This is a genomic window from Paenibacillus sp. FSL R5-0701 (genome assembly GCF_037973995.1).
Lineage (GTDB): Bacteria > Bacillota > Bacilli > Paenibacillales > Paenibacillaceae > Paenibacillus.
Map to the genome: position 1 here is coordinate 1,843,264 of NZ_CP150230.1, position 57,671 is coordinate 1,900,934.

Annotated in this window: 58 protein-coding genes (2 of these 58 only partly in view); 44 read left to right on the top strand and 14 right to left on the bottom strand. The window is 46.9% G+C overall.

Annotated features, from left to right (window positions below):
- The 9 genes from MKZ13_RS08685 to MKZ13_RS08725 form a co-directional block, all read left to right on the top strand.
- Positions 1-885 carry the 3' end of an extracellular solute-binding protein gene (locus tag MKZ13_RS08685; protein ID WP_339183368.1) on the top strand. 2,043 nt of this gene lie to the left of the window's left edge, so 885 of the gene's 2,928 nt are visible here — the last part of the coding sequence; its start codon lies beyond the left edge, outside the window; it ends in the stop codon at positions 883-885.
- Between the two features lie 75 nt (positions 886-960).
- Positions 961-1,872, top strand: a complete 912-nt coding sequence (locus tag MKZ13_RS08690) for a sugar ABC transporter permease (RefSeq protein WP_047842211.1) — start codon at positions 961-963, stop codon at positions 1,870-1,872.
- 2 nt (positions 1,873-1,874) lie between these two features.
- Complete coding sequence (locus MKZ13_RS08695; RefSeq protein ID WP_339183371.1) at positions 1,875-2,738, top strand: carbohydrate ABC transporter permease; 864 nt, start codon at positions 1,875-1,877, stop codon at positions 2,736-2,738.
- Positions 2,739-2,749: 11 nt separating this feature from the next.
- Positions 2,750-4,216, top strand: a complete 1,467-nt coding sequence (locus MKZ13_RS08700; protein WP_339183373.1) for an NHL repeat-containing protein — start codon at positions 2,750-2,752, stop codon at positions 4,214-4,216.
- On the top strand, positions 4,197-4,817 hold the full coding sequence (locus MKZ13_RS08705) for a YIP1 family protein (protein ID WP_339183375.1): 621 nt from the start codon (positions 4,197-4,199) through the stop codon (positions 4,815-4,817). The genes MKZ13_RS08700 and MKZ13_RS08705 overlap by 20 nt, the downstream gene beginning before the upstream one ends.
- Positions 4,818-4,831: 14 nt before the next feature.
- Positions 4,832-7,417, top strand: coding sequence for a DUF5696 domain-containing protein (locus MKZ13_RS08710; RefSeq protein ID WP_339183377.1), 2,586 nt, complete (start codon positions 4,832-4,834; stop codon positions 7,415-7,417).
- A complete protein-coding gene (locus tag MKZ13_RS08715; protein WP_076209260.1) occupies positions 7,414-8,313 on the top strand; it encodes a sugar ABC transporter permease in 900 nt (299 codons plus the stop codon). Before MKZ13_RS08710 ends, MKZ13_RS08715 begins: the two co-directional genes overlap by 4 nt.
- Before the next feature lie 28 nt (positions 8,314-8,341).
- A complete protein-coding gene (locus tag MKZ13_RS08720) occupies positions 8,342-9,352 on the top strand; it encodes a carbohydrate ABC transporter permease (protein ID WP_221822787.1) in 1,011 nt (336 codons plus the stop codon).
- 1 nt (position 9,353) lies between these two features.
- Complete coding sequence (locus MKZ13_RS08725; RefSeq protein WP_221822789.1) at positions 9,354-10,343, top strand: glycosyl hydrolase; 990 nt, start codon at positions 9,354-9,356, stop codon at positions 10,341-10,343.
- A gap of 148 nt (positions 10,344-10,491) precedes the next feature.
- Here MKZ13_RS08725 and MKZ13_RS08730 read toward each other — a convergent pair whose 3' ends face one another.
- Entirely contained in the window at positions 10,492-10,758 is a 267-nt protein-coding gene (locus tag MKZ13_RS08730) for a hypothetical protein (protein WP_339183382.1), read from the bottom strand.
- Between the two features lie 216 nt (positions 10,759-10,974).
- On the opposite strand from MKZ13_RS08730, the gene MKZ13_RS08735 reads away from it, so the two are divergent.
- Positions 10,975-11,583 (top strand): DUF1349 domain-containing protein, encoded by a 609-nt coding sequence (locus tag MKZ13_RS08735; RefSeq protein ID WP_339183384.1) that lies wholly within the window; start codon positions 10,975-10,977, stop codon positions 11,581-11,583.
- Positions 11,584-11,608: 25 nt separating this feature from the next.
- Here MKZ13_RS08735 and MKZ13_RS08740 read toward each other — a convergent pair whose 3' ends face one another.
- Both MKZ13_RS08740 and MKZ13_RS08745 read right to left on the bottom strand, forming a co-directional pair.
- Positions 11,609-12,715, bottom strand: coding sequence for an MFS transporter (locus tag MKZ13_RS08740; protein WP_221822795.1), 1,107 nt, complete (start codon positions 12,713-12,715; stop codon positions 11,609-11,611).
- A gap of 88 nt (positions 12,716-12,803) precedes the next feature.
- Positions 12,804-13,334: a TetR/AcrR family transcriptional regulator gene (locus MKZ13_RS08745; protein WP_339183387.1), complete on the bottom strand. Its 531-nt coding sequence runs from the start codon at positions 13,332-13,334 to the stop codon at positions 12,804-12,806.
- A gap of 202 nt (positions 13,335-13,536) precedes the next feature.
- On the opposite strand from MKZ13_RS08745, the gene MKZ13_RS08750 reads away from it, so the two are divergent.
- The 3 genes from MKZ13_RS08750 (at position 13,537) to MKZ13_RS08760 (ending at position 15,933) form a co-directional block, all read left to right on the top strand.
- A complete protein-coding gene (locus MKZ13_RS08750) occupies positions 13,537-14,382 on the top strand; it encodes an AraC family transcriptional regulator (RefSeq protein ID WP_339183389.1) in 846 nt (281 codons plus the stop codon).
- A 214-nt stretch (positions 14,383-14,596) separates the two neighbouring features.
- Entirely contained in the window at positions 14,597-15,148 is a 552-nt protein-coding gene (locus tag MKZ13_RS08755) for a nucleotidyltransferase family protein (protein WP_339183392.1), read from the top strand.
- Positions 15,149-15,198: 50 nt separating this feature from the next.
- Positions 15,199-15,933: a YdcF family protein gene (locus tag MKZ13_RS08760; RefSeq protein WP_339183394.1), complete on the top strand. Its 735-nt coding sequence runs from the start codon at positions 15,199-15,201 to the stop codon at positions 15,931-15,933.
- A 93-nt stretch (positions 15,934-16,026) separates the two neighbouring features.
- Here the strand turns inward: MKZ13_RS08760 and MKZ13_RS08765 are convergent, their stop codons facing one another.
- Both MKZ13_RS08765 and MKZ13_RS08770 read right to left on the bottom strand, forming a co-directional pair.
- Positions 16,027-17,379 (bottom strand): M56 family metallopeptidase, encoded by a 1,353-nt coding sequence (locus tag MKZ13_RS08765; RefSeq protein WP_339183396.1) that lies wholly within the window; start codon positions 17,377-17,379, stop codon positions 16,027-16,029.
- 6 nt (positions 17,380-17,385) lie between these two features.
- Complete coding sequence (locus MKZ13_RS08770; protein ID WP_221822817.1) at positions 17,386-17,760, bottom strand: BlaI/MecI/CopY family transcriptional regulator; 375 nt, start codon at positions 17,758-17,760, stop codon at positions 17,386-17,388.
- 167 nt (positions 17,761-17,927) lie between these two features.
- Here MKZ13_RS08770 and MKZ13_RS08775 point away from each other — a divergent pair, with 167 nt between their 5' ends.
- The 17 genes from MKZ13_RS08775 to MKZ13_RS08855 all read left to right on the top strand — a co-directional run bounded on the left by MKZ13_RS08775 (position 17,928) and on the right by MKZ13_RS08855 (position 31,936).
- Entirely contained in the window at positions 17,928-18,449 is a 522-nt protein-coding gene (locus tag MKZ13_RS08775) for a hypothetical protein (protein ID WP_339183398.1), read from the top strand.
- 116 nt (positions 18,450-18,565) lie between these two features.
- Positions 18,566-19,456 carry a TIGR01777 family oxidoreductase gene (locus MKZ13_RS08780; protein ID WP_339183400.1) on the top strand — a complete coding sequence of 297 codons (891 nt, stop codon included), beginning with the start codon at positions 18,566-18,568 and terminating at the stop codon, positions 19,454-19,456.
- A gap of 316 nt (positions 19,457-19,772) precedes the next feature.
- Complete coding sequence (locus MKZ13_RS08785) at positions 19,773-20,774, top strand: beta-ketoacyl-ACP synthase III (protein WP_339183403.1); 1,002 nt, start codon at positions 19,773-19,775, stop codon at positions 20,772-20,774.
- A complete protein-coding gene (locus MKZ13_RS08790) occupies positions 20,764-22,056 on the top strand; it encodes an ATP-grasp domain-containing protein (RefSeq protein ID WP_339183405.1) in 1,293 nt (430 codons plus the stop codon). Before MKZ13_RS08785 ends, MKZ13_RS08790 begins: the two co-directional genes overlap by 11 nt.
- Positions 22,053-23,048 (top strand): NAD(P)-dependent oxidoreductase, encoded by a 996-nt coding sequence (locus MKZ13_RS08795; protein WP_339183408.1) that lies wholly within the window; start codon positions 22,053-22,055, stop codon positions 23,046-23,048. The genes MKZ13_RS08790 and MKZ13_RS08795 overlap by 4 nt, the downstream gene beginning before the upstream one ends.
- Positions 23,042-23,902: an MBL fold metallo-hydrolase gene (locus MKZ13_RS08800; RefSeq protein ID WP_339183410.1), complete on the top strand. Its 861-nt coding sequence runs from the start codon at positions 23,042-23,044 to the stop codon at positions 23,900-23,902. The genes MKZ13_RS08795 and MKZ13_RS08800 overlap by 7 nt, the downstream gene beginning before the upstream one ends.
- Positions 23,899-25,227: a F390 synthetase-related protein gene (locus MKZ13_RS08805; RefSeq protein ID WP_339183412.1), complete on the top strand. Its 1,329-nt coding sequence runs from the start codon at positions 23,899-23,901 to the stop codon at positions 25,225-25,227. The genes MKZ13_RS08800 and MKZ13_RS08805 overlap by 4 nt, the downstream gene beginning before the upstream one ends.
- Before the next feature lie 69 nt (positions 25,228-25,296).
- Positions 25,297-26,217 carry an SDR family oxidoreductase gene (locus tag MKZ13_RS08810; RefSeq protein WP_339183414.1) on the top strand — a complete coding sequence of 307 codons (921 nt, stop codon included), beginning with the start codon at positions 25,297-25,299 and terminating at the stop codon, positions 26,215-26,217.
- Positions 26,218-26,431: 214 nt separating this feature from the next.
- Positions 26,432-27,013, top strand: coding sequence for a DJ-1/PfpI family protein (locus MKZ13_RS08815; RefSeq protein ID WP_237176254.1), 582 nt, complete (start codon positions 26,432-26,434; stop codon positions 27,011-27,013).
- Positions 27,010-27,588 carry a GNAT family N-acetyltransferase gene (locus tag MKZ13_RS08820; protein ID WP_339183417.1) on the top strand — a complete coding sequence of 193 codons (579 nt, stop codon included), beginning with the start codon at positions 27,010-27,012 and terminating at the stop codon, positions 27,586-27,588. The genes MKZ13_RS08815 and MKZ13_RS08820 overlap by 4 nt, the downstream gene beginning before the upstream one ends.
- Positions 27,585-28,460, top strand: a complete 876-nt coding sequence (locus MKZ13_RS08825) for a serine/threonine-protein kinase (protein WP_339183419.1) — start codon at positions 27,585-27,587, stop codon at positions 28,458-28,460. Before MKZ13_RS08820 ends, MKZ13_RS08825 begins: the two co-directional genes overlap by 4 nt.
- 256 nt (positions 28,461-28,716) lie before the next feature.
- The gene (locus MKZ13_RS08830) at positions 28,717-28,929 is read left to right on the top strand and encodes a hypothetical protein (RefSeq protein ID WP_339183421.1); all 213 of its coding nucleotides are present in this window, start codon (positions 28,717-28,719) and stop codon (positions 28,927-28,929) included.
- 29 nt (positions 28,930-28,958) lie between these two features.
- Entirely contained in the window at positions 28,959-29,648 is a 690-nt protein-coding gene (locus MKZ13_RS08835) for a GNAT family N-acetyltransferase (RefSeq protein ID WP_339183423.1), read from the top strand.
- Between the two features lie 78 nt (positions 29,649-29,726).
- A complete protein-coding gene (locus tag MKZ13_RS08840; protein WP_339183426.1) occupies positions 29,727-29,867 on the top strand; it encodes a hypothetical protein in 141 nt (46 codons plus the stop codon).
- A 28-nt stretch (positions 29,868-29,895) separates the two neighbouring features.
- Positions 29,896-30,282: a hypothetical protein gene (locus MKZ13_RS08845; protein WP_339183428.1), complete on the top strand. Its 387-nt coding sequence runs from the start codon at positions 29,896-29,898 to the stop codon at positions 30,280-30,282.
- Positions 30,283-30,577: 295 nt separating this feature from the next.
- Complete coding sequence (murI, locus tag MKZ13_RS08850) at positions 30,578-31,360, top strand: glutamate racemase (protein WP_339183430.1); 783 nt, start codon at positions 30,578-30,580, stop codon at positions 31,358-31,360.
- Between the two features lie 24 nt (positions 31,361-31,384).
- Positions 31,385-31,936 carry a histidine phosphatase family protein gene (locus MKZ13_RS08855; protein WP_339183432.1) on the top strand — a complete coding sequence of 184 codons (552 nt, stop codon included), beginning with the start codon at positions 31,385-31,387 and terminating at the stop codon, positions 31,934-31,936.
- Positions 31,937-32,005: 69 nt separating this feature from the next.
- Here MKZ13_RS08855 and MKZ13_RS08860 read toward each other — a convergent pair whose 3' ends face one another.
- Both MKZ13_RS08860 and coaA read right to left on the bottom strand, forming a co-directional pair.
- Positions 32,006-32,368 (bottom strand): DUF423 domain-containing protein, encoded by a 363-nt coding sequence (locus MKZ13_RS08860; protein WP_076252477.1) that lies wholly within the window; start codon positions 32,366-32,368, stop codon positions 32,006-32,008.
- Between the two features lie 64 nt (positions 32,369-32,432).
- Positions 32,433-33,362: a type I pantothenate kinase gene (gene coaA, locus MKZ13_RS08865; RefSeq protein WP_036610217.1), complete on the bottom strand. Its 930-nt coding sequence runs from the start codon at positions 33,360-33,362 to the stop codon at positions 32,433-32,435.
- A 192-nt stretch (positions 33,363-33,554) separates the two neighbouring features.
- On the opposite strand from coaA, the gene MKZ13_RS08870 reads away from it, so the two are divergent.
- From MKZ13_RS08870 to odhB, 6 genes are all read left to right on the top strand, one after another.
- Entirely contained in the window at positions 33,555-34,343 is a 789-nt protein-coding gene (locus tag MKZ13_RS08870) for a DUF3891 family protein (protein WP_339183435.1), read from the top strand.
- 238 nt (positions 34,344-34,581) lie between these two features.
- Entirely contained in the window at positions 34,582-35,064 is a 483-nt protein-coding gene (locus MKZ13_RS08875) for an 8-oxo-dGTP diphosphatase (RefSeq protein ID WP_339183437.1), read from the top strand.
- A gap of 386 nt (positions 35,065-35,450) precedes the next feature.
- Positions 35,451-35,936 carry a GNAT family N-acetyltransferase gene (locus tag MKZ13_RS08880; protein WP_339183439.1) on the top strand — a complete coding sequence of 162 codons (486 nt, stop codon included), beginning with the start codon at positions 35,451-35,453 and terminating at the stop codon, positions 35,934-35,936.
- A 52-nt stretch (positions 35,937-35,988) separates the two neighbouring features.
- Positions 35,989-36,423, top strand: coding sequence for an NUDIX domain-containing protein (locus MKZ13_RS08885; protein ID WP_339183441.1), 435 nt, complete (start codon positions 35,989-35,991; stop codon positions 36,421-36,423).
- A 634-nt stretch (positions 36,424-37,057) separates the two neighbouring features.
- Positions 37,058-39,931: a 2-oxoglutarate dehydrogenase E1 component gene (locus MKZ13_RS08890; protein WP_339183443.1), complete on the top strand. Its 2,874-nt coding sequence runs from the start codon at positions 37,058-37,060 to the stop codon at positions 39,929-39,931.
- A gap of 5 nt (positions 39,932-39,936) precedes the next feature.
- Positions 39,937-41,208, top strand: coding sequence for a 2-oxoglutarate dehydrogenase complex dihydrolipoyllysine-residue succinyltransferase (gene odhB, locus MKZ13_RS08895; protein WP_339183445.1), 1,272 nt, complete (start codon positions 39,937-39,939; stop codon positions 41,206-41,208).
- Positions 41,209-41,338: 130 nt separating this feature from the next.
- Here the strand turns inward: odhB and MKZ13_RS08900 are convergent, their stop codons facing one another.
- The 4 genes from MKZ13_RS08900 to MKZ13_RS08915 all read right to left on the bottom strand — a co-directional run bounded on the left by MKZ13_RS08900 (position 41,339) and on the right by MKZ13_RS08915 (position 45,066).
- Positions 41,339-42,319 carry an alpha/beta hydrolase gene (locus MKZ13_RS08900; protein WP_339183447.1) on the bottom strand — a complete coding sequence of 327 codons (981 nt, stop codon included), beginning with the start codon at positions 42,317-42,319 and terminating at the stop codon, positions 41,339-41,341.
- A gap of 41 nt (positions 42,320-42,360) precedes the next feature.
- The gene (locus tag MKZ13_RS08905) at positions 42,361-43,338 is read right to left on the bottom strand and encodes a type I phosphomannose isomerase catalytic subunit (RefSeq protein ID WP_339183449.1); all 978 of its coding nucleotides are present in this window, start codon (positions 43,336-43,338) and stop codon (positions 42,361-42,363) included.
- Between the two features lie 189 nt (positions 43,339-43,527).
- Positions 43,528-44,112 (bottom strand): class I SAM-dependent methyltransferase, encoded by a 585-nt coding sequence (locus MKZ13_RS08910; RefSeq protein WP_339183451.1) that lies wholly within the window; start codon positions 44,110-44,112, stop codon positions 43,528-43,530.
- Complete coding sequence (locus MKZ13_RS08915; protein ID WP_339183453.1) at positions 44,113-45,066, bottom strand: TIGR01212 family radical SAM protein; 954 nt, start codon at positions 45,064-45,066, stop codon at positions 44,113-44,115.
- A 318-nt stretch (positions 45,067-45,384) separates the two neighbouring features.
- Here MKZ13_RS08915 and MKZ13_RS08920 point away from each other — a divergent pair, with 318 nt between their 5' ends.
- Positions 45,385-45,585, top strand: coding sequence for a hypothetical protein (locus MKZ13_RS08920; RefSeq protein ID WP_017689675.1), 201 nt, complete (start codon positions 45,385-45,387; stop codon positions 45,583-45,585).
- Positions 45,586-45,737: 152 nt separating this feature from the next.
- Positions 45,738-46,493 (top strand): tRNA (guanosine(46)-N7)-methyltransferase TrmB, encoded by a 756-nt coding sequence (gene trmB, locus MKZ13_RS08925; protein WP_076252463.1) that lies wholly within the window; start codon positions 45,738-45,740, stop codon positions 46,491-46,493.
- 132 nt (positions 46,494-46,625) lie between these two features.
- On the opposite strand, the gene MKZ13_RS08930 is transcribed toward trmB, so the two are convergent.
- Complete coding sequence (locus tag MKZ13_RS08930) at positions 46,626-48,878, bottom strand: helix-turn-helix domain-containing protein (protein ID WP_339183456.1); 2,253 nt, start codon at positions 48,876-48,878, stop codon at positions 46,626-46,628.
- Between the two features lie 408 nt (positions 48,879-49,286).
- Between MKZ13_RS08930 and MKZ13_RS08935 the strand changes: the two genes are divergently transcribed.
- From MKZ13_RS08935 to MKZ13_RS08945, 3 genes are all read left to right on the top strand, one after another.
- Positions 49,287-50,192, top strand: a complete 906-nt coding sequence (locus MKZ13_RS08935; protein ID WP_237176236.1) for an ABC transporter permease subunit — start codon at positions 49,287-49,289, stop codon at positions 50,190-50,192.
- Positions 50,193-50,222: 30 nt separating this feature from the next.
- Positions 50,223-51,152, top strand: a complete 930-nt coding sequence (locus tag MKZ13_RS08940; RefSeq protein WP_237176235.1) for a carbohydrate ABC transporter permease — start codon at positions 50,223-50,225, stop codon at positions 51,150-51,152.
- A 106-nt stretch (positions 51,153-51,258) separates the two neighbouring features.
- Positions 51,259-52,806: an extracellular solute-binding protein gene (locus MKZ13_RS08945; RefSeq protein WP_339183459.1), complete on the top strand. Its 1,548-nt coding sequence runs from the start codon at positions 51,259-51,261 to the stop codon at positions 52,804-52,806.
- Positions 52,807-52,946: 140 nt separating this feature from the next.
- Here MKZ13_RS08945 and MKZ13_RS08950 read toward each other — a convergent pair whose 3' ends face one another.
- Together MKZ13_RS08950 and MKZ13_RS08955 are read right to left on the bottom strand one after the other, a co-directional pair.
- Positions 52,947-54,098 (bottom strand): glycosyltransferase, encoded by a 1,152-nt coding sequence (locus MKZ13_RS08950; protein WP_221822887.1) that lies wholly within the window; start codon positions 54,096-54,098, stop codon positions 52,947-52,949.
- 51 nt (positions 54,099-54,149) lie between these two features.
- A complete protein-coding gene (locus tag MKZ13_RS08955) occupies positions 54,150-54,677 on the bottom strand; it encodes a phosphatase PAP2 family protein (protein WP_017689668.1) in 528 nt (175 codons plus the stop codon).
- A 710-nt stretch (positions 54,678-55,387) separates the two neighbouring features.
- Between MKZ13_RS08955 and MKZ13_RS08960 the strand changes: the two genes are divergently transcribed.
- The 3 genes from MKZ13_RS08960 to rpmI all read left to right on the top strand — a co-directional run.
- On the top strand, positions 55,388-56,626 hold the full coding sequence (locus tag MKZ13_RS08960; protein WP_036610177.1) for a glycosyltransferase family 2 protein: 1,239 nt from the start codon (positions 55,388-55,390) through the stop codon (positions 56,624-56,626).
- 335 nt (positions 56,627-56,961) lie between these two features.
- Positions 56,962-57,456 carry a translation initiation factor IF-3 gene (infC, locus tag MKZ13_RS08965; RefSeq protein ID WP_017689666.1) on the top strand — a complete coding sequence of 165 codons (495 nt, stop codon included), beginning with the start codon at positions 56,962-56,964 and terminating at the stop codon, positions 57,454-57,456.
- 24 nt (positions 57,457-57,480) lie between these two features.
- Positions 57,481-57,671, top strand: the 5' portion of a protein-coding gene (gene rpmI, locus MKZ13_RS08970) for a 50S ribosomal protein L35 (protein WP_017689665.1). The gene runs 13 nt beyond the window's last position; 191 of the gene's 204 nt are visible here — the first part of the coding sequence; its start codon is at positions 57,481-57,483; the stop codon falls past the right edge of the window.

The following is a 57,671-nucleotide window of genomic DNA, read 5'->3' on the forward strand; positions in this document are numbered from 1 at the left end:
CAAACCTTTAACATGCTGTTTTATCGTAAAGACGTGCTCGAAGAACTCGGACTTGAAGTGCCTCAGAACTGGGAGGATGTCGAGGCTCTACTCGCGATTCTGAGCAAAAATCACATGGAATTCGGCATGCCGGTTGTGACCCAGGCGAATATGCAGGGTGTCAATATTCCGCCGAACTCGCAGTATGCAACGATGCTGCTCCAGAACGGCGGCGCATTCTATCGTAACGATGACAAGGAATCGGATCTGGATTCAAGGATCGGAATTGAGACGTTCAAGCAGTGGACGGAGTTCTATACCGATTACAAGCTGGAGCGGGAATATGATTTTGCCAACCGTTTCCGGACAGGACAGATGCCTATTGGACTAACGGATTACACGATGTACAACCAGTTGTCTGTATTTGCACCGGAGATTCGCGGACTATGGGGATTCGTTCCAGTGCCGGGAACCGTTCAGGCAGATGGTACCTTGAATCGGGACGTACCGGGTGGAGGTAGCGCGGTCATGATGCTGGAGGGTGCCAAGGATCAGGATGCGGCGTGGGAGTTCATGAAGTGGTGGACCAGTACACCGATTCAGGCGGAATTCGGACGGGAGATGGAAGGACTGATGGGTGCGGCTGCCCGTTATCCAACGGCCAACATCAAGGCACTGGATTCCCTGCCTTGGCCTGCGGAGGATTATGCGAATCTCAAAGCCCAATTCGAAACGGTGAAGGGTATTCCCGAAGTACCTGGTGGTTATTTTACAGGCCGCCATCTGTTCAATGCATTTTACAAAACCGTTGTTGGCCAAGTGGAAGCCAGGGAATCCATCATGGATTATACCCAATATATTCAGGACGAGATTCGCGTCAAGCGTACTGAATTTGGTCTTCCGTAAGCAGAGGGAGGGTTAATCGTGCCACAAATATCACTCCGAGACGGACAAAACAGTCCTCCTGAGAAAGCGTCAAGGATGGGCATGAAATCGTGGTGGAGCTGGAAGCTCCAGGAAATGAAGGCCAGCAAACATTCCTATGTTCTGCTTGCACCTTATATGCTCCTGTTCCTCATGTTTACCGTGATTCCGGTTGTCATCTCGATCATACTCAGCTTCACCTACTTTAACATGCTGGAATTTCCACGTTTTATTGGCTGGCAGAACTATACCCGCCTGTTTCTGGAGGATGATGTATTCCTGATTGCGATCAAGAATACGCTGCTGTTTGCCATCATTACCGGGCCGATCAGTTATATTGCCTGTTTTGTCTTCGCGTGGATCATTAATGAGTTAACTCCGAAATGGAGAGCGTTCATGACGCTGATCTTCTACGCGCCCTCCATTTCAGGCAATGTGTATTTTATCTGGCTGATGATTTTCTCGGGAGATCGTTATGGTATTGCTAATGGGCTGTTGATCAAATGGGGTTTTCTGCTGGAGCCGATCCAATGGCTGAAGACAGAAGCTTATATTATGCCCATCCTCATTCTCGTGCAGCTGTGGCTGAGTCTGGGAACCGGATTTCTGGCGTTTATCGCCGGTTTGCAGACTGTAGACCGGACGTTATATGAAGCAGGAGCGGTAGATGGGATCAAAAATCGCTGGCAGGAACTATGGTACATTACCCTGCCTTCGATGCGTCCACAGTTGATGTTCGGCGCAGTCATTCAGCTGACAACCTCGTTTGCCGTGGCCGATGTGTCGATCGCGCTGGCCGGGTTCCCAAGCGTGAACTATGCAGCAGAGACTGTGGTGACCCATTTGATCGACTTTGGCACAACACGATTTGAGATGGGCTACGCATCGGCGATTGCCACCGTGCTGTTCATGATTATGGTGGGCACCAACTTGCTGGTACAGAAACTGCTTCGAAGGGTGGGAGAATAGCTATGGCTGCAATTGCGACAGGCAAAAAGCGGGTGAATCGCTCGCTATCGGGAAGCCTCTCCCTGTTTGCCCTTCTGCTCGTATTCGGTGCTTTCATGGTACTGCCGTTGATCTATGCGATCAACAATGCATTCAAACCTTTGGATGAAATCTTCACCTTTCCACCAACTTTGTTTGTCAGAAATCCCACGTTCAGCAACTTTACGGATCTGCTGAATCTGCTGAGTGACTCGTGGGTGCCGTTCTCACGTTATATATTCAACACGGTATTTATTACAGGTATCGGAATTGTAGGCCATGTGCTGCTAGCTTCCGCAGCGGCCTACCCGCTTGCCAAACACAAGTTTCCAGGCAAAGTATTCATGTTCCAGGTGGTCGTACTCTCACTGATGTTCACACCAGCGGTGACAGCCATTCCGAACTATATGATCATGTCATGGCTCGGATGGATCGATACCTACTGGGCCGTCATTATTCCGGCATTTGCCTATTCACTCGGGTTGTATCTGATGAAACAGTTCATGGAGCAGATCCCGGATGCGCTGCTGGAAGCAGCCAAGATTGATGGTGCCAGTGAATACCGGATCTTCTGGTCCATTGTGATGCCCAATGTGAAGCCAGCCTGGCTTACATTGATCATTCTGCTGTTCCAGATGTTGTGGGGCAGTGATGGGAATGGATACATCTACAGTGAGCAGCTCAAGACCCTGCATTATGCAGCGGGTCAGATTATTCAGGGCGGCATATCCCGGGCAGGAGCGGGTGCTGCGGTAGCACTGATTTTGATGAGTGTGCCGATCACGCTATTTATTTTCTCTCAGAGCCGAATCATTGAGACGATGGCGAGCTCGGGCATGAAGGATTAAGGGGGAACGATATGGCACGCACAGTGAAAAGATGGCTTGTTCTCCTGGCGGCAGTATCTCTGCTGCTGGTGAATGCCGTGCCTGCGGCGGCCTCCCCGGCGCCGTATGAGAGTTACAATTACAACTATTGGAAAGAGGCTGTTCCCTCACCGGATGCCTATCTGCCCGAGCGTACCCTATCAGGTCGTGACCTTGGCATTAGTGAGTTCAAAGACCCCGGTGATGTGAACGTTTCTCCCTCCGGGTTGATCTATATTTTGGATAGCGGCAACAGCCGAATTATCGTATTGGACACCAGTTTTAAGCTGCTGCGCGTCATCGATGGATTCATGATGGATGGTAGCAAGGAGACCTTCAACCTTCCGGGCGGATTGTTTGTGGATGAAGAAGAACACATCTATGTTGCCGATACGGGCAACAGTCGTGTGGTTGTCCTGGATGGAGAAGGAGCGCTGATTCATACGATCACGAAGCCAGAATCGGATATCCTGTCGACCCAATTCCAGTTCCAGCCCTTGAAGTTGACGGTTGACCATGTGGGCCGGGTGTACGTTGTGGCACAGGGGGTCTACGAGGGGATTATGCAGTTTGACGAGAGCGGAAAATTTATCGGATACGTCGGTACGAACAAAGTGGAGCGGGACTACGGCGAATATATCTGGCGCATGTTATCGACCAAAGCCCAGCGCGCACAGATGGTCCTGTTTGTCCCAACGGAGTTCTCCAATGCGGATATCGACCACAAAGGATTTGTGTATGCGACGAATATTGATCCTGGCTCGAATGAACCGATCAAACGTCTCAACCCGTCTGGCGAAGATGTACTGAAGCGGTTTGGTTATGTTGACGTCAAAGGCGATATCCGGTTTCGCAACAATCCCGGTCCATCCAAACTGATTGATGTGAAAGTGCTGGGTAACGGCATGTACAGTGTACTTGATGCGACACAGAACCGGGTGTTCACGTACGACGATGAAGGTCATCTGCTCTACATATACGGTGGCAAAGGAAATCAGGTGGGCACGCTCAAAACGCCTGTTGCTATTGAACAATCCGGTGAGCGCCACTTGGTTCTGGATCGGGGCAAGAACAATCTTGTCGTCTATGAGCCAACCCGTTTTGGTTCCCGTGTGAACGAAGCGGTGGCACTCCACTATCGCGGAGAGGACACGGAGGCCGTGAATATTTGGCAAGAAGTGCTGAAGCTGAATGCCAACTATGACATCGCCTATATTGGTATTGGCAAGTCCTTATTAATGGAGAAGAAAAACGAGGAAGCGCTGGGTTACTTCGAACTTGGGATGGATCGCAAGAGTTATTCTGTCGCGTTCAAGAGACACCGGCGGGAGATGATGAAGGAACATTTTGGTACATTCCTGACCGCTGCGATCGCGCTGATTGTCATTCTGATCCTGACCCGGGTGGCGGTTAAATGGAGACGGAGGAGGCAGGTTGATCGTGAAGCAGGATTTCATTAAGTTTCCGCTGCATCTCATTTTTCACCCCATTGATGCATTCTGGGACCTCAAGTCAGAAAACCGGGGACGGCTGTTTGTTGCTTTTGCAGCATTGGCGCTTACCATTGTCATGATGATTTTGCAAAAGCAGTACGCAGGATTTCTCGTCAATTACATCGATCCTCGTACGATTAACAGCATCATCGAGATTGCCACGGTTGCAGTGCCATTCTTTCTATGGTGCACAGCCAATTGGGCTGTAACGACCTTGATGGAAGGGGAAGGGAAATTCAGAGAAATCGTTCTGGCGACAGGATACTCGCTCATTCCGGTTATTCTGATCTATGCCCCGATGATCGTGATCAGCCGCTTCATGGTGCAGGAGGAGACTGCTTTTTATTATCTTTTTAATAGCATCGCGTTCTTCTGGTTTGTGTTGCTTTTGTTCATTGGCATGATGACGGTTCATCAGTACACCGTGATTAAAACAATCATTACGATGGTGCTAACGCTCATTGTGATGGGCATTATCGTATTCCTTGGTGCCCTCGTCTTCAGCATGCTCCAACAGTTGTACGAATTCGGTTATAACATCTACCGTGAGTTGATTTTCCGGACCTAAAGGAGGCGGCATCCGTGAACAAAAGGCAACGACTATATACGGTGCTGGCTGGTGGTGCAGCTGTAATCATGATTGCAGCGGGGCTGCTGTATATAAACAACAGGGGGGTTCCAGCCGTGGAAGCTGCGGCTTATCTGGATACAACAACCCAAGCCATGCCCGTCACGGAGGAACCGTTGCAATTCCTTGACGACTCTTCGCAGGGGGTGCCTGGTATGCAACTGGTCGCCGAAGATCAGGGATTGGCCCTGTACTACAACGAGGAGACAACAGAAATTGCAGTACGTGACGGAAAAAGTGGAGAGATCTGGTATAGCAACCCGAAAGAACGGGATGGGGATAGTCTCGCTTCCGCATATGAAAAAGAAGTGCTGTCCTCCCAGCTGAACGTGTCTTTCCGGGATGCGATGGGAACACTGGAGAACTTCCCGAATTTCAGTTCCAGCATCAGCAACAAGCAATTCACTGTGGGGCAGATCGATCAGGGGATTCGGGTGAACTATACGCTTGGTGATACGTCGCTTGGCATTGACGCACTGCCGAAGTTGATTAGCAAGCAGCGCCTGGAGGAGAAAGTGCTTTCCAAACTGGACGCTACTGTCGCAAGATACACATCTGCCCGTTATTATCCAACCAAGAACAATCCGGATATTCTGGAGCGGCTGGATGGACAGATCTCGAAGCAACTTGTGCTGAACAAGATGTTGGCAGCCTTTGAGACGGCGGGTTACACGGCGGACGATCTGGCTTTTGACAATCAGGAGAATGGTGTCGAAGGCGGAGGTGTATCGGATAAACCCAGCTTCGTGATTCCTGTGGAATACCGACTGGAGCAGGGAGCACTTGTTGTGACCGTGCCTCTGAGCCAGATAGAGGAAAGTGGGCAATACCGCATTCGGAATATTGATTTGCTCGCTTATTTTGGTGCTGCGGATACGAAGGGTAAGGGCTACATGCTCGTACCTGACGGTTCAGGCAGTCTGATCCACCTGAACAACGGGAAAACCCAGGAAGAACAGTATGTACAGCGCGTATACGGCGCAGACCCCAATGATAATTCGCTCAGTCGTCCTCAGGTTAGTGAATCCGCGTATATGCCTGTGTTTGGTCTGAAGAACGGGGAGAATGCCTGGTTTGCAGTCATTGAAAAAGGGGATGGCATTGCCAGTATCTCCGCAGATATTGGAGGCAGACAGAATAGCTACAACCATGTACACGCGACCTTCTCCCTGCGGGGTGAGGATGAATTGGAGATGTACACCTCGCAGAAAATGCAGGAGATTCAGCTACTTAGCGATGAGCCTTTCCGTGGAGATATTCAGGTCCGTTATCATTTCCTTCATGGAGAAGATGCCAGTTACTCGGGTATGGCCCGTCTGTATCAGCAGCAGTTGATCGAGCAGGATGTATTGAAGCCGCTCACAGAACAGACGGAGTTGCCGTTCTATGTGGATGTGCTTGGTGCAGTGGACAAAAAGGCTTCGTTTCTGAGTGTACCCTATCGGACCACTTTAGCCATGACCACGTACGAACAGGCTACAGAAATGGCAGCAAAGTTACAGCAGGATGGTGTGAACCGCGTACAAATGCGGTATCAGGGATGGTTTGGAGGTGGCATCAGTCATCATACGCCAACCCAGGTGAAGTTGGACAGTGAAGTGGGCAGTCGTTCCGAATTGCAGGCGTTGTCCACCAAGCTGGAGCAGTCGGGTGGATCTCTGTTCCCGGATGTGGCTTTCCAGCACATTTATCACGATGATATGCGCTTTGCTCCTTCCTCGGATGCAGCGCGTTTTGTCACAAAGGAGACAGCAGAACTGTATCCGTACAATCCTGCACTTAATCGCATGGATCAGAGTAGGGACAGCTATTATTTGCTCTCAGCGGCCAAGCTGCCTTATGTAGTGAGTGAGTTTGCTGACAAATTCAATCAACTGGACCTTGGCGGATTATCCCTTCGTGATCTCGGGCAAGTCCTGACTTCAGATTATCGGGATAGTCGGGTGATTCATCGGGAGACGGCGAAGAACATTGTGAAGGAGCAACTTGGCAAGTTGGCACAGTCCTATCCGAACCTGATGGTATCCGCAGCAAATAGCTACGCTTGGGGAAGTGCACAACATGTTGTGAATGTACCCGAAGGGTCGAGTCGGTTCAATATTACCGATGAAGAAGTTCCTTTTTATGCGATGGTCATTCATGGGTACATGAACTACGCAGCATCTCCGATGAACACGTCGGGGGATCAGGATCTCCGCAAACAGTTACTGCGCAGTCTGGAACTTGGGGCAGCTCCGTATTTTCAATGGACCTATGAACCATCATCCAAGCTGAAGCTGACGAATTATGATTCGGCATACGCAACCGAGTATGGCTATTGGGTGGATGATGCTGTTGCTTTGTATAAGCAGGCTAATGAAGTGCTGGGAGAACTGGAGAATGAGCAGATCCTGAAGCATGAACGCATTCAGGATGGCGTGGTCCGGATCACCTATACTGGGGGTACATCCATCCTTGTGAATTACAATGCGGATGCAGTAACCGTGGATGGGACAACGGTTGGCGGGACGGACTATGTGGTGGAAGGAGTGAACCGATGAGAACTATTCGATTATCGCTGAAGTCACGGAGAGCGCTGCTTGGACTTGCATTTATATCGCCGTGGCTGATCGGTTTCATCTTCCTCTTTGCAACGCCACTCCTGCAATCCATCAGGTTCAGCCTGAGTAACCTGTCTGTTGCTCCGGGCGGATACGTCCTGGAATACGTCGGATTTAAAAATTTCAAGGATGCGCTTCTGGTTGACGCGACGTTCAACCGGATTCTGGTTGATTCGGTTGGAGCAATGCTGCTGAATGTGCCGATGATACTGTTTTTCAGTTTGTTCACGGCGACACTGCTTAACCAGAAGTTCAGAGGCAGAACGATGGCGCGTGCAATCTTCTTTTTGCCGGTTATTCTGGCTTCCAGTGCAGTTGCAGCAGCTGAGTCTGCGGGATTAATCAATCTGATGGGAGATGCAAGTGCGGTCGATGCATCTGCTGATGGCGGGGCTTCGTTCAATGTGGTATCCATTGTGCGTATGCTGGCGGATGTGGGATTGCCGATGGCCTATGTGGATTACATTGTAGAAGCCATCATGCGGATCTATGAGATTATTAGCAGCTCTGGTGTCCAGATTCTGATCTTCCTCGCCGCGCTGCAATCGGTACCGGGATCGATGTATGAGGTTGCAAAGATCGAAGGGGCGACAGCCTATGAATCATTCTGGAAGATTACATTTCCCATGGTCAGTCCGTTGATTCTGACAAATGTCATCTATACCATTATTGATTCCTTTGCCGGAAGTCCGGTCACACAAGCTATCTATCAGACCGCATTCAAAACCCAGAACTTTGGCTTAAGCTCGGCGATGTCCTGGTTATATACCTTGGTGATTGGCCTTGTACTGATCGTAGTGGGCTGGGTGTTGTCACGGCGGGTTCATTACAACTGACGGTTAACGTTGAGGGAGGCTTCAGATTATGGCTGCGTCAGGAACAGATCGCATGGTGGTGGTTCCCAAACAGAATTACCACATGCAGCGGGTGCGAAACAAGACATCGGACCTTCTCTATTCCATATTCAGATATGCACTGGTCATCGGCATTTCATTTATTATTTTATATCCGTTATTTCTCAAAGTGTCAGTTGCGTTCAAGGATAAGCAGGATATCTACAATCCGACGATCTATATGATTCCTCAGCATTTTACGCTGGATAATATCCGGCTAGCGGCGCAAGTGATGGATTATCTGCCTTTGCTGGCGAACACGTTATTGTTCGTTACCATCACAACGCTTCTGACAGCCATATCCTGTGCACTTGCCGGATACGGCTTCGCCCGGTTTTCGTTTCCGGGTAGTAATGTGCTCTTTGTGCTGGTGATTTTGACGATTCTGGTGCCGACAAGTACGCTTATGGTACCGATGTATCTGCATTTCCGTAGCTTTGACTTTATGGGCATTATCCAGTTGTTCACGGGGAAGAACGGCATTAACCTGCTCAATACGTACTGGCCTTCAATGATTACGGCTGCTACGGCGGGAGGGCTGAAGGCGGGGCTGTTCATCTATATTTTCCGTCAGTTCTTCAAGGGCATGCCGAAGGAGATCGAGGAGGCTGCACTGATTGACGGCGCAGGTGGATTCAAAACGTTTGCCCGTATCATGCTGCCCAATGCAATCTCGCCGCTGATTACGGTCATTTTGTTCTCGTTTGTCTGGCAGTACAATGACACGTTTTATTCGGCGTTATTCATGAGTGAAAGTCCACTGATCTCCCTGAAGGTGGCTTCCTTGCCTGCACAGGCGAACCAGTTGATTCCGCAACTGATGGGCTTTGGTTCTAACTCGGGCATCAAGGCTGATCCGAACTATGTGGCGATGATCGTGGATACAGGCATTTTGCTGGCTATTGCACCGCTGATTATTCTGTATCTGTTTGTTCAGCGCTATTTCGTTGAGAGCATTGAACGTTCTGGTGTAGTGGGTTAACATGGTAAATCCAATTGGAGGTGTAGAGATGACAGTGCGTGAGATCAGCAGAGTTCCGGTGAATAAAGCAGCGTCAGCTGAAGCAAAAGAGCTGATGGCGTTCCTGGTCGAGCGTTATCGAAAAGGAATGTTATCAGGCCAGCAGGATTACAGCAATCTTAACTGGGTTAATGAAAATACAGGCCGAAAGCCAGCTGTGATTGGCTTTGATCTCATGGAATATTCCCCTTCAAGAACAGAGCGTGGTGCGGTCTCCCAGGAGATTCGGGATGTGATGGACTGGCACAGACAAGGCGGGATTGTGACGTTATGCTGGCACTGGAACGCACCGACGGATCTGATCAATGAACCAGGTAAAGAGTGGTGGCGGGGGTTCTATACGGATGCCACAACCTATGATCTGGCCTATGCGCTTGCTGATACTGAATCGGAAGCATATCAGTTATTGATCCGGGATATCGATGCGATTGCAGTTCACTTGCAAGAGTTGAAGGATGCGGGTGTACCTGTATTATTTCGACCGCTTCATGAAGCAGAAGGTGGGTGGTTCTGGTGGGGAGCGAAAGGCCCCGAACCTGCCAAACAGCTATATTGTTTGTTGTATGATCGATTGGTTCAAGAACATCAGCTGAACAATCTCATCTGGGTCTGGAACTCGGAAAAACCGGAATGGTATCCGGGTGATGATGTCGTGGATATTGTCAGTGTGGATGTATACCCGGAAGCAGGAGACCACAGCCCGTTGGCTGCGCGTTACGCCAACCTGCGTGAGCTTGTGAAGGATAGAAAAATCATTGCACTGGCCGAGAATGGCTCCATTCCGGACCCCAAGCAGATGAAGGAACAGGATGTACACTGGAGTTGGTTCTGTACCTGGACAGGTGGATTCCTGAGAGACGGGACGCATAATGATGTGGCATTTTTGAAGGAAGTGTACCATAGCGCAAAGGTTATTACGCTCGATCAGTTACCGAAGTGGAGTTGGCTATAAGAACCCCACTTTCAACTTAAATTGGAATCAATGAAGCATTAGTATTCGCATTAATTCTTACAGCGAATACTAACGCTTCATTTGTTGGTGTGCATATGTACATGGGGCCCTCTTCCGAGAAACATGAAAATCTGGTTCGAGCAACAATCTAGTTTGACGGGTGTAACATAGCTTGGATATTGGGATATAAAGTCACGCTCGAAGTGAATAAAATATACGATTGATTCACTGTACGGATCAGAATCCTCTCGCTTGTGCCATTGACTGGACCGAGCCGAATGGCAGATGGTTCGCTTCCACCGTACGTATCATCCAGGGTGACCGATGTGATATGTGTGAGGGGAATTTCAATTTTGGAGAACTGCCAGCGGATGACCAGTTGATCTTCTACTTTTTTCACATTAACACCAAACATACGATGACCTCCTGTTGTGATTCAAATTATTGAAGTAATCTCGTTTGTCCAGTTTATCATATTTTGGATAAAATTACCTTGTTAATAATGACGATTTCTTTCAACTGATATCAAGGATGGGAACTTGATGTAAAACCTACAGGATTAACCATGACATATACCGAATACAAATAGAGAAATTAGAGAACTTATACTCCAACACAAAGGGTGTGCCACATGACGAATCTATTCGAACATTGTTCAGGTCAAACATTATCCGCCAACCTGAGATGGCTGAACGAGCCAGCAGATTGGTCCATTGATGACGGCAAAGTAACGATAACTGTTTCGCCGATCAGTGACTTTTTCATTGATCCGGGAGGTGAGCCGGTGAAAGCTTCAGCTCCATTTTTACATACGATAGTCAAGGGAGATTTCAGCATCGTCACTCGAGTACAGGTGGACATGAAAGAACAGTATGACTCAGGCTGCCTGATGGTGAGGGTGGACGATACGAATTGGGCTAAAGTCTGCTTCGAATATTTTGAAGAACAGCCGTCTATTCTTAGTGTTGTTACTCGTGGTAACTCGGATGATTGTGTATCAGCACCCGTAGACGTTAACAAGCCTTATTTACGTGTAGCCCGGGCAGGCAAGAGCTTTGCTTTCCATTATTCTCAGGATGGAGAGAAGTGGAAGTTGGTACGTTATTTCGGCCTCGACTGCCCGGATGAAATCAAAGTTGGCATTGTGGCCCAGTCCCCCATTGGGCAAGGGACGACGGTTACTTTTACAGATGTACAGCTTCAACATGGAGTGACCGGAAGTGTGCGCCGAGTAGAATAACACGAGCAGAAGGTTGCTATGTCATTCATTTCACCCGAATTAACAATCCAAACAGGCCGAGTACAGCAAAGGCCAGAAATGCCGTTGTATTGGAAAACACTTCGATCGTATACCCTGCCATGGATGAGCCAAGAAATTGCCCAACACCCAGCGCGAGAAAGGCAAGGCTAATTCCGATGGACACATTTGGACTGAATAGTCTCGTCGCCCAAACGATAAATACACTGGTCAGGAAAATATACGTGCTCCCAAATATGATCGCAGAGATGAGACTGGCAGTCATGGATGGAAGAAGGATTACCCCCAGTGAGATCGCCAATAAAAGTATGCCCATTCGGTAGGACCACCCAATCTCGAACCGTTCAATAATGCGACCGGCGCATCCACCGAGTATCCCCATAACCCCCATCACAATCCAGAACAACACGGCTTCCGAATCGGAGGCCCCTTTCTCGTCTGTGAGGAAGTTGCGGGCAAAGGTCCAGTAGATTGCAGAACTGAAACCTGTCAACAGACAAGCCATGAGCAGAGCGGACCCTGGTCTGGTTGGTTTCATACATGCCCAGAGAGACTTGGTACAAGGCAGTGTCTTCGTAGGTGGAATAACACGTCTGTTCCACAGCAGAACAACAACACCGATCACAGCAAACAGGATGTAGGTTAGACGCCAGTAATCCGTGAACAGCCAGTAGAGTGGACCTGATATTACAATCCCGAAGCTGGTCCCTGTGTTAATCCAGCTGTTGCCTCTTGCTTGTAGCTCGGGAGCAAGCTCGGCATTAACCGTGTTACCGAGGGCTGGAGAGGCCCAGCCTGTACTCAAACCTGCTAGAAATATACTAAATGTAAGAACCCATGCATTCTGAGCCAGGGCAATGCCGGTTAATCCGATCACTGCGCTGATTCCTGCCAATTGAATGACATAATGATGTCCCTTGCGATTAATCAACAGTGGTGCAGTTAGAAGGGACAGACAGTAGGCAATATACGTTCCTGAGTTAATCGCGCCAGAGGCTGCATCATTTAATTGTAAAGCTTCCGAAATTTCCGGCATAAACAGTCCATAACCGAATCGCCCGAATGCATAACATACAGCGATTAGTGCAATGCCTGGAAAGATAATTTTTTTCATTTAATCCACCGCCTTTTAGATAGAACGATCATTATATTTCTTATGAAATAAAAAAGTGAGTTGAAATATTAACTCACCCGGAATAGCTTTATTTGAAACTGGTTTGCGTCATATGGATCAGTTCATGGCAGACGTCATTTACATTTTCTGTCTCAGCAAGTGCCGTGGAACCCTCCAGCAGCAGGGAGAATCGCAATAGATCTCGATCACTTGCAGCAGGCGCCAATGTTTGGATTAACGTTCGCATATGTCTTTTATGCGCATTCACTGTTTGGACGATGATATGATCTGTATGACCTCCGAATTCTTCTTTGGCACGTAGAAATAAGCACCCTCTTGATTCGTGTTCCTTCAGCCAGCGTGCATGGCCTTCAGCCAGATTGAGGAACATGGGTTGTGCTTTATTGTCTGCATATTGCCGGAGTTGTTCCAAATAACGCTGTTCGCGCCGTAGGAGCACCTGGACGATGAGATCATCCTTCGACTCAAAATGATTGTATAGCGTCATAATCGCGATCCCGGCATCCGTGATAATCCGCTTCAAACCGATGGAATGGAAGCCGTGAAGGTAGAACAATTCTTCAGCCACGTTCAAAAGCATTTCCTTTTTGCTGCTCATGATCAGTGATACTCTCCCTTCAAAATAAGATAGAACGATCATTATACTCGTAGGCTATAGTAAATCGTTTACATTGTCAAATTCTGTGAGCAGGCGTTATATGAACTACGTCGTTGCACATTAACCGGACATATGAAAGCACAACATGACAGGTTGTTGGGTGGTTTATCCGTTATATTAGACATCAAGGAGTGATTATTACATGAACTGGATCAACGCATTACAGGTCGCTATTCAATATATGGAAGACCACTTGCTCGAAAATATGACGATGGAGCAGATTGCAGCGCAGGCCCATATCTCTCCTTTTCACTTTCAACGTACCTTTGCCTTATTAACTGATGTTACTGTAGCTGAGTACATAAAACGCAGACGATTGACACTGGCGGCACATGAGCTTCTGCAAAGTGATCACAAAATCATTGATCTGGCGTTTAAATACGGTTACGACACACCGGAATCTTTCTCCAAAGCATTTCGCAGACAACATGGGATCGCACCCAGTGAGGCTCGAAAGAATAGTAACACTGTCCAATCGTATAATCGTCTGGTGATTCAAGTGAGTCTAAAAGGAGCAGAGCCGATGAAATATAAAATCGTTGAACATCCCGAATTTACGTTGGTTGGGATAGAGAAAACTTTCTCATATGCTGATCAAGAACATCTGCAAGGCATCGGGAAGATGTGGCGGGAAGCGTGGACGAGCGGCACAGAGGATCGTTTGTTTGAACTGAACAATGGGGATATTCCAGGTTTACTCGGTGTCGTTGTGGATCAGAGCGAAATTCAGGAAAAACAGATGCAATACTGGATCGCTACAACTTACGATGGTGAAGTACCGGAAGGATTATCAAGCTTCACCATGCCTGCTTCCAAATGGAGTGTATTTGAAGTAGAAGGCCCGATGCCGGAGAGTATGCAGCTTCTGTGGAAACGGATTATTTCGGAATGGTTTCCATCCAACCCTTATGAGCACGCACATATGCCGGAGCTGGAAGTATACCCGGGCCCCAATCAACCGCCACAAATCTGGATACCAATTAAATAAATTTTAACCGTTTCAAACTCGATCATTGTAACCCATAAACATTCGGATCACCGAAGCTGTTTATGGGTTATTTGGTTGTGATTAGTCAGAGATTCGAAGTTGTACAGAGGATGTTCAAGGGTTGTTCATTTTATTGCAGCCAGGTAAACATGATATATTGGAATGAAGGTTAACAGCTATAAGAGGACAATGAGGTAAACTGCAGGAGGCAGATATGTTACATGAGGACTTATTCATTCAGACGATCATCAAACACGAGCAATTAATGCATGACCTGCGGAGAGTTCGTAGTCTCCATTTACCTCAAAGTTACATAGGTGCAGGATATATTCGTAATTATATCTGGGATGTTCTGCATGGATATGATCTTCGTGAACTTCACAGCGATATTGATGTTGTCTATTATGATGCGCAAGACTTGCGTGAGGAGCGAGACATACAGCTCGAACAACAGCTTCGTGAGGAGACGGGCAATTCAAAGTGGTCGGTCAAAAATCAGGCGAGAATGCATCTGCGCAATGGCACAGTTCCTTATCATTCTACTGAAGATGCTCTTCGCTATTGGCCAGAAGTTGTGACTGCTATAGGCGTACAGTTGGATGAAGAGGACCGGGTGAACATCTGTGCTCCGCATGGTTTGCATGATCTGTATCACCTTATAGTCCGCAAAAGTGCATTCTTCACGGATGCTGACTATTATAATCAGAGAGTACAGAAGAAGTGCTGGCAGGAACAATGGCCGAAACTAACGATAATAACAGCTTGAATAATAAGTGATTTGCGGAATAGCGGGTACAAGAAGGAGTGTCTACGGATTTGATAAAAAAGTTCTTACACAAAAATGCACTGATCATTGATCTTGTCCTGTTGGCATGTTTTGTGGCGTTCCTGACCTTCTGGGGCCAAAGGTTCCCAGTCATGTTTTTCGGAATGATCACGGTGGCTTTTATCGTTCTAAGACGGATTGACTATCAGAAGCATGTTATTCTGAAACGGATTATCCTTACCGGAATTAGCGTTGTTGCTGTCTCTTTTGTCATTATCGAAGCCCTTGTATTCACACAGCTTGGTACGAATGATCCGGAAGAAGCGGACTATGTCATTATTCTGGGTTCAGGCATCCGTGGAACGGAATTGTCATTGACCCTAAAACAAAGGTTAGATGCAAGTTTGGACTACATTCGCAGTCACCCTCAGACACCCGTCATTGTATCGGGTGGGCAGGGACCCGGGGAATCGATTCCCGAAGCGCTCGCCATGAAAAACTATCTGATTGAACAGGGGATTAACCCTGCCCAAGTCATTATGGAAGATCGCTCCACAAGTACACAGGAGAATTTGGCCTTTTCCAAAAAAATCATTCTTGAATCCGGGTTAGAACACCCTGAGATCATGATTGTCACCAGTGACTATCATATGTTTCGCTCCAAGTATATCGCTGCCAAGAACGGTTATGCGGCAGAATATGGCATATCGGCCCCGTCACCGGGTTATCTGAAACCCGTCAACATGATCCGTGAATATTTTGCTACGATCAAAACACTTATCTAGTGCAAATGACAGAAAACGGAAACAGGACGAAGCTGGAGATCTATGCTTCGTCCTGTTTGCATATAAGGATGTTACTGCTCCTTAATGTATAGGTTATTTCTCTGAAGGAGCAGGTACAGTTACTGAAACCTTATCCCCAGGGAGAGCTACGATTTCGGGGGATTGGGTATTCGAAGGAACGGCTACGATTTCAGGAGATTCACCCGTAAAAGGAACAGTGGCTGATTCTACAACTTTAGCCTCAGAAGGTTCAGTAGTAGAAGGTACAGTAGCAGACGGAACTGGCACAGCTTCGGAAACTTCATCCTCAGGGAGAGCCACGATCTCAGGGGTTTCGGAAGTAGAAGGAGCAGTTACAGCTTCGGAAATTCCGACCTCTTTGGGAGAAGTTACGATTTCAGAAGATCCATCAGTAGAAGGAACAGGCACAGTTTCAGAAGCTTCAGCCTCTACTTTAACCGTATGGTTTGATGCCCATACTGCGGTGGACGTACTTACTCCTGTAATAAGCAGGAGGGCTCCCATACTTATTACCCAATGTTTCTTTTTCAGTTTCTTTACATTAAACATAATCATCAATCTCCTTTTTAATTGTTTGCCTTCACCCGATAGGGATGAACAAAATTGAGCAGGCATTTTCTTGGTTCCCGCCATCACATTTAAAATCGTCTCACCATATCGTCTTCGCTCTTCGTGGGACATCTCTTTCACCACATCTTCATCACAGGCCAACTCGCTCCAGGTATGAATGTCCCTGCGAATCATATGAATCAGAGGATTGAACCAGTGCAGGGCACTAACCCCCAAGGTCACAGCCTTGACCCACAGATCTTTATGTTTCAGATGTACCAACTCATGATGAATTACCATGCTGATGTCCATTTTCACCGTATTTTCGGGTGGCAGATATATCGTGGGTTTAAACAAGCCAACCAGTATAGGGCTTCGTACTAGCGTGCTGTGAGCAAGCGTGATATTGCGTTTGAGACCCAAAGCCTCTTTGATTAATGGTAGCTGTATAGCTGCCTCACTATGACAGAGGACTGGGGTACGTGTACGAGATAATTCATTCAGAAATCTCCGATAACAGTACACCTGCCATGCAGAAAAACTGATGACTCCAATGCCCCATCCGCATAACAAGAACCAGGCAGTGGTTACCGAAATGGTTTGTTCCGGGATAAACGTTCCTGCAAGTACGCCCGAAGCTGCTGCATTCTTCGTACCCGGTATAGTTGATGTCGTTTGGAATGCAATATCCAAAAGCCATGAAAGGCCAAGAGATACCGGGAACAGATAAAACAAGAGAGCCAGTTTACCGAGTCTGTAGAGCCACTTGGTCGGAAAAACAGATATGGGTATAAGTCGTAGTGCCAAAATACAAACAGAAACGATACTTCCCGCCACGGTCAGGCTGCACAGAATTTCAAAAAAGATGTTCATCATCTGCACCTACTTTTCCGAAAGCCATTTTTTCAGTTCTGAAATGTCATCGTCTGAAAGCTTGTCGCCATCATACATGGCCGAAACCAAATTCTTGACTGAACCTTGATACAGTCCATCAAGAACATGTTGCGTTTCCTGTAGTTTGTAATCTTCGGGCTGTAGAAGAGGTACATAATCATTGGTCCGTCCACGTCTCGTGACGGTAAGTGCGCCTTTATCCACCAACCGTGACAGAAAGGTAGACATGGTCTGCGCTTTCCACGCTTTCCCCTTCTCGGCAAATATGTCTAATAGTTCTGTCGAGGTGACCGGTGGGGCGCATGACCATATAACAACCATTAACTCCATTTCTGTTTCGGATAATTTTTGAATCTGGTTCACAGTGAACACTCCTTAACATCGTTATGCGTCCATAACGATCGTATTACTACACTACGTAGTACGTATAAACTACTACAACTTGTAGTGGATAGTCAAGTTATCCTGATAGATGATTGCCAAACCATGTTATAATATAGGTCATTAATAGAAGAACGATGTAGGAGTGAATGATCATTACAGCATATCAATTACCTGCTCTCTATGAGCAGAAGCGAGTTTCAATGCACGAGATGGAAGAGATTGTACGCCTGTTGGCCCAGACACCGCTATTATACGATGATGGACAGAGCATTCAGGTTCAGGATTACATGGGAGGCTTGGAGGTCGAACTTGAGCATGAGGTACGCCGTGCAGTGACCGAGTTGTACGAACTGGCTGTTCAGGCCTGCCGCGTCTTCGCCGATCCATTGGCGTACGAGCAACTTCAGGATGCGCTTGGGTTACAGGCTGAGTTATGGCAGGAGGAAGTGCTTACTCTTGCAAAGTGGATGGATTGGTTGAAGCAGATCAGTGAAGGAAAGAGAACACTGCCCGAGTACAACTTTTCAGCGATGCTTGGGAACTTGCCGGACGGATTCATGATCCATGATTTTTATGATGAACTCCGATATCAGCTGGAACAAAACCCTGTAAACGCATGGGCTATCGAAGAGCGGGATCGCTTGTACGCAGCCCTGGGTGCGAATTAAATCAAACCAACGGGTCACCGGCGGTGTTAATCTAATATCTGCATTTTGCATGCATAGAAGCATTCCAATCTATACCTTACGAATTCTTTACCCAGTATGGGAAATGAGGGGATACCGTGAAGAAGGTTGTATTAGCTGGTGGAACGGGATTTGTCGGACAGGATTTTGCCCAAAGGTTCAGAAAGCTGGGGTATGAGGTGATAATTATCTCGCGTCAGCCCGGTCATATTGCCTGGGAGGATCGTGCGGGAATCATAGAGGCACTGGAAGAAGCAGAATTGTTGATTAACCTGGCAGGTAAATCGGTGAACTGCCGTTATACGGATGAGAATCGCAAAGTCATTCTGGAATCCAGAACCCGTACCACGCGCATTCTCGGCGAAGCCATTCTGGCTTGTAATCATCCTCCTGAACTATGGATTAATTCGAGTACAGCAACGATATACAGACATGCTGAAGATCGTCCCATGACGGAAAAAGAGGGCGAGATTGGCTCCGGATTCTCGGTCGACGTTGCCAAGGCATGGGAACAGGCTTTCTTTGAATTCAGTCTGCCGTCTACGCGTCAGATTGCACTGCGGATTGCGATTGTGCTGGGCGAGGGTGGTGTGATGGTGCCCATGACGAACCTCGTCCGTTTTGGACTGGGAGGATCGCAAGGGGCAGGAACGCAGCAGTTCAGCTGGATTCATATCGAGGATCTGTTTCGCATGGTGATCTATCTGCAAGAGCATCCACACTTGAATGGTGTGTTCAATGCTTCCTCTCCGCATCCGGTGACGAATCGCGAGCTAATGGCGCGTCTGAGAGAACAGATGGGTGTTCGGATCGGCCTGCCTTCTCCTCGCTGGATGCTTGAACTGGGCGCACGCTTCATTCAGACCGAGACGGAACTGGTTCTCAAAAGTCGTTGGGTGATTCCCGAGCGAATGGAGAGAGAAGGATTCGCGTTCACATACGGTACGCTGGATGCTGCACTTGCCGAGATTCTGAATAAGAAGAAATGACACTTTATACAAAAGAAAACACAACAGGAAGGGCAGAGGCATCTGCCCTTTTGTTATATATGTTCAACTAAACATTACACGATAACGGAGAGGGCAGAAATAACTTGAAGAAGCGGAGCGTTCGCCTAAAAGCTTTCTGAAAGAAAGCTGCATCGGAAGCATATGCTTATCCCCGGAATTTCCCTTTTAAGAAAGGAATCAAAAAAATCTGGGGATAACAGCGATCGGAAAGTTGTTCTGTCATCGCAGTGTAAGTGTAAATACAATTAGCTGAACTTAAATATATCAGTCAGATGAACAGAAAGAGGTTGGGGAAATGCAACTTAGAAGAGTAAGGATCGCAGGAACAGGGAAGTACCTGCCTGAACAGGAAGTCACCGATGAGGAACTGGATCGCCGCTTGGACGTGCCTGCGGGCTGGGTCAGCAAAGCCACAGGTGTAGGTGTGCGCCATTATGCTTCGGGTGAAGAAACCTCCTCTTTCATGGGCGCGCGGGCTGCGGAAGCTGCACTGGTGGATGCAGGATTACAATTCAGTGATATCGACTGTCTGGTGTGTACCAGTGGCACGAAGGAACAACCGTTGCCAAGTACGGCGGTATTTATCCAGCAGGCCATGGGGCAGCAAGATTCAGGCGTACCTGCTTTTGATATGGATGCAACCTGCCTGAGTTTCCTGAATGGACTCGATGTGATCTCCTATATGGTAGATGCTGGACGTTACCAGCGAGTATTGCTCGTAGCCACCGAGATTGCCTCAGCCGGACTAAATTGGTCTGATAAAGAAAGTGCGGCCCTGTTCGGAGATGGAGCGGCCGCCGTCATTATTGAACGTTCGCCTGAAGGATCTTCGTCGCAGATTGTACATGCTTCCCTTCAAACCTACAGCCGAGGTGCTCGCTTCTCGGAGATTGCAGGTGGAGGTACACGGCTGCATGCTTCGAATTATAAGGCGGATCAGCCTGAGCCCTACCTATTTCATATGGATGGACAAGCCATCTTCCGCATGGCATCCAGACTTTTGCCTGGATTCATTGGTGATATGTTGCAGGCGACTGGGTGTCAGATGGAGGATTTCCAATTGGTTATTCCCCATCAGGGAAGTGCCATGGCGATGAGACTGATTCGCAAGAAGCTTGGCATTGCTGAAGATCGGTTTATGGACATCACACGAAATCACGGCAATACGATTGCGGCATCGATCCCGATGGGTCTGCATGAAGCGATTAGACAACAGCGTATTCAGCGTGGAGATCGGGTGTTGATGATTGGCACGGCTGCCGGATTATCATTGGGAGGACTCATTTTTGACTACTAGATCTGGGGAAACAGGACATCGTACAGCTGCTTCTCTCCGTGTGCTGCTTACAGGCGGAAGGGCTCCCGTAACGCTAGATCTGGCACGCATGCTTCATCGGGCAGGCCATCGGGTCTATGTTGCGGAGAGTGCCGTACGGCATCTAACCAGATTATCTCGTGCAGTGGAACAGTCTGCTGTGGTCCCGTCGCCACGTCATGACACAGGTGCGTATCTGGCGGAGTTGGAACGGTTGACACAGGATTGGCAGATTGACCTTCTGATCCCAATGTGTGAAGAAGTCTTCTATGTTGCTCAAGGTGCAGACAGACTGCGTGCATATTGCCGTGTTCTAGTTACAACTCTGGAGCAGCTGCATGAGCTGCACCATAAATATGATTTTATCCAGCTTGCAGGGTCACTCGGTCTTTCGGTTCCAGATACACACCTGATCCATAGTCGGGAGGAATGGATGGAAGCTCAGTCTGTTCTGGGAAAAGTAGGAAATTGGGTGTGGAAACCGGTGTATTCCCGTTTCGCAGCCAAAGTTCGCATGCCAATACTCATGACCGATGACGCTGGGACAGGGATTGATCAGGAAGGAAACGTAAGCCAAAAGAGCCGTCGACATATCCGTAACGACCCACCGGAAGAAGGGGAATTATCCTCTGTTTCGCCTTGGGTTGCACAGGCCTACATTCCTGGTCAGATGTTATGTACATACAGCATAGCGCATGAAGGGCAACTGGTTGCGCATTCCACTTACGACAGCCGCTATCGTACAGGTAGCGTGGGAGCGAGTGTTTTTTTTGAACAGGTAGAACATGAAGGTGCCCTTGCGTGGGTGAGACAATTTGTTGAGGCAACGGGTTTTAGTGGACAGATTGGGTTTGATTTTATAGAAGGTCCGGATGGGCAAGTATACGCAATTGAGTGTAATCCGAGGGCAACGAGTGGGATTCATCTGTTTCACCCTGGAGATGACTTGGTGCGTGCACTGACTGAACCGGAGACGTTGGTCAAGGAAGGAAGAATGATTACGCCCGCACCGGGCAGCAAAGCCATGCTCATGCTTCCCATGCTGGGAAGTGGAGTACAGCAGATCTTAGGCAAAGGAAAGCGCCGTGCATGGATAGCAGCGTGGCGTGGAACCAGGGATGTGGTCTATGTAGGGCAGGATATCCAGCCTGTATTTGAACAATTCGGAGTGGTGCTGGCCGCATGGCGTCTGGCAAGATCGCAGAAGTGCTCGCTGACTGAAGCTTTGACTCATGACATAGAATGGAACGGTGAACAACAATGAATAGAGCATTGGTTACAGGAGCTACGGGATGTCTGGGCAGGCACCTCGCGATGCGGCTTGCCAAAGAGGGATGGGAAGTCACTGGCATGGGCCGACAGCCAAAGGTTGGTGCAGAACTTGAGTTGGCAGGAATCCGATTCCTGAATGGAGATATACGGGATGAGGGAGTAATAAACGAAGCGTGTGCAGGACAGGATATGGTGTTTCACTGTGCGGCACTATCATCGCCATGGGGTAAATATCGTGACTTTTATAGCAGTAATGTAGAAGGCACACAAAACCTCATGGATGGCTGCCTGCATAATAAAGTACTTCGATTCATACATGTCTCGACTCCAAGTATATATTTTAACTACATACCACGATATAACGTACATGAGAATGACCCGCTGCCACCCAAACCAGCCAATCATTATGCAGCCACGAAGCTTCTCGCTGAGCAGGTTGTAATGGAGGGGCATGCGAAGGGGCTTCCGTCAATCATGATTCGACCGCGAGCCATCTTTGGTCCGTATGATCAGACGTTATTTCCAAGGATTGTCGCAGCGAATGCGAAGTCGGGCGTGCCCATGATCGGTGATGGACAGGCATTAATCGATCTGACATGTGTGGATAATGTGGTGGATGCCCTATTATTGTGCCGAGATGCCTCTGACGAAGCACTTGGTAGAGCTTACAATATCTCCAATGGCGATCCAAGGGCGTTCAGTGAGTTGGTGAGCAGCCTGTTTGGCATGCTGGATATGCCCTTGTGTCGTCGAAACATTCCTTATCGGATGGCATATGGTGTGGCAGCGTTGCTAGAGCGAGTTCATGGCTATATTCCTGCGTTGGGTGAACCTGCGTTGACACGGTATACAGTCGGCTCCTTATCTATTCCACAGACATTGGATATTACGGATGCAAGGGAGCAATTGGGGTACGTCCCTCGGGTGTCCATTGAAGAGGGATTACAACAATTTGCAGACTGGTGGAGGGCAGAATCATGCTGACGACAACTCCAGTAGAACTATATTTGGGTGCGGCGGGTTACTGTACACATCCAGAGTTTCTGACGCTGCGCGGTGGTCGGTTAAGCTCGGTGCCTTTCCCGGCAGGATTTGCCTGCATCATTCATCCCGTACATGGACCGATCCTGTTGGATACGGGATATAGTTCCCGCTTTTTCGAGGAAACGGCTTATTTGCCTAATGCAATGTATCGTCATATTACACCAGTGGTCTATCGTGAAGAGGATAGTGCCGTTCATTTTTTGGCTCGAATTGGATTGAAAGCTTCGGATATTCGGTATATCATCCTCTCTCATTTTCATGGTGATCACATCGCAGGTGTACGAGATTTCCCGGAGGCACAATTCATCTATCTGCCAAGAGCCTATGATGCCGTGCGCTCACTCGGTCCAATTGCGGCTGTAAAGGCAGGTTTTCTTGCCGGGTTGTTGCCCGAGGATTTTAAGGCCAGATCATTGCCTGTTACGCGTCAGCCTGAGCGTTGGACCAGAGCGGGGGAAGAGTTCCCTTTTGATGAGGTCTACGATATCCTTGGTGATGGCAGTCTGCTTGGGGTGGATGTATCCGGTCATGCGGAAGGCATGATGGGACTCCTGCTGCGTACAGAAGAACATGACTATTTTCTGTGCGCGGACGCGGTGTGGTCAAGTCGGGCTTTTCGTGAACAGCGCAGACCTCATGCGCTCGCGGGTATTATTATGTCGAATCGACAGGAATACCACCGTAATTTTGACAAGCTGGTTCAGCTGCATCAGCAATTTCCCCAGATTCGGATTGTGCCGAGTCATTGTCGAGATGTACTGGACGCTTGGGGCACGGGAGGGCAGAAACGATGAGTAATACCTTTCGCATTGTAGTTCATTATGCACTCGCACGTGGGCTGCGAACATGGAAAACGCGAGAACAACTTGAGCGCTGGCAAGAGCGCCGGATTATTCGGCATGTTCATCAGATCCGTGCCCGATCTCCGTTTTACCGGAAGTGGTGGGGTGACGTGGACGCATCCGACTGGAGAAGCTTTCCGTTGATTAACAAATCAATCATGATGGAGCACTTCGATACACTGAACACGGTGGGTATTACCAAGGACGAAGCGCTGGCTCTTGCAGGTGAAAGTGAAGAAACGCGTGATTTCAAACCTTCCATTCAAGGCGTGACGGTTGGACTGTCTTCGGGCACGTCAGGGAACCGGGGGATATTTCTGGTGAGTGATCGGGAGCAGGATGCGTGGACGGGCACAGTGCTGGCTAAGTTGCTGCCCGGTGGACTGAGGAAACCTGCCAAGATTGCGTTTTTCCTGCGTGCCAACAGTAATCTGTATGAATCGGTGCAGCGTGGCAAATTGCAGTTTCAGTATTTTGATCTGCTAGAGCGTGTGGAGACCTTGGTGAGACGGTTGGAAGAATACCAACCTACTGTATGGGTAGCTCCTCCATCCATGCTGCGTCTGTTGGCGGATGCCTATGTGGCAGGCCAACTGACTGCTGTACCGGATAAAATCATCTCGGTTGCCGAGGTGCTGGACCCCCTGGATCGCAAGGTGCTGGAGCAGGTGTTCGGACAAACCGTTAGTCAAGTCTATCAGTGTACAGAAGGGTTCCTGGGTGCGACCTGTCGTTATGGCACACTGCATTTGAATGAAGACATCGTGCATATTGAAAAAGAGTACATTGATCCCGCCACCCGGCGGTTTGTGCCCATTATTACGGACTTCTCCAGAACATCACAGCCGATCATCCGGTATCGGCTGAATGATATTCTGACCGAGGCGGCGCTGCCATGTGCCTGTGGTTCCCCGTTTACTGCCATTGAGCGGATTGAAGGCCGCTGTGATGACACGCTTTATTTTACACAACTACATACGGGTGAGTCGGTACCTGTCTTTCCAGATTTCGTTACCCGTTCGGTCATTGCGGCTTCGCCGGATATTGAACATTATCGTGTGGTGCAGCAAGGGGACGGAACAATGGAGGTATCCCTTCGGCTTGGCGGGAGCGCAGTGATGGCTCACGTAGAGACCAATGTACTGCTGGAACTGATGAAGCTGGGAGAGCGGCTTGAATGCACCTTACCTGAGATCAGATTTGTACCGTATACGTTTGAACCGGGACTTACGAAGCTGCGCAGGGTGGAGAGACGGCATAATGGAGTGGCGGATTAAGCAGTAGGGGCCGTGCGGTATAGGTAGGAACGGGAAGTAAGTAATTTACCGAGGAAAGAAGGACACACCGTGACAGCAGAGGAACATTTAACTAAGGACGGGCAGGGACGAACCAACACGGGTCTTGATGCAGTGAAGAAGACCAAGGGAGGAGTGAACGCTCCGGTGGCTTTAATTACGGGTACCTCCAGTGGTTTCGGTATGCTTACCGCAATCACCCTTGCCAAGCAGGGGTATCGCGTTGTTGCTACAATGCGTGATCTGAGTCGGAAAGAAGAATTGGCAAGGCTGGCTGAGCAGGCTGGGATATCTGAACGTTTGCAATATGTACAACTGGATGTAACCGATGCTGTATCAGTGGACAAAGCGGTGGGGACCGTTCTTCAAACCAATGGACGAATCGACATGCTGGTGAACAATGCGGGATTTGCGGTGGGTGGGTTCATTGAGGAAGTATCGATGGACGATTGGCGGCGCCAGATGGAAACGAATCTGTTTGGATTAATCGCTGTGACACGTGCCGTCCTGCCTGTGATGCGTGAACAGAAGCAGGGGTTAATTGTTAACTTGTCCAGCGTCAGTGGGTTGTCCGGTTTTCCGGGGTATGCGCCCTATGCTGCCTCCAAATTCGCTGTGGAAGGATTTACGGAAAGTCTGCGTCATGAGATGTCTTCGTTTGGTGTTCGGGTGGTATTAGTTGAGCCTGGCTCTTATCGTACACCGATCTGGAATAAAGGTTTGGGTGAGATTCACCGGAGCGAGGACTCTCCGTATAAACATAAGCTGGACGCGGTTCTTCGTTATTCCAAACATGCGAGCGAGACGGCACCTGATCCACAGGAGGTAGCTGATCTGATTGGCCGAATAGCACGGATGCGTGCACCAAGACTTCGATATGCTTTGGGGAAAGGTTCGCGTGTGCTCATCATAGGTAAAGCACTGCTACCCTGGAAGTGGCTGGAGTGGATCATCGCCCGTGGTTTAAAATAGAGATTTGGTAGGAGCCAAAATTGTACAGTTTGCGAATGGGAGGGGTTAGCCGTATTCGAATTCATCGTCATTATTTTACTTCTTGTGATTGTGGGTCTGCTCTTTCATATCAATAGCAAGCTGCCAGATCGTGACCGGGTGAAGGAAGCAATGGAACGGGATCGGAATCAGAAACTTAATCAGGATGCTCCAAATTAAAACGCGGAGGTTACCAATGAAAATTGCATTCGTTTTGTTTGATGGACTGACTTTTCTTGATTTTGCAGGGTTTTATGATGTGATCAATCGGTTGAATTTCTTTGAACCTACCAAAGGAACGACGTGGGAAACTTGTGCAATGACAGATCAGGTCACGGATGAGTCTGGTCTAACGTTGAAGGTGGATCGGGTGAAGCCTGACCTGTCGGAATATGATCTCGTGTTTATCCCCGGGGGCATGGGAACGCGCAAGCTTCGATATGACGAGGCATTTGTAGGTTGGCTGGAACAGGCTGAGTCTGTGCCTTTGAAGGTTTCGGTGTGCACAGGCTCTCTGCTGCTGAGTGCAGCTGGTTTTTTATCCGGCAAAAAAGCAACAACACATCCCCGTGCATATAATTTGCTTGAGCCGTATGTCACTGAGGTGATTCAGAAGCGGATTGTAAAAGATGGAAATGTAATTACTGCCGGTGGTGTAGCTACATCTATTGATCTGGGGATTTATGTTGTTGGGTTGCTTGCAGGACAGGAAGCGGCAGCGAATGTAAAACTTCAGATCGATTATCCTTATGAGATGCAGGGAGTGGTCGAAGAATGAATGAAGGCCGAAAGCAAGAGACCTATACCATTCGCAATATTCAGCGGGATGAAGCAGACCTCTACTGGCCTTTGCGACTGGAAGCATTGAAAACACATCCTGAAGCCTTCGGGGCTTCGTTTGAATTGTCCATTCAGATCCCCATAAATGAAGTACGGGAACGCATACATAATGAGCCCGATGATTATATTCTGGGAGCATATACAACAGAAGGAACACTGGCGGGAATGATGGGTTTCAAAAGGGAACACGGCCTAAAGCTCAGGCACAAAGGCATGATCTGGGGCGTCTATGTAGCTCCGCCATATCGGGGAAGTGGGCTGGCTTCGCGTTTGCTCCGCGAGGTGCTGGATCGGGGAAGACATCTGGAAGGTATCAAGCAGATTAATCTGAGTGTAGTGACAACCAATGAATCAGCCCGACGTTTATACGAGCGATATGGATTTGAAATTTATGGCATCGAGCGTAATGCCTTGGAAGTCAACGGTCAGGGATATGATGAGGCGCATATGAATTACTTTTATACAGAGCCCTCAAGATTGGATGATGATATCACCACAGGAGGAGTCCTATGACAGATCAGGTTAAACATGAGATAGATAGTGTTTCCTTTGTTTTAAAAGAGTCTCATTCTTTCGATTGGTTACGGCCCTTGGGTACGGTCTTTCGTGTATTCGATCAGCAGGATTCAGGGAATCTCTCCTTCGGTATTGTGCAAAAGGATGGAAAGCGATTGTTCGTAAAGTATGCGGGAGCACATACAATTCATGCGAATCATACGGGAAGTCCCCCGGAAGCCATTCGTAATCTGAAATCATCTGTTTCCGTCTATGAGGATCTCGCGCATGACACGTTGATTCGACTAACGGATCATTTTGCAACGGATGAGGGGTATGCCTGTGTCTTCGATTGGGTGGATGGGGAGTGTCTTCACTCCCACTGGTATTTTCCGCCTCCGGCTAAGTATGAAGATCCGCGTTCGCCCTACTATCGGTTCAGACAACTCCCAGTGAAGACACGTATTCAGGCGATGGAGCAGATTCTGAATTTTCATATCGAGGTGGAACGAAGAGGTTATGTAGCTGTTGATCTGTATGATGGCAGTCTGATCTATGATTTTGACAGAAACTTTATGAAGATTTGTGATATCGACTTGTATCGGAAGGGCTCTTTTACCAATACCATGGGGCGTATGTGGGGATCTTCCCGCTTTATGTCACCCGAAGAGTTTGAGCTAGGCGCACCCATAGATGTGGTTACCAATGTATTCAACATGGGGGCAATGGCGTTTGGGTTGCTTGGTGGGGAGAAAGATCGTTCCTATGAGAGATGGGATGCCGGAGAAGCGTTGTATCAGGTTGTGATACGTGCAGTGAGCGATGATCGGTCCGAGCGGTACGCATCGATTGCGGAACTTGGTGAGGCCTGGAAACAAGCTACGATTTAAGGTCAATGAGTTAGTGGTTGGATTTTCGCAAATATGCAAAATCCATTCGTATATGTGTGTGAAATCCCGTATAATGGAAATTATTAAGGGGGTGCAGATGATGTGCAGATATGCCTTGTCAGGACCATATAAAGACATCTATGCATGTTTCATTTGTCGCAAATCATTTAAACAAGTTTCCAGACATGACCTAAGCCCTGAGGTGGTGGCCCAACTTGAATATAAGTGCCCACAATGTGCCACGTCTATGGTCAGCATGGGACACGATTTCCAGGCGCCCAAGCAAAATGATACCAAACAATGGACCAAAGTGATGATGTTGTATCGTCATGGTTATACCTATCATAATTGCGGGTGCGGGGCTGGATATCGCCCGGCTGATTTACGTGAATTATCCGATTTTCTGGAGCAGCAAGAAGCTGGTAAAGGCAGTGAAGGCAAACGATTATTGCAAAGGTTAACTTCATAGTTATGGTTCCAAAATCCAACCTGTCGTCTATGGAAATGTTGAAAATACAGGTGAGCACGTTGTATACAATCAATGAGCAGCAGCGTCTATTAAGCATTAACGAGCCGGGTGGTGGGCAGGCTCCAGCCATTTTTATCGGCATGACTTCTGCTGGTTCACTGATCTATTACCATGAGCAGTTACCGCCGGATTTAATGAATGAATTGGGTAAGGATTGCGAGCTTCCGTTGGATATTCCGAAACTAATTCGCAAGGTGGAAACCTTTGAGCCAGTTAACCGTGTGTGGATGGGACCCGCCTATGCTTTTCCTGAGTCATCTGACGAGTGGAATCAGAAGGTTCAGTTGATTGGTCAGGAGCAGCATTATTTGGTGGCAGAGAATTTCCCTGAATTAACAGATCACTTGTATGAAAAAAGCCCTGTTGCCGCTTATGTTATTGGTGATTCTGCTGTGGCAGTGTGTTGCTCCGCAAGGCTCTCCGATTATGGGGCGGAAGCGAGTCTATATACGGCACCGGGTTATAGAGGACATGGATATGCAGCGGAGACGGTAAAGTGCTGGCAGTATTATGTCAAGGAGCGTGGACGCATGCCAATCTACAGTACATCTTGGGATAATCTCGCTTCACAGCAAGTTGCCCGTAAACTGGGATTAATTCAGTTCGGTGTGGATTTCAGTATCACAACTGTAGATTTGAGGAAGGACTGTGATGTCTGATGATCCGCACTTTCGTACAAAAGGATCTGCAGTATGTCATTGATGCGCATATCCGAATCTATCGAAACGAGTATAATTATGATCATAGCTTTGCTGAATTTATCACCCATAGGCGCGCGTGGATTATATCAATCTGTGGGCTTTGAAGTGAAGGAAGTCCGCAAGCAGATGTTGTCAGGTCAGGAGCTTACCGAAGAACAATGGGAACTTGTTCTGTAGTTAACTCGTTGTTGAAAGGAGTGGTACAGTGAATCGCAGAAGACTGATTCTGGGTTTGTTATCCATATGCACAGCATTGACGGTAGCAGCATGTTCGACTCGGACAGAAGACCAAGCATTATCAGCAACCATTGAAAGCAAGTTGCAGCAGATGGTTAGCGCCCCTGTCCTCCTGACCAGCAGTAATCCCAATGATTATATTGCTGGTAACCGTGAGGCTTACGACGACATCTTGAATACGGGTGAGGAAGGATTGCATCTGCTGCTAGAGCAGCTCGAATTCAGTCCAGATAATGGTCTCAAGGAATGGATCATGGCTCAGGCAAGTACTGAACTGCTCGGAGAGCTTAACCCTGTAGAGACGTGGCATAGTGGCAAGGACTGGCTCAGACAGTATAAAATGAACGTAGAATAATGGTTCATCTTCTCTATAGTACCTGACTTAGCGGAAGTAATGGAGGGGGCGGAATCGATTCTGAAGAAGCGATAGCGTTCGCCTTTGTCTCCGAATTTATACATCTATAGGGTTATTCAAGAAAATTTGGAGACAACAGCGATCAGAAGAACGATCCGTAACCGGAATGGTTCCCGCAAGCCGTCAAGCACTGTAGTGTGTGATGAGCCGGAAGTACAAACCTCACCTCCAGTCAGCATGAGCAGCATTGAGAGGTTCTTGGAACCCGAAAGAATACATTATAGAGGTGAAATCCTTGACTAAGAAAATTGCTTTTTTTGATTCAGGCATCGGTGGTTTAACCGTTTTGCATAAGGCATTACAACAGTTTCCAGAAGAACAATTTTTGTACTATGCGGATACCCTACATGTCCCGTATGGAACGAAGTCTGCGGATGAGGTTAGAGGACATATTTTTGATTGTGTGGAAGCCATCGTTCAGGAGGATGTTCAAGCAATCGTGATTGCTTGTAATACAGCAACAAGTCTGGCTGTGAAGGATCTGCGCGCCAAGTACGATATCCCGATCATTGGCATGGAGCCTGCGGTGAAACCAGCCGTGGAGATGAATCGTGATAGTGGGAAAAGAGTGCTTGTATTTGCCACGGCCCTCACCTTGAGCCAAACCAAGTATAACGAACTGGTATCACGTGTTGATGATCACCACAGTGTGGATTCCATTGCGCTGCCAGAACTTGTGGAGTGGTGTGAACAGCTGGATTTTAATCCAGGCAAAATCGCTGATTATTTCCGGTTCAAGCTGGCAGATCTCGATCTTCATGGGTATGGCACAGTGGTGCTTGGTTGCACGCATTATCCATTCTATACGTCCATTCTGCGCACGGTTCTGCCCGATCATATACAGATTATTGATGGCAGTACAGGCACAGTGAACCATCTGAAGCAGCGGCTTGGGCTGGTGGCTCAACATGGAGACAGAACAGGGGATCAGGTCACTTTCCTCAGTTCATCAGGCCGACCGGAAGAGCAGGAGAAGATGTGCAGTGCACTTCAATATCTTGAGATGAACTCCAAGTAGGTTACACCATAGGAGGTGATAGCTATGCAGTCCATTTATCTTATCCGTCACGCCAAGGCCACAGGGCAGGAACCCCATGCAGAGCTTACAGATGAAGGGATCAGGCAGGCTGAAAAACTTGCAGATATCTTGGCTCATCACGCCATAACATATATTGTCTCCAGTCCATGGAAAAGGGCCGTTCAGACGGCTATGCCACTGCGCATAGCAACGCTGCAACATATACATACGGATGAACGTCTCCAGGAGAGGGTACTTAGCTCTCTTGATCTGCCTAACTGGATGGATGTACTGAAACGTACATACGATGATGTGGATTGGGTGGAAGAAGGCGGGGAATCTTCTCGAAACGCTGCTGCAAGGGGGCTGGCACTACTGGAAGAGTTGTGGAGCAGACCGGAACAGCATGGGGCCGTGGTTACACATGGGAACTTATTATCACTGCTTATTCGTGAGTATGAACCATCCTTTGGTTATGAAGAGTGGACCAAACTGTCTAACCCGGATGTGTATGTGCTGGAGCGACAACGGCCAGATGCAGGGCTATCCACCATTCGAAGAATTTGGACAGATTAAACAGTAAAAGAGTGCTCCAGCGATATTATATCAGCCAGAACACTCTTTTCGTTTATCCACGGGGCAAGTTTACAATGCGGCAATCATGATCATAACCCATCCAGCCAAAAATGCGACTCCGCCAAGTGGGGTAATGGCTCCCAATTTGCGAACACCCGTTACACTTAAAACGTACAGGCTGCCAGAGAACAGGATGATCCCGGCGAACATCAGCCACCCGGCAAGCATGACGAGCGAAGAGGATTCAAGGCGGTCTGCCAGCAGTCCGATCAGGATGATCCCAAGTCCGTGGATGAGGTGATATTGAACACCGGTTTCATAGATTTTGATCATGTCAGCGGATAGTTTGCGCTTGAGCGCGTGTGCGCCAAAAGCGCCCAAAGCAACAGCCAGGAACATCATAATACTGCCGAGTATAATCAGGGTTTGCAATGTGTCTTTCTCTCCTTTTAAGGGTAATTAGATATAACAACAAAGTGTACTGCACGAGTGTTGTCTACAGTTTGCGCAATTGAATCTGCCCAATGGAGTGATCGGCTTCCTTTTTCAGAATCAGTCTGGCACGCCCTTTGGTTGGCAAAATGTTTTCATGCAGGTTTTTGGCATTGATATCCTGCCAAATCTGGTTGGCTGTACGCACGGTTTCTTCTTCATCGATATTGGCGAATCTTTGATGGAAAAAGGAATCCGTGTTCTGGAACGCTGTGTTGCGAAGCAGCTTGAAACGCTCAACGTACCAGTGTCGTATATGCTCTTCTTCCGCATCAATGTAGATGGAGAAATCGAAGAAATCACTAACCAGCAAAGGCGTTTCCTTTTTGATCTGAAGTACATTGATACCTTCAATTATGAGAATATCCGGTTGACAGATCTGCTTCTCTTCTCCTTGAATGACATCGTAGGCGAGGTGAGAGTAGACGGGTGCTTTCACTTCCGGCTTGCCAGATTTCACATCACCCATGAACTGAATCAGGGATTTGATATCATAGCTTTCCGGGAATCCCTTGCGGTTCATGATGCCCTTCTCTTGCAGCACCGCATTGGGATATAAGAAACCGTCGGTGGTGACAAGGTCAACCTTCGGACTATTCTTACCTCTGGCGAGCAGTGCCTGTAGCAAACGGGCCGCTGTACTTTTGCCCACGGCAACACTTCCCCCGATTCCAATGATGTAGGGGGTGGGGAGAGCTTCTTTTTTCATAAAGGAGGCCGTTAGTTGATTCAACTCTCGTGAAACTCTTGCATATAGGTCAATAAAGTGGGTAAGAGGCAAATATATATCTTCGACTTCTTGAATCGATACCTCTTCATTCAATCCCTTTAACTGTTCTAATTCGGCTTCCGTCAGTGGAAGAGTGGTCTGATGTTCTTTAAGTTCAGCCCATTCCTTGCGGTTAAACTCGATGTAAGGAGAGTATAAATTCATGAGATCCCGCTTTCTGTATGTAATATAATTGTGGACACAACCTAGTGTATCAAATTTCAGGAAACTGACAACACCTTTACATTGTGCACTTCATAATGCCTTTCGTCAAAATGGAGCGAAATACAACTTATAGGAAAGTTTAACCCAATTTATGTTAAAGTCAACGTATACCATGCGGAAGGGTGACAGCACATGATCGTATATGAGAGAGAGCATGATTTTGTTTTGACCGCACAGCATGAGCATGGATTAGTAGCCGGAGAGATGGCTTTCCACTGGAAAAATGAATTATTAGCTGATGCTTCGCATCGGGATGAATTGATTCTAGCGGCCAAGGAACATGACCGTGGCTGGATTGAACTGGATTCATCTCCGTTCTGGAATGATTTCAGTCAATCGCCGTATTCGTTTCGTGATTATCCATTGCGTCCGCGTTTTGTATTCTACCATAAAGGGATTGAAGAAGTCCGTCAGAAAAACCTCTACGCCGGATTATTGTGTAGCTTGATGTACACGGAGCTATTTCAGAAAAATCTGGGGGCCAATGCTCAGGATGATGATGACATCCGAGATTATCTGCAGCAAGAACACAAACGTCAGCTGGATTGGGAGAAACAGCTTGGTGGTGATGCTGAAGCACTGAAACAGAGGCTGCAAAGTGATGTGGAGATCATGCTTTTCTGTGATCAGCTCAGTCTGTTCCTCTGTATGGAGGAACCTGGAACACCTGCTGCGCGTTATGATTTTTTTGCAGAGGGGCTCAGTTGTACGTTTGATGCCTGTTCCAGACAGCCGATTCAGGCAGAGTGGTTATCGAATGAAAAAGTAGGCCTGTCTTTTTTCCCGTTTGATGAGGACTTTACGATCGTTTTACCATATAAATCGGTGCCAAAGGCAAGTATCCGCAAATTTGGTATGCAACAGGCTTATCGCCGGGCTGAATGGAAGGAACGCCGGGTGTTGATTACGGAATTGAACTGAGAACTGGAAACTCCAGGCTTGAGGAAAGACCAGCATAGAATATCACAAAACAGGCGGGCTTCTGATGTACAGGTGTACAGGGCGTCCGCCTTTCGTATGCATATATATCATCATAGACTATACTGTGAGACCGGTGTAAATACGAATGAATCAGAGTGGGAATAAAGAAGGAAAACACAGGTTATTCCCAGAAATGTTAGTGTACAGCAGAGAAGCGCATGTTAGTAGGAGGACGAATATGGATACTAGAATAGAGATATTAACAATGTGTATGGTATGGGACAAAATGAATGATCAGGTGTTGTTAATGAATCGGCCGGATCGCAAAGGATTTCCGGGATACATCGCTCCTGGGGGGAAGGTAGATTTTCCGGAGAGTATCGTGGATGGTGCCTTGCGGGAGGTTCTGGAGGAGACGGGGCTAGTAGTCAATGAGATTACGTATAAAGGGCTTGATGAGTTCTGTGATCCCGAACAAGGGTTGCGGTACATGGTATTTAACTATTTGGCGACTTCATTCGAGGGTCAATTATTGCAAGATCCGCCCGAAGGCGAACTGTTATGGGTGCCTATGAAGCGGGTTTTTGAGCTGCCTATGCAGGATTGGTTTGCTGAACGTCTCCCGCGTTTTTTCCAAAAAGGTACTTTTGAGCGGAGTGTGATCTGGGAGAAGTCATCCGGACGTACACTGCAAGAGACATTTATGATTTATAGCGATTGAGTACTTGAACAGAGTTAGACCCAATAAGTTAAACCGTCAGAAGGAGTAAAAATCATGGGATACTAGCATGCCCTGCAAGGATACAGTGCGGCGACGCTTGATGGGGAATGGAAATTAATTCATGAGCATTTAAGCTTGGGTTAGGATAAAAATAATGCCTCAAAATGTATCATCCATATCTATATATTTATATCCAAATATTATGATATAATGAAGTTTACTATTTTTATAGGAGATGACTAGTCTGTGGGTAATAGTGTGTGATTAATAGATTGAGTAAACTAGTTTGTTGAAATGAAGAATGATATATTTGTGGATTTGCCATACATAGGCTTCTGCAAACAAGACGTAAATGAATATTGTACGATGAAAAGGTGGAGATTGGCATGAAATTGTCGTTCCGGATTTTGGACTGGGAAGAAGAGAGACCCTACGAACTTTTATTGATGGCTGATCCTTCAAAAGCAATTGTGGATGAGTACCTGAGTCGGGGTGTTTGTTTTATTGCCGAATATGAAGGAGAGATGGTTGGGGAGTTCGTATTGTTGAAGACTCGTCCAGAGACTGCGGAGATTGTTAATATTGCCGTACAGGAAGAACTGCAGGGACAAGGTGTAGGCAAACACATGATTAAGGAAGCGATGGAAGCTGCACGTAGATTGGGCTGCCGGATTCTCGAGATTGGAACGGGCAACTCCAGCTTTCATCAATTGAAGTTATACCAACGTTGCGGTTTTCGCATCATTGGGGTTGATCGTGACTTCTTTGTGAGGCATTATGAGGAAGAGATTATAGAGGATGGTATCCGTTGTGTGGATATGATCCGTATGGCCATAGATCTGGATGCTTTTACAGAGGATGAAAAGAAATAGGAAGTAATCGCTGAAGTAAGGTACATCTTACGGACGAGAGGAAGAGATGTAAGTGGATCGATATACACATATTGGGGTATATGGCTTGGTCGCTTGGGAGCACAAATTCCTGTTGATTCATAAGGCTCGGGGAGCATATCAGGGGCAATGGGATTTACCAGGCGGAAGGCTGGAATTTGGTGAGCAGCCAGTGGCTGCTCTTCATCGTGAGATTGAAGAAGAGACGGGCCTGACCCATCTACAATTGGTGATTAATTCTGCGGAGTCATGTCTACTGGAATGGGTGCATCAAGGTGAGCCGGAAGAGCTGCACCATATCGGGATGTTGTATGATGTTGCTTTGACCGCAGCCAGTCAGCCGAATCATATCAAAAAGGAACCCGATGGTGAAGATTCGTTAGGAGCGGACTGGTTTACACTGGAGCAGGTTAGAGAACTGTCTCTAACGCCGTTTGCAGAGTATATGATTAGTCAAAGTAGAGCTTGAGGCGCATCATCAACTCTATTGTTAACTTAAATTTGCTGAATCCAAAGAAGCTGCTCGGATAATTCATGTCTGGGCCAGCTTTTTGCTGTTGGTCACTTGAAGAAAACCCCAATTACTTGTTGAATGTGACGTCAAATGGTTAATGTTTAACTTGACGGTTTGTTTTTGAACATAATGGACCACAATTCAATTAAGGAGGTAAAATGGGAGATCGTATGCCTATTTTGTTGTAATTAAGCGTTTGTTGTTCTACCCAAATTGATCGATTTATTCGATTCATCTAATTTATGCATCAATTGGACTAAAAATAGGAAATGCTCCTGAGCGTAAAAGTTTATAGAATAGATAGTAGAACACGGACTTCACTTGAAGAAGTGGAGAAAGTGTAACCTTCGAACGGATCAGGACAGTATTCGACATCTGTGCGACGGTATATACAATCATTGTTTTACTTTGATTTTGAAAACGCAGACAAACCTTGACGGGAGCGTCGGACTAACGTTACTACCACCAACAGCACGATTATTGGACTTCATGAAAAATTTCGCTTAAAATGTTGAACGAACGCAAATTACGGCTTAGTCAATGATTTCCGTCAAAAACTTATGACTAAATCAAGACGGAGGGAACGTCGATGACGATCGTGGAAGGCAACAAGAAGCCCTGGGAAAGTTACTATGGCCCCAATATGGGATACGTACAGGAACAATATGAATTATTCACTCAAGACCCTGGTTCGGTTACACCGGCTTATCGTGAACTATTTGAACAATGGGGTGCACCGCCGATGTCTGGCAGGGATGCACGCACAACTTCGAATTCCGGCAACGCCCAATTGGCTTCCGGAAGCGTAGACATTCAATTATTACAGAAAGCGGTTACAGCGGGTAAACTGGTATGGAACATCCGTACCTATGGTCATCTTGCTGCAGATATAGATCCGCTTGGAATCAGTGAAGATACAGACACATCTTTGCTGGAACCTCAGCATTTTGAATTAAACGAAGAAGATCTGAAAGCTTTGCCTGCTTCCCTGATCTGGGAAGGAGCAGATGGGCAGACAGCAACCGGATGGGATGCAATCCAACGCTTGCGTCAGATATACACTGGACCCATGGCCTATGAATTCAGTCATGTGCACGAAGTTCAAGAACGTGAGTGGCTGAATCGCCGCGCGGAATCCCGGACATCACCAGCTCCGCTTACGTCGAAAGAACGTAAGGCTTTGCTGGAACGTTTGGTTGAAGTCGAGCAATTTGAAGATTATCTTCACAAAACATTTGTTGGTCAGAAACGTTTCTCCATCGAAGGTAACGATGTGCTTGTGCCGATGCTGGATGAAGCTGTTCGCATCATGGCGGAAGCCGGATCAAGCCACATTCTGATGGGTATGGCCCACCGTGGACGGTTAAACGTACTGGCTCATGTTTTGGGCAAACCGTACAGCAAAATTTTCTCTGAATTTCATCATGCTCCGAACAAAGATTTGGTTCCATCGGAAGGTTCGACTGGAATCAACTACGGTTGGACGGGGGATGTCAAATATCATATGGGTGCCAACCGTTTTGTAAAAGACGGGGAAACTGTACAGGCACGCCTTACTCTGGCGAATAACCCGAGCCATCTGGAATACGTTAATCCGGTTGTACAAGGGTTTGCTCGTGCGGCTCAGGATGACCGTCGTGACCCTGGATATCCGAAGCAGGACGTGACGAAGGCAGCTACCATTTTGATGCATGGTGATGCAGCATTCCCTGGCGAAGGGATCGTTGCCGAGACGCTTAACTTCAAAGCTCTGCCAGGATATCAGAATGGCGGAACCATCCATATTATCGTCAACAATCGTCTGGGTTTCACTACAGATAGCGGTGATTCCCGTTCAACGTATTACGCAAGTGACCTTGCTAAAGGGTACGAAATTCCGATTGTACACGTGAATGCGGACAATCCGGAAGCTTGTATTGCAGCCATTCGTATGGCAGCCGAGTATCGCAATCGTTTCAAAAAGGATTTCCTGATCGACTTGATCGGTTACCGTCGCTACGGCCATAACGAAACCGATGATCCCGAAACAACTCAACCTATCGTTTATGACAAGGTGAAAAACCATCCAACGGTAAGCCACTTGTATCAGGATCAGTTGAAAGAAGAATCGATTATCGATGATGCATCCATTACGAGCATTCGCGATGGAGTAACGAACAAATTAAAAGAAGCTTATGACCAGATGAAGAAAAATGAAGTACATGAATATTATCAACGGAAAATCAGTGAGCCGGAGGCTGTTACGATTACTCCGACTGCGGTACCACTGGAGAATCTGCGCAGCATTAATGCCGATTTGCTGAAATGGCCTGAGAACTTCAATGTGTATCCGAAGTTACAGCGGATTTTGCAACGCCGGAGCACTTCCCTGAACGAAGGGGAAAAAGTGGATTGGAGCCTTGCGGAGACACTCGCATTTGCAACCATTCTGGCAGATGGCAAGCCAATTCGGATTAGTGGACAGGATGCCGAGCGTGCTACATTCGCTCATCGGAATCTGGTGTTACATGATTCGGAGAATGGAGCAAAGTTCTGCCCATTACATCACTTGCCACAGGCAAGAGCATCCTTTGCAATCTATAACAGTCCGTTGTCTGAAGAATCCGTTGTTGGATTCGAATATGGCTATAACGTATATTCACCAGATACATTGGTCATTTGGGAAGCTCAATTCGGAGACTTTGCCAACTGTGCACAGGTTATATTTGACCAGTTTGTATCAGCGGGCCGCGCCAAATGGTCTCAGAAGTCCAGTCTGGTGATGTTGTTACCACATGCGAATGAGGGTCAAGGACCTGAGCATACAAGTGCTCGTCTGGAACGCTTCCTGCAGCTTTGTGCAGAAGACAACATGACGGTTGCCAACTTGTCGAGTGCATCCCAGTACTTCCACTTGTTGCGTCGTCAAGCCTCGTTGACTGAAACGGAAGATGCTCGTCCACTTGTGATGATGTCACCGAAAAGTCTCATTCGTAACCCGCGTGTTGCATCACCGGCAGTTGAATTCAGTGAAGGCAAGTTTGAACTTGTACTGGAACAAGCTGGACTGGGGACACAGCCGGATCGTGTAGAGCGCATTATTTTGTGCAGTGGCAAGATTGCCATTGACCTGGAAGATGCTATTGAAAAAGATAAAGCAGATCGGTCATGGCTTCACATTATTCGTGTGGAACAGTTGTATCCGTTCCCGGCAGAAGAGATCAAACGTGTCCTTGCCCGTTTCAGTAATGTAAAAGAGTTGGTATGGGTACAGGAAGAGAACAAAAACATGGGTGCCTGGACATACATGGAGCCTCGTCTTCGTGAAGTCGCCCCGGAAGGCACAACGGTTAGATATGAAGGTCGCCCGGAACATGCAAGTCCTTCCAGCGGTTATCAGCTTGTGCATAGTATGGAACAGCAACAGATTATTACATCTGCGTTGAAACAAACGACGAAGAATAATATTCCACTGGGGAGGTAACAGCTGTGAGTGAAATTAAAGTACCTGCAATGGGTGAGTCAATAACTGAGGGAACTGTATCCAGATGGATGGTTAAAGAAGGGGATACCGTTAATCAGGGTGATGTGCTTCTTGAACTGGAAACGGATAAAGTAAATATTGAGATCAGCGCAGAAGAAAGTGGCGTGCTGGAGAAGATCATTCGTCAGGAAGGCGAGACGGTAGAGATCGGTGAAACGATCGGTACACTCTCAGCTGGTTCTGGAGGAGGAAGCGGTGCACCCGCTTCCGAACCAGTAGCTGAAGAGAAAAAGGCCGTTACTCCTGCACCTGAAGCTTCAACACCACCACCAGCACCTGTTGCGGCAGCACCAGAGTCATCCGATAGTGCCAAGACGGCTTCACCGTCTGCTCGTAAGCTTGCACGTGAACGTGGTATCGAGTTAGATCAGGTTCAGAGTAAAGATCCAATTGGACGGGTATACCAGGATGATGTGAAGAGCCATAACAATCAGGCTCCTGCTCCTGCTGCTCCACCTGCGAGTAAAGCTCCAGCAGCACCAAGTGCTCCGGCAACTGGAAGTTCTACCTATACCAAACCAGTGGAGCGGCAGCGGATGTCTCGCCGCCGTGCGACCATTGCCAAACGTCTGGTAGAGGCTCAGCAGACAGCAGCCATGCTGACTACGTTTAATGAAGTTGATATGACTGCGATCATGGATGTACGTAAACGCCGTAAGGACAAGTTCAAAGAGAAACATGAGATCAACCTGGGCTTTATGTCCTTCTTCACCAAAGCGGTTGTGGGAGCTTTGAAAAAATTCCCTACAATCAACGCAGAGATTGATGGTGAAGATGTTGTTCTCAAAAAGTATTATGATATCGGCATTGCCGTATCTGCGAAGGAAGGACTGGTTGTACCGGTTGTACGTGATGCCGATCGTCTGGGCTTTGCCGAGATCGAGAAGAGCATTGCAGACCTGGCATCCAAAGCTCGTTCCAACACACTGGCGTTGTCTGATCTTCAAGGCGGAACGTTCACCATTACCAATGGCGGAACATTTGGTTCCTTGTTGTCTACGCCAATTCTGAATACACCTCAAGTGGGTATTCTGGGAATGCATAAGATCCAGCTTCGTCCAGTGGCGATTGATGCAGAGCGGATGGAGAACCGTCCAATGATGTACATCGCGTTGTCCTATGATCACCGGATCATCGACGGTAGTGAAGCGGTACGTTTCCTCGTGACCGTGAAAGAACTGCTTGAAGACCCGGAATCCCTGTTGATTGAAGGTTAATCCATAACGTTTGAATATAGCTATTATTCATATCGCTTAACAAGAAAACCCCTGAACTGGAGTGCAGCGTGAGCTGAGCATCCGATTCAGGGGTTTCTTTTGGCTTTTGGTATGTTGTTCTCTGAATCTATTATATAGAGTCAGCGGTCTCAGTAGGACTCACCGGACTAGGGTGTGTATTCGAGCCAGGGGTATTCCGCTCTAGCCAGTTCACAACGTGCTGGGCTACTTCTGTTCGGTTGATCTCATGCAGCATTTCATGGCGTCCATCCGGATACAGGCGATACTCAATGTTCTCCAGCTGAAGCTTCTTATACTGCGAGACCAGATTAAGAACGCCTTTGCCATGAAGTCCAACAGGGTCCTTCTCACCTGAGAACAGGTATACGGGTTTGTGTTTGGGTATGCGCTCCATATTGTGTGGAAGATGGACTTCAAGCAGCAATTTGAAGAAGTCGCGGAAAAAGCCTGCTGTACAGACCGCTCCGCACAGGGGGTCATCAATGAATCGCTGAACCTCTTGTGAGTCCCGGGACAACCAATCAAACGGTGTCGTCGCGGGGCGGAAAGAGCGGTTAAATCCACCAAATACAATCGCGTTGAGCAGCATGCTGGGGTGGGTAGCACCCTGAATGCCACACTGCAAGAAGGCCAGCTTCTCTCCAAACCGGAGCAGACCGCGTCTTCCGTTTGTTCCGGATAAAATAAAGGCATGGTACTGCTCATGACCCGCGTACATGAGATGTTGTACCAAGAATGAGCCCATGCTATGTCCCATTAGAAACATGGGGACCCCAGGATTTTCTTTGGCGGCTACTTCGCCCAGATTGATCATATCACTCGCCATCCAGCGGAAGGCATCGATACCAGCATTACCAAGCAACTTGGCATTCTCCACAGTTTTGCCATGACCCCGATGGTCATTGGCATAAACCGCATAGCCATTTTGGGTAAGAATGTCGGCAAATTCGGCGTATCGGGCTGCCGTCTCGCCCATGCCGTGTGCAATTTGCACTACACCTTTAACGTTGCATTCCGGATCGGGAAGCCAGCGGTACACATGAATACGGGTACCTTCACTAGCGACCAAGGCAAAGGTAGATTCCTGCATCTCGTGTAATTCCTCCTTCACAGGTTACATATAAGCTTGATTTATGGCAGATAAGAGCGAAGAACAGTGGTATTTCCATTTAATGTATAACAACCCAGATTGGCTGGCAAGAGATAACATTGTCCAGCTTTCAATTCAATGCTGTCTGATTCAGCATGTGCCCACTCCAAAGTTCCTTCTCCTTCACAGACAACGAGAATCGTGAAGCTGTCAGGATTGGTGGAGAGTTCCCAACGTTTATTCACAATACCTTTTTCAACTACAAAATAAGGGCATTCCGCAAGCTTGAGCCATTCACCAGGAGTAGCGTTATTTGTTTTCATCGTTGAGGCACCTGCGCCCTCATAGGCGGTGACATTTAATGAGTCTTCAACATGCAACTCACGTGGTTTGCCATCCAGCCCTGGACGATTATAATCGTAGATCCGGTACGTCGTATCTGAGTTTTGCTGAATCTCAGCGACAACGACACCTGCACAGAGCGCATGCACTGTTCCGGCAGGGATAAAGAACGTATCGCCGGCCTCTACAGGTACCTGACGAAGGGTATCCATCACCGTGCCGTTTTCCAATGCTTCTTTTAATGTTGCCCGATCAACGCCTTCGTTCAAGCCATAGATGATGTGTGCGCCCGGTTTTGCGTCGAGTACATACCACATTTCTGTTTTGCCAAGCTCGCCTGGAGGAAGTGCCTCATAATCGTCTGTTGGATGAACCTGAACGGACAGGTCATCGTTGCAGTCAAGCAGCTTAATCAGAAGGGGGAAACGGCCGCCTTTTTCAGAGACACCTTTGGTTCCAAGCCATTCGGTGCCCAGTTGTTCACGAACTTCATCCAGACCTTTGCCAGCCAGTGCTCCATTTAATACCTTGGTTGTACCGTTGGGATGATCCGCAATCATCCATCCTTCTCCGATATGTCCTTCAGGGGGCGTAAGGCCGAATTGCTCCAGCGCACGACCGCCCCACACACGTTCTTTGAACTCAGGTTGGAATTGTAATGGGTATGGCGTAGACATCAGTAATCTCTCCTCTAGTATATGAAATGGTGGATCGCTTTAATCAGTCATGGGCATGTAGTCGCCATGAGCAAACAAGTGAATACGTTTGCATATGTAGATGTAGAACACAGATCGCAGTAAGAAAAAGCCGTAAATAGCTCGCCTTGCGATTGTGTCTAGTTTATTGTATTTGGTGAACAAAGGAAATTATTTTTTCTCGATTCCGATCAGAAAAGGAGAAGTTTCTCGCTGCAATTGGCGATAGATCACAACCTGTGCCTGTTCCACCGGAAGGGCAGAGGACCAGTCCAATACAGCTTCTGCTTCCTGTGCCCCTCCGTCATGACCGGGGTAGAGCACAACCGTAATAATTCCGCGAGGACGTAATAAAGCGAGTGCAGCCTCGAGTGCAGCGATCGTGCTGTCAGTCTCGGTGATGATGGAGGAATCTGCACTTTCTGAAGGCAGGTACCCCAGATTGAACATAACTGCACCAACCGTACCAAGCCATGACTCAGGCACTGCTTCTGCCATTCGATCATGGCTTAGTTGAAGCATGGAGATGGAGCCAAGCTTGGCTTCATCATTTTGTTTTCGAATCCGGGCCTGTGCCAGCGTGAGGGCTTCACTTTGAATATCGAATCCAATGACTTGACCACGCCGGCCAACTTGTTGTGCCAAAAATAGTGTGTCTGCTCCTGTACCCACCGTTGCATCTATCGCCAGATCACCTTGCTGCAGACGGGAAGCAATCCACTGATGCGCACAGCTGAGAACTGAAAGAAAGCCCATCTATACTCGCCTCCAATACTTACCTTGCCATGAATCCCGCTCTCGCAGCTCACGATCAATGGAGTTTAACACTTCCCATTTGTTCATGGACCACATCGGTCCAATCAACAGATCACGTGGTGCGTCGCCTGTAAGACGGTGTACGATCATTTCCGGTGGAAGCATCTCCAGTGTATCTACGATCAGCTTGATATACTCGTCCTGATCCAGAAAACGTAAAAGACCAGCTTCGTATTGCTTCACCATTGGTGTTTTGCGCATGAGATGTAACAGGTGAATCTTGATTCCCTGTACATCCATATTGGCAACTGCACGTCCAGTGTCCAGCATCATCTCATGTGTCTCTTGAGGCAGACCATATATGATATGTGTGCACACACGTATATTCCGTTTGCGCAGTTTCTCAACCGCTTCTTCGTAACACTTTGTGTCGTGCGCACGATTAATCAATGTTGATGTGGAATCATGGATCGTTTGAAGTCCCATCTCAACCCACAGATAAGTGCGCTCGTTGAGTTCAGCCAAATAATCAACAACGTCATCTGGCAAACAATCCGGGCGAGTGGCGATGGACAAACCAACAACACCGGGTTGCTCCAGAATTTCTTCAAAATATTCGCGCAACTCCTCAACCGGAGCATACGTATTCGTATAGGCTTGGAAGTAGCCAATATAATGGGCTGTAGGCCACTTGAGGTGCTGTTTATCTCGAATTGTATTGAATTGGGTGACCAGATCTTCACGTCTGCTGCCAGCAAAATCGCCTGATCCACGCGCACTGCAGAAGGTGCAGCCACCTTTGGCAATGGAACCATCACGGTTGGGACAGGTGAATCCAGCATCCAGCATCACTTTGAAAACCTTATTGTTAAATTGATCGCGCATCTCATAATTCCAGGTATGGAATCGTTTATCTCCCCACAAAAGAGGGGGCTGTAATGCAGGTGCATTCATCTTCAGGGTACTCCTTTGGCTGTCGAATTACAGTAATCATACGTGAACAAAAGAAGAAGTGCTATGCGATTTCCGTCATAGACGATGGATAGCGATTATAGGTGTCTTCATGAACTTTTATCATTGTATCAAAAAACTAAAAAAAAAGGGAATCGAAACGCAAAAATAGGCCGTAAAATCAAGGTTTTCTCCTTGCTATAGTTTACACCTTATGTTATATTTAAATCAGCGTCAGACACCATCTAATGGGTATTATTCATCATAGCATTTGAATCAACGTTGACGTCATGGACCATACTATACCGTGAGGTGATATGAATGAATTCCCAAGTTAAAAACAAAGAATTGAATCATGTGTCTGTTGAATTGACGGCAGAAGAAGCGCTGGCTTTAACAGGTGTTCGTTTTAATGGAAATCCGAAAGTGAAAGCGGCTGCAAGACAAAAAGTTCGCGATGCTTTCGAAAAGACATTTGATTTTTCACACCAAGATAAGGTAGACTATGAACTACTAAAGTAGTTGGACCCCAATTCCAAATAAATCGAAGAGGGAATCTTTGAGATTTGCCCAAAGTGGCAGATCCGAAGATTCCCTTTTCATTGCTCTTTACAATTTGCCAGTTCTTCGGCAAAATAGTTCTGAGACAAGTATGGGACAAACGGAGGAATAAAATGCGTTTACGTGGCAGAAAAGGGATAAGAGAAAATCTGGAGCAACAAGTTGATCTTGTTGTACTGGACCCCAAGCAACATAAAGGAAAATGGTCTGAACTGTTTGGCAATGATCACCCGATCTTCGTGGAATTTGGTATGGGTAAAGGTCAATTTATCAGCCAAATGAGTTATAAATATCCGGAATTTAATTTCATCGGTATTGATATGTATGATGAACTGGTGCGTCGTGCCAGTGAGAAAGCTCGTAATGCGTGGAGTCAGGCTGATGTGGAGACACCCCCTAACCTGAAGCTTGCGCTGGCAAATATCGAACAGATCGAAGAAGTTTTTGAACCGGAAGAACTGGAGCGCATTTATTTGAACTTCAGTGATCCTTGGCCAAAAGCAAAGCATGCACGTCGTCGGTTGACGCATCCGCGCTTCCTGAAGAAATACACAGAATTGCTTAATCCCAAAGGTCAGATTCATTTCAAAACCGATTCGGAGACGCTGTTTGATTTCTCACTCAACGCCATTGCCGACTTCGGCCTGCAAATGACCAATATTTCTTTGAATCTGCATCGTGATGGTTTGAATGAAGAACATGTGATGACGGAGTACGAGCAGAAATTCATGGGTAAAGGTATGAACATTCACCGGGTTGAAGTGATTGTGGGTGAAGAGGCCTTGCGTGAGTATCAGCAGACACGTCTGGACAAGTATAAAGTTCGTGAAGCTTCTGATGAGTCTGGTGAAGATCAGGAACAGGAATAATTCGAAAAATCTAACTTAAACTCAATTAGGTAGAGCGACACATGAGGTGAATGGTTTCATTCTCATAGGTCGCTCTTTTTTTGCATGAACAATCAATATGCCATGCTCCATAAACTCAAGTCTGGGATGATTTCAAAAGTTCTCTGAATGAAACTCTTTGCGGCGATAATCGTTTGGTGTAACCCCGTTGAACTTTTTGAACATGCGATAGAAGTATGAACTGTTGGTGAATCCCGTTCTCTCGGCAATATCGGCAACAGAGTTCTCTGTCTCTACCAGCAGATGCTGGGCCTTGGCTATGCGGGTTTCATTAATCACGTCCGTAAGCCCTTTCAAGGTAAGCTGTTTGTAGAGCCTGCTTACATAGATGGGCGACATGCTCAACTCATCTGCGATAGAAGTTAGACATAGATTGGGCTCCGCATAGTCCCGCTCAATAATGCCATTGATTTTACGAATCAATTCTTCATGTTTCAGTGTACGTTTCTCCTCCACTTTGGAACCAAGCTCATCAAACATCCGATAGAAGTGTTCATGTACTTCACTGATGTCTTCCGCGTCTTTGACAGGCAGCATTAGACCATCCGAGACTGAATCAAGCGTGAGTTGATTATTCTTCTTGAGGGTATTTCGTACATGGTTCAGTGTCATCGTCAGATGGGATAAGGCTAGCTGGAAGACGGTAAATGGATATGCGGCTGTCTCGCCGACGATGTCTGCATAGACTTGTTTTGCTTCTCGTGTCTTACCTGTCATTAGATGATCGACTAGTTGTCTTTCCTTACCTGCCGGGAATGCGTACTCCTTGGCGTGATACGCCATGATGTCAGAGGTATAGATCAGACAGCCCGGTCCCATGAACAAACGATGCAGTGAGGCTTCGGCTGATCTGGTATAGGATGCAATACTGTCTTCCAATGAATCTTCTTCCGTGCCGATCGTACAGGAGATGGAGCATTTCAAATGGGTCATTACAGCTGCCTGCATCATACGTAGCAGCTCTTCGATCCGGTTATGAGCAGGTTGCCCAAGTTCATGGCTTTCCGTTTTTTCATTGAAGATGAGTGTGATCAGATCACCGCCCATGTCGACAGCTTCCGCATTGTAGTGAAGATCGGCTGTCTCGGTGCAGATGTTCATCATGGCGTATTTTACAAGCTGGGTCTCATCACGATACGTTTCGCTGAATTCGGTAAAATGATCAATACGCAGCAATACCAGTCTGGATGCACGCTGAACATCAATGGAGGAACCATAGAACTTCATTCGTTCTTCCAGCATACCTCCAGTTACTGTTTCACGGCCCTGCAGAGCTCCCCGCAGAAAATCCTGCCGTAACAAATGAAGACTGCCACGGCGCTCTGCTTCCATCACACGTAAACGAACAATCACCTTATCAATAGGGTGATATAATTTTCGGGACACAAGGTAAGAGAGCAGTAACCCTGCGAAGAGAAGTCCAACACAAAACAGAACGGTATGTGTGCGCATGCTCCGTATATCTGAGGTGATCAGATCATAAGGTGTTATTCTCACATAACGCCAACCCAGGTCATCGGGAGCGGTATAGGTGATGAGGGATTTTTCTCCGTCAACCTTCTCGGTAAAGTAAGCTGACTGTTCCGTATCCTGCATAATTGGCTTCATAAAAGCTTCACTGGAGAGATTTCTCATCAATGCACGGTCGCCAAAGTCAGATAAAAGGTCTCCATTCTCATTCACGATAAAGGTTTTGCCGGGTTGATCCACAGCATTCATATTCGGACTGAGCCAATCATCTTTGATATTAACGATGACAGCATAGTTTAGCTTCGCGTTATCATTAATCGTGTCATAACAGAGATAGGTGTAGCTGTTAACCTCTGTTGCTTCGGTAGAGCCGACCTGATATGTACGCGGGATAGGCACAAAAGGTTTATAGTCATGGAAGCGTTGGAGGATGTTTGTAATCCCCTGATCATCGATCTCCGAGATGGACTGCTGCCCATTGCGCATGTTGGAACTGATAAAGAATTCTTTACTTTTGGAGTTATATACATAGATGGATTCGATAAAGGGAAGGGACATACGGTAGTTGTCTAGCTGCTCCATCGCCGATGTAATCTCATAGATATTTGGTTTGGAATAGAGCAGTAATGAAGAGATGGTGTAGTCCTGATAAATCTGATATGACAATGATTTCGCAGTCTCGGTCATTTTGGCCACTTCACGGCTGGTTTGAGTAAGACTGTTCATATCTGTACGATACACCTGGCGAAGAGCGATCCGATTATAGTTGACGTACAAAATAGAAGAAGCGACAAGTAAGGTAGCGACGGTACTGATAATAATGCCGATCAGAATCCGTGTGAAGACTTTCTGACTGTCCTCTGAACGTTTACGCATTCATCTTCCCCCTCGGACCTCCTGTTTTGGGTGAATAACATAGAAATTCATGTACATACGTGAGGCTTAATATATGGATGAGCAGAAGAGCAAGAGTAACTTGAATTATATATTATGTATGCGTTTACATCAATGGTGGACAAGCCATTTTGCTTGTTTTGCCTACATAAAGTTCAACTTTCGCTGGATTGTTCACTAGGTGTAGCCTATGCACGATATCAACATTTGTGAACGGATGTGTGTGGATGTCTATTCATTTCATGGTTCGTTCATTTTGTTCATAGTTCATTTCGCAGAATCGTTCATTTTCTGAAGGGAAGCTTCAGTATCCGTGAGTGAAGAGAGCATCTACAATAAAAAGAGAGCTCCACCACGCAGCACCGCAAGAAATTCGGGAGGGATCGAGCCATGCTCAAAGAATTGAACAAAAACAAAATCATGTTTCTGATGCTGTTGCCCACGCTGATCTTTTTTCTGATTAACTCGTATTTTCCGATGATCGGCATCTATTATGCGTTCACCCGGTATGATTTTGAAGGCGGATTATTTGGTAGTCCATTTGTCGGTCTGGAGAACTTTAGGTTCCTGTGGCAATCCGGAATGTTGCTCAAGCTCACAACCAATACCGTGGGTTACAATCTCGCCTTCATTATATTAGGTAACGGTCTTGCGATCTTCTGTGCGATTATGCTTAGCGAGATCCGGGGCAGGTTATTCAAAAAAATTACGCAATCCGTCATGTTTTTGCCGTATTTCATCTCATTTGTACTATTAAGTGTAATCGCTTACAACATGTTTAACTACGAGTCGGGTTTTGTGAACACGGTGCTCAAACGTTTTGAGGCCGGCCCGGTCGACATTTATAACACACCCTGGATCTGGGTGTTCCTGATCATCATCTTTTATCTGTGGAAAAATCTTGGATACAGCATGGTCATCTATCTGGCCGCCATAACGGGGATCAGTGATGAGTATTATGAAGCCGCCCGAATCGACGGGGCCAATATATTTCAGCGGATCTGGTACATTACGGTACCGATGCTGAAGCCAACCTTTGTCATCCTGTTGTTGTTCTCACTCGGCAGCATTATGAAGGGGCAGTTTGACCTGTTCTATCAACTGATCGGTAACAACGGGGTATTGTACAACGCTACAGATATTATTGATACGTATGTGTATCGTTCACTGAAAGTAACGTTTGATATCGGGATGGCAACGGCTGCGGGTCTGTATCAGTCCTTGTTTGGATTCATTTTGATCATGACCGTCAACTATATTATCCGCAAAGTAAATGAGGACTACGCCTTGTTCTAGAACGCCCGCAGGGCAGGAGGGAGAACGATCATGAACACGCCAATGAATACTCACACTCGTACGAATACTCGTCTCAGAGATTCGGAATTCACTTTCATGTTTCAACTGATTTCCTACAGCTTCATCATCATTTTATCAATCATGTGCTTGCTACCGTTTCTGCTGATTCTATCCGGTTCATTCAGCAGCAACGAGTCCATTGTGAGGGATGGTTATCACCTCTTTCCAACGGACTTTTCCCTAGAAGGTTACAAAATGGTGTTCAAATTCCCGACTCAGGTACTCAAGGCTTATGGGGTAACGGTCTTTACAACGGTGGTGGGAACTACGCTAGGGCTGTTCCTCATCACGATGGCCGGATTTGTGCTCCAGCGTAAGGATTTTAAATATCGGAACACATTCTCGTTTTTTATCTACTTCACAACCCTGTTTGGTGGGGGACTTGTACCTTGGTACATTATGCTGGCGAACTACTTCAATCTCACAGATACGTACACCGTACTGATTTTCCCGGGGTTGATGACGCCATTCCTCATTATCCTGATGAAAAACTTCATTCGCTCGGCAGTGCCGGATGAATTGATTGAGTCCGCCAAAATTGATGGAGCGAATGACTTCCGCATCTATGTCAGCATTGTGTTGAAACTGGCGATGCCTGGTATCGCCACCGTAGGTCTGTTTCTGGCACTGGGTTACTGGAATGACTGGTTTACCTCATCCCTCTTCATTAACAACCCGGATATGTACCAACTGCAATTTTATCTCTACAACACGATGAACACGATTACTTTCATTGACCAGATGGCAATTGGCACAGGGATCACACTCAGTCAGGATGTGCCTACCGAATCAACCAAGATGGCAATGGCTATCGTTGTAACGGGACCGATTTTGTTCCTGTATCCGTTTGTACAACGTTATTTTGTTAAAGGACTCACCATTGGTGCAGTGAAAGGTTAGAACGTGAACACGCTGTGGGCGTCAGGCCATTGACATCATTTCCGGTCTGAAACATGGCGAGTCTGCGCTAACATATAAAGGTTCACCACAAAAAGGGAGGATGCGTATGCGTAACAAAACAATTCGGCACCTGTCTCTGGTACTTGCCCTGATGTTGTTCGCCGGGGTACTTGCCGCATGTAATAACGGTTCGGGGGGATCGAAGCAAGGAAGTGAACAAGGAGGAACATCCGGGAACAAAGGAGAGAAAGTCACACTTCAATTTTACATGCTTGGGGATGCTCCCAAAGATCTGCCTGTTATTGAATCCGAGATCAATAAGCTGGCGGAGGCTGATCTGAACGTCAATGTGAAATTCAACTACACCTCATGGACCGACTGGGATCAAAAATATAAACTGCTGCTGTCTTCCGGACAGCCGATCGATCTGATCTTCACAGCGGATTGGACATTCTACCAGTCCTATGCCAAGAAGGGCGCGTTTCTGCCACTGGATGAAATGCTGCCTACAGCAGCGCCAGCACTGAAAGCTCATGTCCCTGATGACATGTGGGATGCTGTCAAAATCAATGACAAAATCTATACTGTTCCATCAACTTGGATTGAGTATGTAACGGAGGGAATTGCGTACCGTGAGGACTTGCGCGAGAAGTACAATCTTCCAAAACCGGAATCCTTGGAAACGCTTGAAGCATATCTGGAGGGCATCAAAGCCAACGAACCCAATATGATTCCGATTGCGGATAGCAATGCCAACCATACCCATGGTATTCGTCAATTGACATCCAAGCTGGTTAATACAGCAGGTCAACTTCCATATGGACTGGATATTATGTATGACACACCATCAACTGTGACGTCCTATTGGGGATCCGCGCAACACCTGGAAGACCTGAAAACATACAAACGTTGGATGGACAAAGGATTTTTCCCGAAAAACGTACTGAATGTAAAAGATACATCCAACTCGTTGCTGCAAAATGGAAAAGCGGCCGTTGTTCTGTCCGGGGAAAACCCTAACAAATTTAATGCAGATGTAATCAAGGTACAGTCTACGCATCCAGATTGGAAACTGGCTTATTTCCCTTACCCGAATGCGAAAGGGTTTGCACAACCGGTTCACCCGATCCACAATGGTTTTGCGATTCCGCGTAGCAGTAAAAACCCGGAAAAAGCATTGGCATTTTATGAGAAACTTGTGACAGACAAACGATATAATTGGTTGACTGAATACGGTATTGAAGGCAAAAACTTCGAGGTAGATAATGGATATTACAAAATGGTCGGAGATGCACAAACAAACGGCTTCCCGCGTGAGGGCATGAATGGCTGGGCTTGGCGTAATCCGGAATTCATGCTCTATGATAAAACCTTTGATGATGTCCTGACCATGTTTGAAGATCTCGACAAAATCAAAAAGCCGGATATCTTTACAGGATTTGCTGAAGACTGGACTCCGTACCAAGCCGAGAAGGCTGCATTGGAGCAAGTGGAAAAACAATATTTGTATCCGCTTAATGTAGGTTTGGTGGCAGACGTAGAGGCTGGATTGAACACATTTATGGAGAAGGCTAAACAAGCAGGATTGGAAAAAATTCAGGCAGATTACACCAAGCAGTGGCAGGAGTACTTGAAGTCTACAGGCATACAATAGTTTGTACTTTCCTTCATAAAGAAAAGGTGCCTTCGGATTCGAAGGCACCTTTTCAATGTGGTTGCAGTCTTGTTTGAAGCCGTTGGTTAGAGGCTTGATTAGACGAAGAATACGGGAAGCGACATCCTAATGGGATAAATTCATAAACGGGCCTCTTCTGCGGATGAAGGACGAACGTCCTCCAGCAGATCGATAATACTTTGAGCACTCTGCAGCGGATGAACCTTGGCGATTTCCGCCAGATGACGTTTGCGTTTACGTACAACATCCGGGTAGTGATGCAACAGCTTGTTCATCCATTTGACCACTACGTCGAGCGATGTTATGGGTTCTCCCAACCCTCTTGCGGTAAAATAGTGGACGTTTTCTTCTTCCTGACCAGGTATAGGGTTGTGGAACAACATTGGAATTCCTTTGGCCAAGCCTTCGCTGCATGTCATTCCCCCAGGTTTGGTGATCAGCAGGTCGGATACTTCCATCAATTTGTCCACTTCGTTGGTGTATCCCAAAATATGAATGTTTTCTTTGCGATACATGGGGTTCTGTTCCATGCTGATCCGTGCTTTATCATTGCGACCCAGACAAAAAATGATCTGAATATCTTCATGCCAGCGTGTCAGCAGCGGATGGACCAGCTTGTCGCTGAGCATTCCCCAACCGCCGCCCATCACAAGTACAGTGGGCATGTTCTTGAGGTTGAATCTGCTTCTAATCTCTTCTCGCCCGGGATGCTCCCAGAAATTCGGATGCACCGGAATACCCGTGACTCGAATGTTGTCTGTAGGTACGCCGCGTAGCATTAGTTTGGACTTAACCTCATCTGAAGAAACCAGATAAAGGTCTACTTCACGGTTAATCCACGTCCCATGTGCATCATAGTCGGTGATGACTGTGCATAGGGGAACCTGTACACCCAGACGCTTCAGTCTGGATATGACAGCACTTGGAATCGGATGTGTACAGACGATCGCATCGGGACGTAACTGGCGAACAACGCTGCGTGTATGTGTATAGAACAGTTTATGCAGCGCCAGTGTTGTCAGCCTGTTCAATGATTTTTTATATTGGTGTCTGTATACGTATCCGACAAGTTTGGGTTGATTGGTAACCGTTTTTTTGTATGCTGTTATAATCAGAGGTGCAACCTTGGGATTTAAGAAACTTCCCAGTTCAAGCACTTTTGTCTGCACGTCTGGCGAGAGCTTTCGCAAATTGCTGGACAGTGCATAGGCGGCTTGAGTATGACCCGTACCAAAGCCTTCAGATAATAGTAATACTCTTTTTTTCTCCACGCTTGCTTCACCTGTTCCTGCTAGGTTTTTCTGAGTCTAAACATATCGGCTTTAAGACCAGAATGCAACTGTTGCAAGTGCGACTAAAGTACCTATTGTGGCACCTGCCAGAACATCGGAAGGATAGTGTAATCCCAGATAAATTCGAGAGAATCCGACAATAAGGGCCACAGGCAACAATATTAGCAATAAGATCGGATCAGTGGTCATAAAGGGAACCGTGACCGAAAAAATGGCAGTTGTGTGTCCTGAAGGAAACGAGTGATCCGTCAGGGGATTACGGAACGTAATTGTATCCGGCAAGGCCAGATAAGGTCGAATGCGGGGATACAATTTTTTCGCGATGGCTACAGGAATGTGGCTGACCGCAAGAGCGATACAAGCCTGAAGTCCTGTTGTGCTCCATGGAGCTGGAGCAAGCAGCCAGATTAACAGTGATATTGCAATAGAAGAAGTTGCTCCACCCAGATGGGTGAAATAATACAGCCAAAAATTCATAAAACGATTATGAAGCCGGCCGTTGATCCACATAAAAACATTTCGATCATAATCTTGAAACTTTAAGAATAAACGGCTCATATTGGCCTCCTGCCAGTCAGGCCGCCCGTAATGGCGGCATTATTTCCGGTGATTTTCTACATCCGGTTTCGTCCTGATTAGTATATAACCGTTTTTCATGAACTTGAGGTTATTTCAGGTATATGTTTATCATATTTTTAAATGTTGTCCTTTTCAAGAAGAACCCATGTAAAGAACGTAAAATTCATGTTAAAGAGTGGATATATACCCATCTTAACTTTTTGACTTGGGCCAGCCAAAAAAGATACAATGATTCAACATGGCTGAAATGAGGTAAAAAAATGTGAGTTCTGTTTCAAACTTTTTGAGGTCTGTTTGCGTTATTTGTTATAGAGCCTCTGACGAAGAATAACATGCTGATGAAAAAAGCAGGGACTTTAGAAATAAAAATCAAGTAAACGGCTGAAAATAAGATATAACAGGCATGAATGCGAGGTTGCGGTATCACGAAGTGTCTATTCAGCGTTTAAAGATCACATTTCTGCTTCAGAAAGTGGAATTGGGGTTTTGACAAATGACTGAAAAGGATACAGAATCGATAAAGCAGCCAACTGATAGCAACCAAGCTTTGAAACATTGCCTGATATATTCACGTAGTACACAAAAGAACAGGGTCATATTCTGCAGATCAAAAAAAAATAAATTGCAGAATCAGGAAGAGAAATGCTTGAGTAAACTGGGTTTTGAAAAAAAGGGGGTAACAGAGAACGATGTTGGACGCTATATTCGTCACGATGCAGGTCATTCTGGCACTGCTAGCCGTGTACCAATTCACGTTTTCGCTGTTCGGTCTGATTAAGAAAAAGAAAAAGAAACATTATCCGGCGACAAAATCATTCGCTGTACTCGTCGCAGCACATAATGAGGAACAAGTCATTGGTGCTTTGATGGAGAACTTGAAACAACTTGACTATCCGGAAGATCTGTACGATGTGTTTGTCATCTGTGACAACTGTACGGATGGAACGGCTCAAATTGTCAGAGAGCATGGATTAAACGCATGTGTACGTACCAACGCCGATCTGAGAGGTAAAGGGTATGCCATCGAATGGATGCTTAAGTACCTGTGGAAATTGCCACGTCAGTATGACGCAGTTGTTATGTTTGACGCGGATAACCTGGTTGACCGTAACTTCTTGCTTGAGATGAATGATGACTTGAACAATGGTTCACGTGTTATCCAAGGATACATTGATACAAAAAATCCGGAGGATTCCTGGATTACTGCAGCTTACGGAGTATCTTACTGGTACATCAACCGTCTGTGGCAGTTGTCTCGTCATAACTTGAATATGGCGAATTTCCTCGGAGGAACCGGAATGTGCTTTGAGACCAACCTGTTGAAGGAAATTGGCTGGGGTGCAACAAGTCTGGTTGAGGATCTGGAGTTTACGATGCGCAGTGTGCAACGTAATGTGTATCCTGTTTTCAACTATGACGCCAAAGTATTTGATGAGAAGCCATTAACATTCAAAGCTTCAGCGAGACAACGTCTGCGCTGGATGCAAGGTCACTTTACAGTTGCGCGTAGATACTTCTTCCCGCTGCTCTGGCAGTCCATTAAGGAAAGAAGCCTGGTGAAATTTGACCTTGCTATCTATGGAGCCAATGTCTATGTGGTGTTGCTTACGTTCCTGATGACGGCTGTGATGTGGGTAGACATGGCTATATTCAGTGGTCCGCACATTGCTAATATTTATGGATACTTCCCGTTATGGGTTGGGTTCGTGGCTATTGGTTTGAACATTCTGACGTTCCTGTTGTCCATGGCGCTGGAGAAAGTTACCTTTGCCAAAGTTTATCTATATCTGATTTTGTTCCCGATCTACCTACTGTCTTGGTACCCGATTACGTTCTACGCTTTCTTTACGCAGAACAACAAACAGTGGAGCCACACTCAACATACACGTGTTGTACGGTTGGATGAGGTGCAAAGCAAACAAGGGTAAGGAACATGCACGCGATACTTTGTTGACATCTGATATCACAAATGTGTAATTCACGAAAAAAAGTTGTGAAGAATGTTGACAATGTATTTCATGGGTGATATAGTATTCAAGTGCCTTAAAGCGAATAGCAATGGAATCACAAGCAGAAGTCCGACTTCTCACCTGATCAACAAACATGTTGGCTGGTCAACGATCCCAATAATTTATGAAGTGTATACTCATGAAGAATTGTGTTGATTACAGGGATGTCGGTAGCTTGACCGGCATCCCTTTTATTTTTGTGTAACTGGATATTCAAAATGACCTGGAGGTGGACGATTATTAGTAAAGATCACATGATTAATGATGAGATTCGGGCGAAGGAAGTACGCCTTGTCGGAGCTGAAGGAGAACAAATTGGGATTACGCCCATTCGCGAAGCACTGCAAATGGCGATTGACCTGAATTTGGATCTGGTCAATGTGGCACCACAGGCTAAACCGCCGGTGTGTCGTATTATGGACTATGGCAAATTCCGCTATGAGCAACAAAAGAAAGATAAAGAAGCCCGTAAGAACCAGAAAATTGTTGATATTAAAGAAGTATGGTTCCGTTCCAATATTGAGGAGCACGATTATCAAACGAAGCTTCGTAATGTAGTTAAGTTTTTGAACGAAGGCGACAAAGTGAAATGTTCTGTTCGTTATCGCGGACGTGAAATTGCACATGCCGCGATTGGTCAACGGATTTTGGAGCGCGTTAAGGTAGAAGTTGCAGAACTTTGTACTGTTGAACGTCAACCGAAATTGGAAGGCCGCAGTATGATCATGATCTTGGCTCCTAAAGCCTGATAACATTGGAGGAGGAAACACAAAATGCCTAAAATGAAAACACACAGCAGTTTGAAAGGACGCTTCAAAATTACCGGTTCCGGTAAGGTCCTTCGTTACAAAGCTCACAAAAACCACTTGCTTTCCCACAAATCCAAACGTGCTAAGCGCGTTCTGAACGGTAACCCAGTTATGGCTGCCGGGGATGTTAGACGTTTGAAACAAGGCTTGGCTAA

Bases quoted from the DNA above. Each gene is read 5' to 3' on its own strand.
- MKZ13_RS08730 (WP_339183382.1), bottom strand. From the start codon at position 10,758: ATGTTTGGTGTTAATGTGAAAAAAGTAGAAGATCAACTGGTCATCCGC.
- MKZ13_RS08750 (WP_339183389.1), top strand. From the start codon at position 13,537: ATGAACTGGATCAACGCATTACAGGTCGCTATTCAATATATGGAAGAC.
- MKZ13_RS08715 (WP_076209260.1), top strand. From the start codon at position 7,414: ATGAGAACTATTCGATTATCGCTGAAGTCACGGAGAGCGCTGCTTGGA.
- MKZ13_RS08825 (WP_339183419.1), top strand. From the start codon at position 27,585: ATGACAGATCAGGTTAAACATGAGATAGATAGTGTTTCCTTTGTTTTA.
- MKZ13_RS08935 (WP_237176236.1), top strand. From the start codon at position 49,287: ATGCTCAAAGAATTGAACAAAAACAAAATCATGTTTCTGATGCTGTTG.
- MKZ13_RS08870 (WP_339183435.1), top strand. From the start codon at position 33,555: ATGATCGTATATGAGAGAGAGCATGATTTTGTTTTGACCGCACAGCAT.
- MKZ13_RS08755 (WP_339183392.1), top strand. From the start codon at position 14,597: ATGTTACATGAGGACTTATTCATTCAGACGATCATCAAACACGAGCAA.
- MKZ13_RS08690 (WP_047842211.1), top strand. From the start codon at position 961: ATGGGCATGAAATCGTGGTGGAGCTGGAAGCTCCAGGAAATGAAGGCC.
- MKZ13_RS08820 (WP_339183417.1), top strand. From the start codon at position 27,010: ATGAATGAAGGCCGAAAGCAAGAGACCTATACCATTCGCAATATTCAG.
- MKZ13_RS08875 (WP_339183437.1), top strand. From the start codon at position 34,582: ATGGATACTAGAATAGAGATATTAACAATGTGTATGGTATGGGACAAA.
- MKZ13_RS08700 (WP_339183373.1), top strand. From the start codon at position 2,750: ATGGCACGCACAGTGAAAAGATGGCTTGTTCTCCTGGCGGCAGTATCT.
- MKZ13_RS08945 (WP_339183459.1), top strand. From the start codon at position 51,259: ATGCGTAACAAAACAATTCGGCACCTGTCTCTGGTACTTGCCCTGATG.
- MKZ13_RS08800 (WP_339183410.1), top strand. From the start codon at position 23,042: ATGCTGACGACAACTCCAGTAGAACTATATTTGGGTGCGGCGGGTTAC.
- MKZ13_RS08900 (WP_339183447.1), bottom strand. From the start codon at position 42,319: ATGCAGGAATCTACCTTTGCCTTGGTCGCTAGTGAAGGTACCCGTATT.
- MKZ13_RS08735 (WP_339183384.1), top strand. From the start codon at position 10,975: ATGACGAATCTATTCGAACATTGTTCAGGTCAAACATTATCCGCCAAC.
- MKZ13_RS08915 (WP_339183453.1), bottom strand. From the start codon at position 45,066: ATGAATGCACCTGCATTACAGCCCCCTCTTTTGTGGGGAGATAAACGA.
- MKZ13_RS08805 (WP_339183412.1), top strand. From the start codon at position 23,899: ATGAGTAATACCTTTCGCATTGTAGTTCATTATGCACTCGCACGTGGG.
- MKZ13_RS08815 (WP_237176254.1), top strand. From the start codon at position 26,432: ATGAAAATTGCATTCGTTTTGTTTGATGGACTGACTTTTCTTGATTTT.
- MKZ13_RS08920 (WP_017689675.1), top strand. From the start codon at position 45,385: ATGAATTCCCAAGTTAAAAACAAAGAATTGAATCATGTGTCTGTTGAA.
- coaA (WP_036610217.1), bottom strand. From the start codon at position 33,362: ATGAATTTATACTCTCCTTACATCGAGTTTAACCGCAAGGAATGGGCT.
- MKZ13_RS08775 (WP_339183398.1), top strand. From the start codon at position 17,928: ATGATCATTACAGCATATCAATTACCTGCTCTCTATGAGCAGAAGCGA.
- MKZ13_RS08785 (WP_339183403.1), top strand. From the start codon at position 19,773: ATGCAACTTAGAAGAGTAAGGATCGCAGGAACAGGGAAGTACCTGCCT.
- MKZ13_RS08880 (WP_339183439.1), top strand. From the start codon at position 35,451: ATGAAATTGTCGTTCCGGATTTTGGACTGGGAAGAAGAGAGACCCTAC.
- MKZ13_RS08855 (WP_339183432.1), top strand. From the start codon at position 31,385: ATGCAGTCCATTTATCTTATCCGTCACGCCAAGGCCACAGGGCAGGAA.
- MKZ13_RS08745 (WP_339183387.1), bottom strand. From the start codon at position 13,334: ATGAGCAGCAAAAAGGAAATGCTTTTGAACGTGGCTGAAGAATTGTTC.
- MKZ13_RS08695 (WP_339183371.1), top strand. From the start codon at position 1,875: ATGGCTGCAATTGCGACAGGCAAAAAGCGGGTGAATCGCTCGCTATCG.
- MKZ13_RS08840 (WP_339183426.1), top strand. From the start codon at position 29,727: ATGATCATAGCTTTGCTGAATTTATCACCCATAGGCGCGCGTGGATTA.
- MKZ13_RS08930 (WP_339183456.1), bottom strand. From the start codon at position 48,878: ATGCGTAAACGTTCAGAGGACAGTCAGAAAGTCTTCACACGGATTCTG.
- MKZ13_RS08940 (WP_237176235.1), top strand. From the start codon at position 50,223: ATGAACACGCCAATGAATACTCACACTCGTACGAATACTCGTCTCAGA.
- MKZ13_RS08910 (WP_339183451.1), bottom strand. From the start codon at position 44,112: ATGGGCTTTCTTTCAGTTCTCAGCTGTGCGCATCAGTGGATTGCTTCC.
- MKZ13_RS08835 (WP_339183423.1), top strand. From the start codon at position 28,959: ATGGAAATGTTGAAAATACAGGTGAGCACGTTGTATACAATCAATGAG.
- MKZ13_RS08890 (WP_339183443.1), top strand. From the start codon at position 37,058: ATGACGATCGTGGAAGGCAACAAGAAGCCCTGGGAAAGTTACTATGGC.
- MKZ13_RS08905 (WP_339183449.1), bottom strand. From the start codon at position 43,338: ATGTCTACGCCATACCCATTACAATTCCAACCTGAGTTCAAAGAACGT.
- MKZ13_RS08725 (WP_221822789.1), top strand. From the start codon at position 9,354: ATGGTAAATCCAATTGGAGGTGTAGAGATGACAGTGCGTGAGATCAGC.
- infC (WP_017689666.1), top strand. From the start codon at position 56,962: ATGATTAATGATGAGATTCGGGCGAAGGAAGTACGCCTTGTCGGAGCT.
- MKZ13_RS08795 (WP_339183408.1), top strand. From the start codon at position 22,053: ATGAATAGAGCATTGGTTACAGGAGCTACGGGATGTCTGGGCAGGCAC.
- MKZ13_RS08740 (WP_221822795.1), bottom strand. From the start codon at position 12,715: ATGAAAAAAATTATCTTTCCAGGCATTGCACTAATCGCTGTATGTTAT.
- MKZ13_RS08955 (WP_017689668.1), bottom strand. From the start codon at position 54,677: ATGAGCCGTTTATTCTTAAAGTTTCAAGATTATGATCGAAATGTTTTT.
- MKZ13_RS08765 (WP_339183396.1), bottom strand. From the start codon at position 17,379: ATGATGAACATCTTTTTTGAAATTCTGTGCAGCCTGACCGTGGCGGGA.
- MKZ13_RS08720 (WP_221822787.1), top strand. From the start codon at position 8,342: ATGGCTGCGTCAGGAACAGATCGCATGGTGGTGGTTCCCAAACAGAAT.
- MKZ13_RS08830 (WP_339183421.1), top strand. From the start codon at position 28,717: ATGGGACACGATTTCCAGGCGCCCAAGCAAAATGATACCAAACAATGG.
- trmB (WP_076252463.1), top strand. From the start codon at position 45,738: ATGCGTTTACGTGGCAGAAAAGGGATAAGAGAAAATCTGGAGCAACAA.
- MKZ13_RS08960 (WP_036610177.1), top strand. From the start codon at position 55,388: ATGTTGGACGCTATATTCGTCACGATGCAGGTCATTCTGGCACTGCTA.